We start from the raw sequence: 49,986 nt of genomic DNA on the forward strand, positions 1-49,986 counted from the left end.
CCGTGCGGGCCGAGGAACCACTCGCGCCGCTGCCAGCCCATCGGCGTGGGGTCCAGCGCCGGCAGCAGGGCCGCCCACGGCTCGGGCTCGGCCACCTCCTCCAGGTCGTCACCCAGCGCCAGGCCGACCGTGCCGTCCAGATCCACCTCGGCGGTGCGCACCCCGGCCAGGGCCCGCCTCGTCTGGGTCTTGGTCCAGCCGGCCCACCACTGCAGATCCTCGGCCGGCGCGGGACCGAAGGCGTACAGCCAGCGGCGCGCCAGCTCCGACTCGGCCTCGGCGGTGGGCAGTTCGGCCAGACCCTCGGGACACCAGCGGCTCAGCGGGGACCACCGGTACTGGTGCGAGGTCCACGAGCCACGGGGCCGGCCCCGCACCGCGCGCCCCTCGGCCGCCATCAGCAACAGCAGCCGACTGGCCACGTTCTGCCGCCCCTCGTAACTCTTGCCCCGGGACAGCACCACCTGGGCGGCCAACCGCGGGTCGTCTCCCGCCAGTTCGCTCGCCGTCGCCTCGCCGCGCGCCTCCAGCGCCCGCTCCGCGGCCTCCTCGGCGCCCTTCAGCCAGCGCTCGGCGCCGGCCTCGTCGCCGCCGATCCCGGATTCGGCCAGCATCCCCAGCAGCTTGCGGCGCTCCCGGGCCGCCACCGCCCGCGAGCAGGCCGCCTGCAGGACCGGCGCCAGGGCGAGCGGGGTGACGAAGACGGTGCGCCGCATGGCCAACAGCCGGATCAGCGTCCGGTCGTCGTACAGGGCCCGCTCGACCGCGGCGACGGACCCGTCGGTCATCCGCGCCCAGGCCGACAGATACACCGACGACGGGTCGGTGCCGTGCAGCGCCAGCATGCCGTCGGCGACCGCCACCGGGTCCGCCGCCCGTGCCTCGGCCGTGAGCCGGTGCCGCCACGCAAGCCGCGCCCGCCGCTGTGCGACCCCGATACCGCGCATTCCGCCTCCCGCACACGCCGACGCCGGCCGGTCCGTCCGTGGCCCCGCCGGCGTCCCGCCGGTGTTCCGCCCGTGCCCGGCCCCTGTCCTTCCGGGAACGACCTTATCGGCCGCACCGGGCCGCCGACCCTCAGCCGCCGTCCCCCACCGCCTACGACTCCACCGGGCGGAGCCCCTCGCCCCGCAGCGGATACCACTCCGCGGGCGGATGGCTGATCGGCAGCCCGGGACGCCAGGCGGTGAGGCACTGGGCGCTCGGGACGAACAGCCCGTTCGGCAGCCGGTCCAGCGGCCACCAGCGCCAGTCGCCGACGACCTCGTCCGGCTGGTCGGCCGGCTCACCCTCCCAGGCCGTCACCAGGGCGGCCACGGTGACCCGTACGACCCCCTCGACGTGATCCAGGAGCATGCCGAGCAGCATGACATCGTCCTCCCGCACGAGGCAGCCGGTCTCCTCGCGCACCTCCCGTACGGCCGTGTGCGCCAGGGACTCCCCGGGCTCCACCGTCCCTCCCGGCAACTCCCAGGTGCCGCGCCGGTGCCGGCCCAGCAGCAGGCCGCGGGGCCCGTGCAGGATCGCTCCGACGCCGAGGGCGGTATGGGGCGGGGGAGGAGCGCTGGTACGGGGGCGGCTGGTGACCCGGGTGCGCCGGCGGGCCTGGAAGAGGCGGCAGGAGACCGGGTTTGCGTCCTCCGGCGCGTCCAGAGTCTCGATCCGCTCGACGGTGAGTCCGTGCTGCTCCAGCAGGTCCGCCCAGAGCTCGGGCGTCGGCAGCCACATCCGCACCGTGAGCTGCCCGCCGCCGGCCAGGTGCAGGATCTCCGGGCGGGCGACGACCGTGTCCGAGGGCCCGCGGCCATGGGAGTTGGTGTGCAGCACGGAGAACGCGAGACGCCCTCCGGGCACGAGCGCTCCGGCGACCGCGGGCAGCAGCCGTCGCGGGTCCATGTACGCGAAGCCGTGGACCGAGTAGATCACGTCGTACGGTTCCCGCCGCGCCTGCCGCAGATGATCGACGGCGTCCGCCAGGACCAGGTTCAGCCCCGGCAGCCGGCCGTAGCGGGCGACGGCGCGCCGGTGCTGAGTGGGAGAGGCCTCGACGGCGTCGACGACGGCGCCGTGGGCGCGGACCATGTGGGCGGCGTACCTGCCCAGGCCCGATCCGAGATCCGCGGCGCGCCGGCCCGTCACGTCGCCGAGGACCTCCGCGCCGGGCCCGCCGGGCCAGAACCCCCAGCTGAGACGGTCCACTTCGGGGACCTCGGTGCCTCTGGACAGATGGTGCGCCCCGTACGTGGTCCAGGCGTCGGAGTTGATCAGTTCAGCGTCCACGGTGCCGTCCCTTCCCTTCACGGTCACGAAGTCACGGGCGCGGGGCGTAGCGGCGCAGCCGGCCCAGGGCGGTGGAGGCTCACGGTTCCCTTTCTTCCCCGGGCGCGGGGCGGTCACCGACCTCCGTCCAGTCCAGCGGGCCGTGGCGGACCAGGTCGCAGCGCTCGGAGCAGACGGCGATGCGCGGTTGGTCGTACAGCCATGAGGAACTCCACGTCCCAGCCCACAGGGACCGACAACGCGGTTACGTTGATCAAGTGACGGAATTCAGCATCCTTGATGACACCACGGAATGGCGCAGCGACCTCGAGAAGCGACAGCGCGCCGCGTACGCGGCGGCCGGGCTCGGCGACGCCGCAACGGAACGCATGATCGGCAAAGCACGGTTCGGCATCGACGACTGGACCGTCGCCGAGATCACGGACGGTGCGACCCGCGTGGGATACGTCGCCGTGGCCATGACCGACGACAACGGAGCGCCCGCGGGGCGCATCGGCGACCTCCACGTCGACGACGCGCACGCCGGGCAGGGGCACGAGCAGGCCGCGCGGGAGTGGGCGGAGGCATGGTCCGCGCGGCGCGGCGCACGACGACTGCACATACGGCTGACCGAGCCGGCCGGTGAACTCTTCGCCGGATACAGCGTCCAGGGGCAGCTCAGGATGCGGTACGTCGGCTCCCCGCCGGAACCGGTCGACGGCGTCACCGCACGGCCGATGACGGCGGCCGAGTATCCGGAGTGGTTCGCCGGGGAGAAGGCCTCCTACGTCGTCGACATCGTCCGCTCGGGAACCATGAGCCCCGAGGACGCCGAACGCAAGTCCGACCGCGACTTCGCGGAGCTGCTCCCGGAGGGCCTGGCGACGCCCGACACCACGCTGCTGGTGCTGGAGGCGGCGGGCGAGGAGATCGGCACCGGCTGGCTGCAGCACGGGTACCTGCCGGGTGTCACCTACGGCTACTCGCTGTTCATCCACGACCAGCACCGCGGCAAGGGGTACGGGCGGGCCGCGATGGTGGCCGGCGAACAGGCCACGCTCGCGGGCGGCGACTCCACGCTGATGTTCACGGTGTGGGGCGGCAACGAGGTGGCGATGAACCTGTACACGAGCGCCGGTTACCGCATCGTGGAGGAGAGCCGTTCCCTCGCCCTTCCCGGCGGCTCGGATGCGGAGGGTTCCCCGCTCGAAGCCGGCCCCGACCGGCCCTAGCCGTGGCCCTCGCACCCCGCCGCCGCCGGCATGTCACGGCACCACCGGTCCTGGTGTGACTGAGCGGCGGCCCCGGCGACGACGATGACGCAGATCAGGGCCGCCATCGTGGCCTGGGCGACGACCGTCACGACGGCCCCGGCCCGTGCGGCGATCGCGGCCGCGACGAGGGCGAGGAGTCCGATGCCGCCGGCGGCGGTGAGGTAGTTCCACAGTGAGTCGGTGCGTGCGGTCCCGGCGGGGTCGAGGGTGAAGCCGGACAGGGCCCAGAGCCCGAAGACGACCACCAGGGCGATGAGTTCCAGGAGCACCAGAGCGCACCCGGCTCCGATGTCGGCGCCCCGGTCGGCGCGGTGGCGGGACCGGGGGCCGGTGGTGGCGTCGAAGGCCGGCGGGGCGATGGGCAGGTTCATGCCCGCCACATTGCCCGCGGGGGCGCGACGGGTGCATGAGTACGGGTACTCAGCCCCGGCTCGCGCCGGGGCTATCGCTCGGCGCCCGCCACCACCGCGGCAACGACCCGGCGGACGGCCCCGGAGTCCGGCGGGGTGCCCAGCCGGTCGGCGAACAGCATGTGTACGGCCCCGATCAGCGTCGGAGCGAGCGTGTCGACGTCGGCGTCCGCGGTGATCCGGCCGAGTTCACGCTCGGCGGTGAGGTAGGAGGTGAGCGCGGTCGCGGCGTCGCTCAGGACGGGGACGCCGGTGGGTCTGGCCGCGCGCAGCCGGGCGCGCAGGCCGTCCCGGGAGGTGACCAGGCTGACGATCGCCACCGCGACAGGCCCGAACAGGTCCGTCAGTGTCCGGGTGAGGTTGTCCGTGACGGCGCCGGTTCCGGCGGCGCCGCGCAGGGCGGCGGCGTGGCCGTCGAACCGGGCGATGCGGTCCAGCACCAGCTCGGCGAGGAAGGCGTCGAAGTCGGCGAAGTGCCGGTGCAGGACGCCCTTGGCGCAACCCGCCTCCGTGGTGACCGCCCGGCTGGTCAGCGCGCTCGGTCCGTCGCGGAGCAGGACGCGCTCGGCCGCGTCGAAGAGTTGGTCGCGCACACCGCGGATGGCTACTCCCGTGGGCACCGGCCGTCTCCCTCGCTCCGTCGGATCGGCCCGCTTCGATTGACGAGTGGGCACTTGCCCACTCATAGTGGGCGCATGCCCACTTTACCGCCGGAGCGATCTCCTCGTCCCGTACACGCGTCCCATGAGAACCGTCGGGTGGCGGAGTCGTTCGGCTCGGACGCCGAACGCTACGACCGGACTCGGCCCCGCTACCCCCGGGCGATGGTGGACCGGATCGTCGCCGCCGGCGCCGGGCCGGACGTCCTCGACGTCGGCTGCGGCACGGGCATCGTGGCCCGGCAGTTCGAAGCGGCCGGCTGCCGGGTGCTGGGCGTCGACGTCGACGCCCGGATGGCCGACCTGGCGCGCCGGCGCGGACTCGACGCCGAAGTCGCCTCGTTCGAGGTCTGGGACCCGGCCGGGCGGACGTTCGGCGCCGTCGTCTCCGGACAGACCTGGCACTGGGTGGACCCGGTCGCCGGCGCCGCCAAGGCGGCCGAGGTGCTGCGCCCTCGCGGCCTGCTGGCCCTGTTCTGGAACGCGGGCCAGCCCCTGCCCGAGCTGACGGAGGCCTTCGCCGAGGTCTACCGCAGGGTGCTGCCCGGCTCGCTGGCCGCCCGCCAGGGGGCGGCGTCCGCCGTGGACGGGTACGCGCCGTTCCTGGCCAAGGCGGCCGGCGGGATACGGGAGACGGGTGCGTTCACCGAGCCCGAGCGGTGGCGATTCGACTGGGAGCACTCCTACACCCGGGACGAGTGGCTGGACCAGCTGCCCACCCAGGGCGCCTTCACCCGGCTCCCGCGGGCCGAGCTGGAGGAGGTGCTGGCGGGCGTCGGCGCGGCGATCGACGCCGCGGGAGGCGGCTTCACGATGCGTTACGCCACCCTGGCCCTCGCCGCGACGCGCACCGACAGCCCCTGACGGGGCAGGGGCTGATCGCCGGTGCGGCTCAGGCCACCGTCAGGACGATCTTGCCGGTGGTGCGGCCCTGTTCGCCGATCTCGTGCGCCTTCGCGGCCTCGGCCAGCGGCACGACCGCGTCGACCACCGGCTTCAGCGCGCCCCGCTCCACCAGGGCGGTGATCTCGCGCAGCCCCAGGTGGTCGGGCTCCACCAGCATCCACACCGCCCGCACCCCGTCCTGGGCGGCGGGAACGTCGTCCGGGCCGGGCAGGGTGACCAGCCGGCCGCCGGTCCGCAGCACCTTCAGGGAGCGCTCGGCCGTCTCTCCGCCGAGCCCGTCCAGCACCACGTCGACGTCGCTCACGACGTCCTCGAACCGCACCGCGCGGTAGTCGACCACCTCGTCCGCGCCCAGCTCGCGCACCAGGTCGTGCTTGCCCGCGCTGGCCGTACCGATGACGTACGCACCGCGTGCCTTGGCGATCTGCACGGCGAGGTGGCCGACGCCGCCGGCCGCCGCGTGCACCAGCACCCGCTCGCCGGGACGCACGTCGGCGGTGTCCACGAGGGCCTGCCAGGCGGTCAGCGCGGCGAGCGGCAGTGCCGCCGCCTCCACGTGCGTCAGACCCGCCGGCTTGGGGGCGAGGTGCCGGGCCGGCGCCACCACGTACTCGGCGTACGCGCCCGCCTGGCGCGGGAACAGCGGCATTCCGAAGACCTCGTCACCGGGGCGGAACATGCCGACGCCGGGGCCGACGGCCTCGACCGTGCCGGACACGTCCCAGCCGACCGCCGGCACGGCACCCCACTCGACGAGGGCCCCGCTCGCGCGGGTCTTCCAGTCCACCGGGTTCACACCGGCCGCGTGTACCCGGACCAGGACCTCGTTCAGCCCCGGCTCCGGGCGCGCGACCTCGCGCTCGACCAGGTTCTCGGCTCCGCCCCACTGCTCCACGACCACCGCACGCATGCTCTGTTCCTCGTCCTTCGTCTCGATCGGTCCGGCACCGGGAGGTCCCCGGCGCGACGCAGTCCACGATCCGGCACCCCGGACCGCCGTGGTGTTGGCCGTCCGGCCACTATGTGACAGGATCTGGCCATGGACCCAACGCAGTGGACGACGCCGGAGAGCGAGCGGGACCGGACGGAGGGAGCGCCCCCGCGGCACCGGGTCGCCGTCCTCGCCCTGCCGGGGGTCCCGCCGTTCGAGCTCGGCATCCCCTCGCGCGTCTTCGGCAGCGTGGCGGACGCCGAGGGCCGCCCGCTCTACGACGTCACCGTCTGCACCGCCGACGGCGCCCCCGTGCTCAGCGACGCCGGCTTCACCGTCCAGCCCGCGGCGGGCCCCGAGGCGCTGGCCGCGGCGGACACCGTGATCGTCCCGCCCACGCACGCCATGCCCGAGCTGGGGCAGGGCGGCCCGCTGCCCCCCGAGGTCACCGCGGCCATCGCCGGCATCCGGCCGGGCACCCGGCTGGTGTCCATCTGCACCGGGTCCTACGTCCTCGCCGCGGCCGGACTGCTCGACGGCCGCCCGGCCACCACCCACTGGAACCTGGCCCCGGAGTTCCGCCGGGCCTACCCCAAGGTCAAGGTCGACGAGGAAGTCCTCTTCGTCGACGACGGCGACGTGCTGACCTCCGCGGGGGTGGCCGCGGGCGTCGACCTGTGCCTGCACATGATCCGCCGGGACCACGGAGCCGCCGCCGCGAACCGGGCCGCCCGCATGTGCGTCGTACCGCCCTGGCGGGACGGCGGGCAGGCCCAGTACATCGACCGCCCGGTCCCCGAACCCACCGTCGCCAGCACGACCGCGACCCGCGCCTGGGCCCTGGAGCACCTCGGCGAGCCGCTCACCCTCGCCCGGCTCGCCGAGCACGCCCGGATGAGCCTGCGCTCCTTCACCCGCAGATTCCGCGACGAGGTCGGCATGACCCCGGTGCAGTGGCTCACCGCCCAACGCCTGGAGCTGGCCAAGCAGTTGCTGGAGACGACGGACCTGTCCATCGACCTGGTCGCGCACCGGGCCGGCTTCGGCTCCGCGAACTCCCTGCGCGCGCACATGAGGACGGCCTTCGGGGTCTCGCCCGCCTCCTACCGCCGTACCTTCAGCGCGAACGACCTGGTGGAGGCCGGTGGTTGAGGCCGGACCGCGTCAGTCGTCCGTCGCCGGATCGATGAGCACACCCGGGTTCAGGATCCCGGCGGGGTCCAGCGCCCGCTTCGCCGCGCGCAGCGCCAGTGCGAAGGGCTCGGGGCGCTGGCGGTCGTAGCCGGGCCGGTGGTCGCGGCCGACCGCGTGATGATGGGTGACGGTCGCGCGCCGGTCGTGCAGGAGGTCCATCGCCGCCGACTTGATCTCGTCCCACATGGCCACCTCGGCGCCTCGCCGGCCCGGCGCGATGACGGTGAAGTACGGAGCGGGTCCGTCCGGGTAGACGTGGGTGAAGCGGCAGTTGACCGTGCCGGGCGCCCCCGTCACCTCGCGCACGACCTCGGCGAGCCGGTCGCGGACGGACGCGTACAGGTCCGGTGCGCGGTCCCAGGTGCAGGCGGTCTCGAACGTCTCGGTGACCACGCTCATGCGGGCGAGGGCGTCCCGGAGGTAGGGCATCCTCAGGAATGCCGAGCGCCAGGTCCGTGCGGCGGTGTCCCCGCCGCCGGATTCCGCGGGCGCGGGGCTGCCGCCGTGGTCGCGGGCCAGGGTGATCAGCTCGGCCAGCCGGCCGTCGACCGGCGCGTGCGCCGACTCCACACCGAGGACGAGCACGCTCTCACCGCCCCGCGCGACCCCCGCCAGCGCGGCCTCCCCGGGGTCCAGCAGCCGGCAGTTGGCCGGGTGCAGTCCCGACTGCGCGACGGCGCGCACGGCGTCCATGGCGGTGTGGACGTCGTCGAAGAGCACCGTGGCGGACGCCTTGTGGCGCGGGCGTTCCTGCAGCCGCATCCACGCCTCGGTGATGACACCGAGCGTTCCCTCCGAGCCCAGGAAGAGCCGGTCGGGGGAGGGGCCCGCACCCGAACCGGGCAGGCGCAGCGACTCGTTGACCCCGACGGGCGTCACCACCCGCAGGGACTCCACGAGATCGTCGATGTGGGTGAACAGCGTGGCGTAGTGGCCGCCGGCCCGGGTCGCGAGCCAGCCGCCCAGCGTGGAGAACTCGAAGCTCTGCGGGAAGTGACGCAGGGTCAGCCCGTGCGGACGCAGCTGGGCCTCCAGGCCGGGGCCCAGTGCACCGGCCTGGATGCGCGCGGCCCGGCTGACCCGGTCGATCTCCAGCACCCGGTCCAGGGCGGACAGGTCCAGGGACACCACGCCCCGGCGCGAACCGTCGCGGTACTCGACCCCGCCGACGACCGAACTGCCCGCCCCGTACGGCACGACGGCCACGCCGGCCTCCGCCGCCCAGTCGAGGACGTCGGTCACGTGCCGCTCGGTCCGTGGGCGGGCGACGTGGTCCGGGGCCGCGCCGACGTCGCCCGCGAGGGCCCGCAGTACGTCCCGGTACGCCTTGCCGTAGGTGTGCGAGGCCCGGTCGTGCGGAGCGGCCGACATCAGCGGGGCGAGGGCGGCGGGCGGCCGGACGCGGACGGCCGGCAGCGCGAGAGTGCTGACCTCGGGGACGGGCAGCGGGGCCTCGGCCGCGCCGGGGATCAGCTTGCCGAGTTCCGTGCACTCGGCGTCGGACAGTGCCTGGTCCACGGTGCCCCAGCCCCACCAGGAACGGGCGGGGGCGGGGGCGGAGGCGGCAGGGCTCAGGGCGGTGCTGTCGGTCATGCGATGTGACCTCTCGGTAATTTACCGCTTGGTAAGTTACCGCAACGTATAGTCTTCTCATGACGACGGCAAGACCGGCCGGCACCAAGGGCGTCCCCCGCGCCCGCCGGGAGCAGCAGATCATCGCCGCGGCCATGGAGGAGTTCGGCAGGCGCGGCCACGCGGCGGCGTCCATGGCCGACATCGCCCGGCACGTCGGCGTCACCAAGCCGATGCTCTACACCTACTTCGGCTCCAAGGACGGCCTGTACGCGGCCTGCGTCGACCGCGTCGGCCCTCGCCTGCTCGCGGCGGTCGAACAGGCCATGGCGGCGCGCCCGCCGAAGGACGAGCTGGCGCACACGGTCCTCGCCGCCCTCTTCCGGGCGCTGGAGGACCAGCGGCACGCCTGGTTCGTGCTGTACGACCGAACCCTGCAAGCGGACTCCGAACCGTGGCACGCCGCCCGCCGCCACCGTGAGGCGATCGACGAACTCGCCGCCTCGGGTACGGCCGCCCTGCTGGGGGACCAGGGCAACCACGACCCCCTGGACGCGGACGCGCTCAAGCATGTGTGGACGGGCACCGTCAGCGCACTCATCGGCTGGTGGATCTCCCACCCCCAGCTCGGCGCACAGGACATGACCGCCCGTTGCGCCCGCCTCCTCTCCGCCATCGGCACGACGGCCGGACCGGTGTGACAGGACCGCCGTCCGGCCCCCTCCCGCCTCACCGGCGCGCAGGACCGCGCGGCACGGAGGAACGTGGTCGGCAGCAGACACCAGCCACGCGACGGGAGGCGAGCCATGCCCGAGCTGCCGGACGTCGAAGGCTTCCGCGAGGTCCTCGTCTCCTGTGCCAAGGGCCGGACCATCCGCCGCGTCGAGGTGCGCGACACCGGCGTCCTGCACGACGTGAGCACCCAGCGGCTGCGGGACGCGCTGGAGGGCCGGCGGTTCACCGAGCCGGAGCGGCGCGGCAAGTGGCTGCTCGCCCACACCGGCGGCCCCACCCTGCTCCTGCACTTCGGCATGACCGGCCGCCTGCTGTGCGCCCGCCCCGACGACGCGGTCGACACCCACGACCGCGTCCTGTTCGCCCTGAGCGGCGACCGCCAGCTCCGCTACCGCGACCAGCGCAAACTCCAGGGTCTGTGGCTGGCCCACGACGACGCCGACATCGCCCGCCTCCTGGGCCGGCAGGGCCCCGACGCGCTGGCCGTGTCCCGCGCGGACTTCGAGGACGCGCTCTCCGCGCGCCGCGGTCACGTCAAGACCACGCTGACCGACCAGTCCGTCCTGGCCGGTCTCGGCAACCTCCTCGCCGACGAGATCCTGTGGCGTGCCGGGCTGCGCCCGAGCATCCGGGCCGCGGACCTGACGGAGGCCGAGCGCTGGCGCCTGTACACCCACATGCGGCGCACGCTGCGCTCCGCGGTGCCCGCAGGGCGCGTCCCCCCGCGCGACTCCTGGCTCACCGGCCACCGTGACGATCCCGATCCGCTCTGCCCCCGCTGCGGCACTCATCTGCGCCGCTGCCGTCTGGCAGGCCGCGGCACGGTGTGGTGCCCGCGCTGCCAGCCGGACACCATGGCCTAGTGGACGGAATTGCGCACATGGGCGAGCCGGTCGAAGCGCTGGAGGTGACGCCGACACCCCGGACGGCGGTGGCCTGGATGCCGCCCCCGGAGCTCTGGCCGGTGATCCAGGACATCCGCTGGGAACACGATCCGCAGGTACGGCGATGGCCGCCGCACGTGAACGTGCTGTTCGGCTTCGTACCCGAGGAGGAGTTCGCCCGGGCGGTGCCCGTGTTGTCCGCGGGCGCGGCCCGGTGCGCGGCGTTCCCGGCGCGCCTGACCGGGGTGCGGTACTTCCGGCACCGGCACTCCGCGACGGTGTGGCTCGATCCGGCCGCGGCCGACCCGGCGCCGTGGGCCCGCCTCCACCGGGAACTGGAGCTGCGGTTCCCGCTCTGCCACGGGCGGGGCGGCCGCTTCACCCCGCATCTCTCCCTCGGCCGCACCCGGGATCCGAAGGACCTGGCCGCCGAGTGCGCCGTCCGGCTCGGCACGCTGTCGGCGGTGGTCGCAGAGATCGTCCTGCTGTCCCGGCGTGGCGACGAGCCCATGCGGCCCCGGGCCGTGATCGCCCTCGGCACGGGCGAAGTCCGCGCACCGCGGGAGTGCTAGAGGCGATCGGAACGGAGCCGTCAGCCGGCGGGGCGGGAGTCACCGCTCGGCCGGCGGACGGGCACGCGCAGACGACCGTCGTGGACCTCCGCGACCCGGTCGGCTGCGGTGAGCTGGGTGCGGTCGTGGGTGACCAGCACGGTCGCGGTGGCCCGCTGACGCGTGAGGCGGGTGATCAGGTCGATGACGGCGGCACCGCGCTCGTGGTCGAGGGCACTGGTGGGTTCGTCGACCAGCAGCACGGTGGGGTCGTTCATCAGTGCGCGGGCGATGTTGACGCGCTGGCGCTGGCCGCCGGAGAGTTGGTGGGGCCGTCGGCCGGCCTGGTCGGCGAGGCCGACGGCGTCCAGCAGTTCCATGGCCCGGCCTCGGGCGGTACGCGGCTTGCGGCCGTCGATCCGGGCCATGACCTGGAGCTGTTCGACGGCGGTGAGCGCGGGCAGCAGGTTGGGCTGCTGGAAGACGATGCCGATGGCGCGGCGTCGCAGGTCGCTCAGCTCGCCGCGGGTCATGCCGGTCGTGGACGTGCCGTCGACGGTGACGGTGCCGGCGTCGGCGGTGACGAGCGTGGCGGCCACCGCGAGGAGGCTGGACTTGCCGGAGCCGGAGGGGCCGACGACCGCGGTCAGGCTGCCCTTGGGCACGTCAAGGGTGACATGGTCGAGCGCGGTCAGACGGGAAGCGCCGTCGGGGTAGGTCAGGGTGATGTCGGTCAGGTGCAGGCTCATCGGGCGTTCCCCAGGGCGGTCAGCGGGTCGACGGAGGTGATGCGGCGGATGGACAGGGCCGCTCCCAGCGCACCGAGCGCGATCATCACGGCGGCCGGGACCAGGACGGTGCCGGGGCTGAGCACGAACGGCACCGCCGAACCGCTGACGAGGGCCCCCACGCCGACCGCGATGCCGGTGCCGATCACCGTGCCGCCCGCCAGCAGCACGACGGCCTGGCCGAGCGCGTCCCCGAGCAGGCCTGCGGTGGAGGCGCCCAAGGCCTTCAGCACGGCGACGTCACCGCTGCGCTGGATGGTCCACACGGTGAAGAAGGCACCGATGACCAGGGCGGAGATGGCGAACAGGAAGCCGCGCATCAGCTGCAGCGAGCCGTTCTCCGAGCTGTAGGAGCCGATCGCCGACAGCGAGTCGCCCCTGGGGACCGAGGTCGTGCCGATCGCCCTGTCGGCGGCCTTCAGGTCGGCGCCGGAGCCGGTGCGCAGGGCGAGGACGGTGGCGGCCGGGGCGTCGCCCGGACCCACGGGGGGCGCGGTCTTCCGCCACGTGCCGAGGCTGCTCCAGATGACGGGCGTGTGGCTGAAGAAGGCGTCACCCCTCACCGCCCCGACGCTCACCCTCCGCCCCGCCAGGGTGAAGGTGTCGCCCGCCGTGACGCCGAGGTCGTCGGCGGCGGTGGCCGACAGGACCGCCGTACGGTCGTCGATCCTGTCGCTGTCAGGGGCCAGCGGGGAACCGGGCCGGACGCCGAAGACGGACACCCCGGCGCTGCGGTCCTTCCCGGCGCTCGCCCTGGTGGTGGTGATGCCCAGCGGTTCGGCGCTGCGCACACCGGGCGTTCGCGCCCACTGCCGCCACTGCCGCGCGGTGACGGTGGAGTCGGCGTAGGACAGGTGCCCGCCGCCGGGCGCGCCGAACGCGATCCGGTCCGCGGGCAGCCCGGTGATCGCGGAGGTGTTCTGCCGGCCGAGTCCGGCGGTCAGCCCGGACAGCAGCCCGACCAGGAGGGTGATGAGCACGATGACCGTACCCATCAGGGCGAAGCGCCCCTTGGCGAACCTCAGATCTCTCCAGGCGACGAACACGGCTTCGACCTGCTCTTTCACGCGGTGGAACGGTAGGTCTCCACCGTCGCCGCCCACCCCCCTCCCGGGCATCCGCCCCAGGACGGCACTTGCCGCACCGAAAGGCGGCCCACCGGTTGTAACTTTCGATGGAGGCCCGGCGGGCAGGCCATTCCTTAGCCTGGGAGCACTGTGAACACCACCGCTCCCGCCCCGACGCCCACCACCCGGACCCTGACCTGGTGCCTGCACCTGCTGGTCGTCGCCCTGCTCGCCCTGGCCGCCGGCCGGGCCGTCACCTCGCACGGCCCGCACCCGGCGGCGACCGTCGCCGCCGCGGCGGCCTGCGGCCTCGTCTACGCGGTGGGGACCGTGCTGCTGCGCGCACGCCGCTCGTGGCGGGCCGCCGCACTGTGGCTGTCCGCCGTGGGCGCCGCGTGGCTGGTGCTGCTGGTCCTGTCCGCCGACGGAGTATGGGTGGCGTTCCCGCTGTACTTCCTCCAGCTCCACCTGCTGCCCCGCCGCGCCGGCCTGGCCGCCGTGGCCGCCACGGCGGCGGCGGCCGTCGCGGGCTTCGCCGCACACCAGGGATCCTTCAGCGCGGCCATGGCCATCGGACCGGCACTCGGCGCCGCCGTGGCCGTCGCGGTGGTGTGGGGATACCAGGCCCTGTACCGGGAGAGTGAGCACCGGCAGCGCCTGATCGAGGAGCTCACCGCCACCCGCGCAGATCTGGCCGCCGCCCAGCACACCGCCGGCGTGCTGGCCGAACGCGAGCGCCTGGCCCGCGAGATCCACGACACCCTCGCCCAGGGCCTCTCCAGCATCCAACTGCTCCTGCGTGCCGCCGAACGGGCCCTGCCCGGCGCCCCGGAGAACGCCGTCCGCCACGTCGTCCAGGCCCGCCACACCGCCGTCGACAACCTCGCCGAGGCGCGCCGCTTCGTCGCCGCCCTGACCCCGCCCGCCCTGGAGGGCACCACCCTGGCCGGCGCCCTGGAACGCCTGTGCGCCACCACCAGCACCCGCCACCGGCTCACCGCGCGCTTCCACCTCACGGGAGAGCCCGTACCACTGTCGACCGCGCACGAGGTCACGCTCCTGCGCGTCGCCCAGTCAGCCCTCGCCAACACCGTCCAGCACGCCGACGCCACCACCGCCGAGATCACCCTCGGCTACCTCGACGGCACGGTCACCGTGGACGTCGTCGACGACGGACGCGGCTTCGACCCCGACGACCTGCCCGCTCCGGACCCCGAGGCCGGCGGGTTCGGGCTGGCCGCCATGCGCGCTCGCGTGCACGCCCTGGGCGGCGCCCTCACCGTCGAGTCCGCCCCCGGCCACGGCACCGCCCTCGCCGCCCGGCTGCCCCTCCGGTCCACCGCCGACACCACACCCGAGGCCCGTTCGTGACCGACACCCCCATCCGCCTGCTCCTGGCGGACGACCACCCCGTCGTACGGGCAGGGCTGCGCGCCGTCCTGGAGACCGAGCCCGGCATCGACGTCGTGGCCGAGGCCGCCACCGCCGAGGACGCCGTCGCCCGGGCCGCCCAGGGGGACATCGACGTCGTCCTCATGGACCTCCAGTTCGGCAAGGGCATGAACGGCGCCGAGGCCACCGCCGCCATCACCGCCCGTCCCCGAGCCCCCCGCGTGCTGATCGTCACCACCTACGACACCGACGCCGACACGCTGCCCGCCATCGAGGCCGGGGCCACCGGCTACCTCCTCAAAGACGCGGCGCCCGAGGACCTGGCCGCCGCCGTACGCACCGCCGCGGCGGGCCGGACCACGCTGGCACCCACCGTCGCGGACCGGCTGATGAACCGGCTGCGTACGCCCGGCACCGCCCTGACCCGGCGCGAGACCGAGGTGCTGGCGCTGGTCGCCGAGGGCCTGTCCAACCAGGCCATCGGCAACCGACTCCACCTCACCGAAGGCACCGTCAAGTCGCACCTGGCCCGCGCCTACGCCAAGCTCGGCGTCGACTCCCGCACCGCCGCCGTCGCCACCGCCACCGAACTCGGACTCATCCGACGGTAGGAAGCGGGACGGACGGCGGGCATCGCGACCAGGACGGCAGGGACGGTCAGCCCAGCTTCAGCCACGCCGGATCGGTGGCGATCCTCTCCAGCTGCGCCATGGTCAGGGCCGGCGCGCTGCGGGTGGCGGGCGTGTTCTGCGCACCGGAGTTGAAGGCGCTGATCACCACACGGCGGCCGTCGGGCCGGATGGTGTCCACGGTCCACATGACGATCCCGGACACGCCCTTCTCACCGGACGACTCGCGCCGGACGACCTTGGTGCCGTCGGGCAGCGTCTTCGTCCCCGGCCCGAACAACTGGTCCTCGACGTCCCGCATGTCGGGCTGGACGTTGATCTGCACCAGGCCGGCCCCCCGGCCGTCGTCGACGACGACGTACCCGAACCCGGGATCGTCGTCCCGGCTCCTGGAGACGACCCGCAGCCCGTGGGGCACCAGGCGGACCAGCGTCGCGGGGACCGATCCGTGCCCCGTGCCCGGCGCGCTGCTCGGCGCGGCCGTCGTGCCGGAGCCGGCGGGAAGGGCGTCGAAGGCGTCGCGCCACTCGTGCGCCGTGATGAGACGCTTCAACCGGGCGGCGGACAGCGGAGGTTCGTCCCGGGTGACGGGCGAGTCCTTCTCGGCGGCGGCGTTCCACTCCTGCACGGAGACGTGCTGCCCCGCCGGTGTCACCAGGTCGGCGGTCCACAGCTTCGTGCCGCTGCGGCGGTTCGGGTACTCGTAGCCCTTGAGGATCATCAGGGCGGAGCCGTCGGACAGCTTGGTGCCGGTGCAGGCGTCGTAGGCGATGAACACCTTGTCGGGGCACCGGGTGGCCTGCTGCGCCTCCTGGCTCCCGGCGGGGACGCGCCCGAGAGCCACGGCGACGGCGGCCTTGCCCCGGCCGTCGTCGTAGAGGGCCCGGGCGGCGGGCGAGTCGTCCGTGCCGTGCCCCTCCGCGTCGCTGAACCGCCCCTCGGGCACCAGCTTTTCGAGCGTGCGGACGAGCTTCTCGCCGGAGACAGCGGGGGCCGCGGTCCCGGAGGAGGCGGTGGAGGTCCGTGCCGCGGGGTCGCCCGCCGCGGACTGCCGGAGGCCGGTGTGGTCCCCTGGCCCGCCGGGGAGGACGAGTGCCCCGCCGAGCCCGACGAGGGCGACGCCGGCGACACCGCCCGCCACGGCGGCCCGTCGCCGTACCCGCAGCCGCCGGCCGTGCGCCGCACCGCGGGCGGCCAGGTCCTGCCGGTCGGTACCGAAGGTCGTGCCGGCGTCCCGCAGGGCGTCGGCGAACCGTTCCTCGAAGTGGTCGTGGTCTGCAGTGGGCATGGCGAACCGCCCTTTCACGGATGGCTGGTCGGTCAGAGCTGTGCGGTCGGAACGGGTCAGGGGCTGACGTACTCGCCGAGGGCGTCGCCCAGCAGCGCGCGCAGCCGGGCGAGGGCGCGGACGCAGCGCGTGCGCACGGCGGCCGGAGTGGTGTTCATCGCGGCGGCCGCCTCCTCGATGCTCCGGTCCTCCCAGTACCGCAGGATGACCACGGCGCGGTCCTTCGCGGACAGCTGCCCGAGCGCCGCCAGCAGGGTCAGCCGCAGGGACGCCTCACCCGCCGCGTCCGGTCCGCAGACCTCGGGAAGCACGTCGGTCGCGCGTTCCCTGCGCGTGCTGTGGCGGCGCTGGTGGGTGAGGAAGCCGCGGGTGAGCACCGTCTGGGCGTAGGCGGCCGGGTTGTCCGCCTGCGAGACCCGGTCCCATCGCAGGTACACCCGGCCCAGAGCCTCCTGGACGAGGTCCTCGGCGAGGTGGGTGTCACCACCGGTGAGCAGGCAGGCGGACCGGTACAGATGCCCGGCCCGCGCCGCCGCGAACTCCGCGTACCCCTCGCGTCCGTCGCGCCCGCTGCTGCGGCCCCACCTCATGCGCCCCCCTCGGCCTCGCCGGTCCCGTGCGGTGTTCCTGATCCATTGACGCGCCGGACCCGCCAGAATGTTTCACCGCACTTTCCGCCGTACCGAGAGGGGGGCGGTGCTCTCGCGCGCCGGCGACGCTCAGGCCCGCCAGAACGCGCGCAGAGCAGTGACGAGTGCCTCGGGCGCCTCCTCCGCGAGGTGATGACCGGAGTCGATGGGCGCACCCTCCAGCCGGTCGCCCGCCCAGTCCCGCCAGACGTCCAGCACATCGCCGTACAGGCGGGCCATGTCGTCACGGCCGGCCCACAGCACCTGCAACGGGCAGCCGATGCGGCGCCCGGCCGCCCGGTCCGCGTCGTCGTGTTCCCGGTCGACACCGAGACCGGCCCGGTAGTCCTCGCACATGGCGTGCACGGTGGCGGGGTCGTGGATCGCGCGCCGGTAGTCCTCGTACGCCTCGGCGCCCATCTGCTCGGCCGTGGCCCGGTACCAGGCGTCGGGATCGGCGTCGATGACGCGTTCGGCGGGCTTGTCGGTCTGCCCGAGGAAGAACCAGTGCCACCAGCTCGCGGCGAACACCGCGTCACAACGCCGCAGGGCCTCGCCGATGGGGACGGCGTCCAGCACGGTGACGGCGGACACCGCCTCGGGGTGATCCAGGGCGAGCCGAGTGGCCACGTAGGCGCCCCGGTCGTGTCCGACGACGGCGAACCGTTCGTGCCCGAGGCGGCGCATCACGGCCAGGCAGTCGCCCGCCATGGCGCGTTTGGAGTAGGGGCGGTGCCGCTCGTCGGTCGGCGGCTTGTCGGACCGGCCGTACCCGCGCAGGTCCGGGCAGACGACCGTGTACCCGGCCGAGGCCAGCAGGGGAGCGACGCGATGCCACGTCGCATGGGTGCGCGGATGGCCGTGCAGAAGCAGCACGGCGGGACCGCTGCCGCCGTGACGAACCCGCAGCCGAGCCCCGTCGCCCGCGCAGCGCGTCAGTGTGAAGCCCTCGAACACGCGACCTCCTCCGGTCGGGACGTCCGGTCCCAGTCCCCTGGGAGACCCGTTCCATGCGAAGACCTCGTTCGGCGGGCACGAGGACGTCCCCGGGCCAAGCCGCGACCGGGGGGTGAGGGACCGACGGCCGGCGGCCCGGCCCCTGTGCGCGCATTCCAGGGGTCGGGCCGCCGGCTTGTCCGGTGGGGGGCGTCAGGCGCGGCAGCGCAGCATCTCCAGCGGCGGGTTGGCATGGAAGTCCGCCCAGTGGTCCGCGCCGAACGTGCGCACGCCGGCGTCGGACACCGTCAGGGGGACCCAGGTCACCTCGGTGAATCCGGCCGCCTGCAGGGACTTCTCGTAGACCTCGCGGCGCGGCCGGTTGGCGAGGAAGGAGACCGGCGGGTCGAGCAGCGCCGTGGTCCGCACCTGCGGTCCGGTCTCGGCCTCCTCACCGGTGAGCTCGCTGCGGAAGCCGTACTTGTCCGGCGGCGGCCCGTCGAAGCGGAAGTCGGGCGACTGGTTGAGCGCGAAGAGCTCGCCGCCGGGCTTCAGGCTGCGATGCGCGTTGCGGCACATCCGCTCCGTCGTGGCGATGTCCGCGGCGTAGTTGAACAGCTGGACCGCGAGGACGACGTCGAACCGCTGCTCGAGTGCACGCAGTTCGGCGACGTCGCCCACCTCGTAGCGCACCCCCAGTGGATCGCGCTCCTCCAACTGCTGTGCCACGGCGATCATTTCACCGGAGATGTCGATCCCCAGCACCTCCGTGGCACCGCGCCGCCTGAACTCCCTGCTGTAGAAGCCGGTGCCGCAGGCCAGGTCGAGGACGGATCTGCCGTGCACGTCCCCGACCATGCCGAGGAAGCTGGGCACCACCGCGTACTGCTCCAACGGCAGGGCTTTGAAGCCCTCGTAGGCCTCACCGATCTCGTCGTACTGCTGCGCGCTCACCGTGCTGTCCTCCCCGTCGCTCGGTCATGTTCGCGGCCCGGCCCCCGTCGCCGGTGACACGCCGTGGCCGTCGATGGGCAGTCTCTCCACATCCCGGCAGGCCGACGTACTGGCGGAAAGCACAAAGATCCGGGCCTCGTCCCGGCCTCATGTACGGGCGGGCGTACGGGTTCGAGGGCCGGTCAGGGGCAGCCGCCGTCGACGGGGACCATGTGTTCCGGGCCGGGAGGCATGAACAGCTCCTGGGCTCCGAGGAGATGGAGCAGCCTGTCGAAGGCGGGGCTGCCGGCCCGGACGACCACGGTTCTGCCCAGGGCGAGGGCGCACCGGCGCAGCTCCTGGAGCACGCGGAGGCCGGCGCAGTCGCAGAAGTCGAGCCCGCTCAGGTCGAGGTCGAGGCCGCCGGCCGAGCCGGCCAGTGCTTCGTGCAGGTCGTGCCCGAGCCAGGTGCCGGCGTCGCGGTCGAGTTCACCGGTGACCGTCACCCGGACGCGAGATCCGTCCGCTGTGTACGACGCGCTCACCCGGGCGGGAGGCAATGGCCTGCGGCCGGCCCCATCTCCTGCGGGCGAGGGGCGCGGCACCGTGAGGGACTGGGCTCGGCGGGCGGAGTCGTGCATGGCTCACTCCCTCATCTGCTTGCTCGTGTTGCTGGCCGAGGTTCGTCTCTACGTTCCCCCGGAAACCCGAAACACGTCAACCGATGCACGAAATCTAGTACGTGTTTCTGGTTACGTGAAAATAGGACCGGTATGCTCGGGGCATGAACGGAGTGCCCGAGCCGCATAACGGATGGACGTTCCTGACGAATCACGCCCGCGTACTCGCGGCCATCGCGGACAACCAGAGCGCGCGTATCCGCGACATCGCCGCGCACTGCCGGCTCACCGAGCGCGCCGTGCAGAAGATCATCGCCGACCTGGAGCAGGACGGGTACCTCTCCCACACGCGCGAGGGCCGCGGCAACACGTACCGGATCGACCCCGCGAAGATCCTGCGCCACCCGGCCGAGGCCGGACTGGGCCTGACGGTGGCTTCGCTCCTCTCCCTGCTCGTGCAGGACGAGGATCATCGCGCCGCCCCGTCACACCACCAGGCGTAGAGCGGTGACTCACGGGCACGCGGGGATGTACCGAAACGTTGGTGCATCCCTGAAGGAGAAGACGTGTCGTTCTTGTGGGCCATCATCGCGGGACTCGTCATCGGTCTGCTGGCCAAGCTGGTACTTCCGGGGCGGCAGCCCATCCCTCTGTGGCTGACCGTGCTCCTCGGCATCGTCGGAGGAGTCGCGGGCAACGCGCTCGCCAGTGCCTTCGGCGTGGCCGACACCAGCGGCATCGACTGGATCCGCCACGTCTTCCAGGTGGGTGTCGCGGCCGTGCTCATCGCCCTCGTGACCCCGATGTGGGCCCGACGGCGCGCCTGAACCCGCACTGCGCATCCGTCCCCGTCGCGGGGCGGCGGCCGTCAGAACGCGTACCGGATGCGCAGCCAGGGCGCATGGGCCGCCACCAGGCCGCGCAGGGTGTGTACGGCCCGCGCCTTGACGTGGTCGGCGTAGCGGACGTTCGACGCCCCGTTCTCGGAGCGTTTGGCCTGCTGCAGAGCGGGCTGCCAGAGCAGCTCCTCGGCGCGCGGGTGCCAGCCGAGGTTGACCTCGTGCAGTTCCCGGTTGTGGGTGAGCATGATCACTTCCGCCGCTGCCTGCCGCTTGACCCGGTCGGGCAGGACGTCGTCGAGGTGCCGGAGCACCTCGGCCCAGGCGTCCTCCCAGCCGGGCCGCAGCACCACGGGGGAGAGGTTGAAGTGGACTTCGTAGCCCGCGTCCAGGAAATCCGCCGCGGCGGCGATGCGGTCGCCCACCGGTGACGTCCGCACGTCCAGCAGCCGCGAATCCGCGGCGGGCATCAGCGAGAAGCGGATGCGGGTGCGGCCCCGCGGGTCCAGCGACAGCAGGTCCGGGTTGACGAACTTGGTCGCGAACGAGGCCTTCGCGGTGGGCCACTGGCGGAAGGCCCGCACGAGATCCGCGGTGTTGTCGCAGATCAGCGCGTCCACCGAACAGTCGCCGTTCTCCCCGATGTCGTAGACCCAGGCCGACTCGTCGCACTGGTTGGGTTCACGCTTGCGTCCCTGGCGCGCGATGTGCCGGGCCAGGTGGGCGATGATGGCGTCGATGTTGGTGAAGACGGTGACGGGATTGGCGTATCCCTTGCGGCGCGGGACGTAGCAGTAGGCGCAGGCCATGGCGCACCCGTTGGAGGGGCCGGGGGCGATCCAGTCGGCGGACCGTCCGTTGGGCCGCGTGGTCAGCGTCTTCCTCTCGCCGAGGACCAGCGTCTCGCCCTTCACGCGCACCCAGCGCTCGACGTTCCCCTCGTTGCCGTGCAGTCCCGGGATGCCCCAGTGGGACTCCACCTCGATCAGGGCGGCGTCCGGAAAGCGGGCGAGGATCTGACGGCCGCGCGCGGAGCCGGCGGCGGCCCGTTCCGCGTAGATGGCCCGGACGGGCAGCAGGCGGCGGGCCGCGGGGGAGTCGCGGAATCGCGGGCGGTTCTCCGGGCCCCGCCCGTCAGCTGTGCCGCTGTCCCCGGGTGCCCCGCCCGCCCCCGAGGTGGCGTCCAGCGCGTCGAGGCCGAACAGGGTGTCCGACCCGCCGTCCGGCCCTGCCCAGGAGTGCCTCGTGTGCGCTCCCCCGGGGATGTCGGGGGAGCCTGGGGCGTGGGCGTCGGGGACGTCGGGGATCGGGACCACGCACCCACTGTAGGCATCCGCCTGTGGACATCCGCTGAAAGCGCGACTTCTGCTCATCTGTGATGCAGTTGTCTCTGTGGAGCGCCCTCGCTTAGCAGTGGGCCCACGGGGAAGTCGGAGGTGCATGGTCAGGCGTCCGCCCGTCACCCCGAGGAGTGCCGTGTCCCTTCGCATCGGCGCCGGACGCGTGCCCCACCTCCCCGGACCCACCCTGCACTTGTCGCCGTCACGAAGGAGGATCACCACCGTGTCAACCGGCCCCGGCCACATACCGACGGGCGGGCCCGCGCACAGCGCCCCGCCGTGCGACCCGCGCCACTCCCACCCACAGCGGGGAGGTGGCGCCCCGTGTGTGGCCTGAGCGGAGAGATGCGCTTCGACGGCACGCGGCCCGATCTGGCGGCCGTCGAACGCATGAGTGACCGGCTCGCCCCCCGCGGCCCCGACGGCCACGGCGTGTGGTCACAGGACGCCGTGGCGCTGGCGCACCGCCGGCTGAAGATCATCGACCTGTCCGAGCGCGGGGATCAGCCGATGACCGACGCCCGGCAGGAGCTGACCGGTGTCTTCAACGGCTGCATCTACAACTACGCGGAGCTGCGCGCGGAACTGGTCGGCCTCGGGCACCGCTTCCGGTCCACGTCCGACACCGAGGTCGTCCTCAAGGCGTACCAGGAGTGGGGAACCGACTGCGTCGACCGCTTCTACGGCATGTTCGCCTTCGCCCTCGTCGAGCACCGGACCGGCCGTCTGATCCTGGGGCGCGACCGCCTCGGCATCAAGCCCCTGTACCTGGCGCAGACCCCCGGGCGGCTGCGGTTCGCCTCGTCGCTGCCCGCCCTGCTCGCGGCCGGCGGAGTCGACACCTCGCTGGACCCGGCCGCCGTGCACCAGTACCTGAGCTGGCACGCGACCGTGGCCGCGCCCCGCACCGTCCTGGCCGGTGTGCGCAAGCTCCCCCCGGCCACCGTGCGGATCGTGCGGCCGGACGGCAGCCACGAGGACCGCTGCTACTGGCAGCCGTCGTACACGCGCCGCCCCGAGCATGCCGGCATGGGCCCCACCGAGTGGCGGGACGCCGTACTGGAGGCGCTGCGCACCGCCGTACGCCGCCGGATGGTCGCCGACGTGCAGGTCGGCGTGCTGCTCTCCGGCGGACTGGACTCCAGCCTGATCGTGGCCCTGCTGGCCGACGAGGGGCAGCGGGACCTGGCGACATTCAGCGTGGGCTTCGAGTCGGAGGGCGGTGACGAGGGCGACGAGTTCCGGTACTCCGACCTGATCGCCAAGGAGTTCGCCACCGATCACCATCAGCTGGTGGTCCCCTCCAAGCGGGTGTCGACGGCGCTGGACGCGGCGGTCGCGGCGATGAGCGAGCCGATGATGAGCCACGACGTGGTCGCGTTCCACCTGCTGTCCGAAGAGGTGGCCAAGAACGTGAAGGTCGTCCAGAGCGGGCAGGGCGCCGACGAGGTCTTCGCCGGCTACCACTGGTACCCGCGACTGGCCGACGCGGCCCGCGAGGAGGAGCCGGAGAGGTACGCCGAGACCTACTTCGACCGGCCGCACGCCGACCTCGCCGCGATGCTGCAGCCGCACATGCTGCCGCGGGAGGACGTCTCGGGCCGGTTCGTCCGGGACCACATGGCGATGCCGGGGGCCGAGACCGCACTCGACGCGGCCCTGCGGCTCGACACCCATGTCATGCTGGTGGACGACCCGGTCAAGCGGGTCGACAACATGACGATGGACTGGGGCCTGGAGGCCCGCGTGCCGTTCCTGGACCACGAGCTGGTGGAACTGGCGGCGGCCTGCCCGCCGGAGCTGAAGCTGGCCGACGGCGGCAAGGGCGTCCTGAAGGAGGCCGGCCGCAAACTGCTGCCTCACGAGGTGGTCGACCGTCCCAAGGGCTACTTCCCGGTCCCGGCGATCACCCACATGGCCGGACCCGTCCTGGAAAGGGTGCGCGAGGCGCTGCGCGCCCCCGAGGCGAAGCGGCGCGGGATCTTCCAGGACTCGTACGTCGCCGAACTCCTGGCGGCTCCTGACCGACACCGGACCAAGCGCGGAGCGAACGCGCTGTGGCAAGTGGCTTTGCTGGAGATATGGCTGCAGACGCACGGAATCTGACCGGGGAATCCCGCACGGAACGTACGCCCGACAAGGGCAGCCCCCCTGCCGAGCGGCCCCCCACCGCCCACCCGGCCCGGCCGGGCGGCACGGCGCCGCAGGCCGAGGGCCGGACACGCGGCCCGACGACACAGGCTCCGGGCCGGACGGATGACCCGGCCCGGCAAGCTGCGGAGCCGCTAGCGGGGCCGGCCGCGCAGGCTTCGGGCTGGACCGGTGGTCCGGTGCCGGAGGCCGAGGGTCGGTCGGGTGGCCCGACGGGGCGGGCTCCGGGTTGGACCGGTGGTCCGGTGCCGGAGGCCGAGGGTCGGTTGGGAGGCCCGACCGCGCAAGCCTCAGGCCGGACCGGTGACCCGGGGCGGCAAGGCTGGGAGCCGATGGCGGGGCCGGCCGCGCAGGCTTCGGGCTGGACCAGTGGTCCGGTGCCGGAGGCCGAGGGTCGGTTGGGAGGACCGACCGCGCAAGCCTCAGGCCGGACCGGTGACCCGGGGCGGCGAGGTGCGGAGCCGGCAGCGGGCCCGGCCGCGCGGGCTCCGGGGTGGGCCGGGGGTTTCGCCCCGCAGGCCGCGGCGGATCGGATCGGTGGCCTGACTTCGCCGGAGCCGGGCTGGACCGGCGGCCCGGCGCCGCAGGTCCTGGAGCAGACCGGCAGCCTGGGTCTGCACGTCCCTGTCGGGACCGGCGGCCCGGTCCCGCAGGCCCCCGGCCGGACCGGCGGCCCGGCCTCCGAGGCCTCTGAGCGGGCCGGTGGTTCTGCCCCGCAGGCCACCGACGGCCGTACCCCCGCCTTCGCCGCCCCCACCCGTGTCCCCCTGCCGGACGCCTCCGGACCCCGCGACGCGACGACGCGGCTCATCGCGCACGCCTGCTGGTACCCCTCGGCCGACCCGGCCGGCACCGAGGCCGCCTTCATCTGCGACCGAGGCGGTGTGCCCCAGCTCTGGGCGGGGCCCGTCGACGGCGACGCGGTGCGTCTGCTCGACGACGGACCGGACCCCGTCCGCGAGGTGTCCTGGTCGCCCGACGGCCGCTGGATCGCCTACACCACGGCCCCCGGCGGCGGCGAGCACACACGGGTCCTGTGCGTGCGTCCCGACGGCACTGACCGGCACATCCTCGCCGGGGCCGAGCCGGGCAGCTCCGCCCACCTGGGCTGCTGGGCGCACGACGGATCGGCGATCGCGGTCACCGTCGCGGTCCCCACCGCCGTACCCGTCGTCGTACCCGCCCCGGACGTCCCGGCGGAGCCCGGCCCCGCCGACCCCGGCCGCCTGCCGGAGCACTGGCAGAGCAGTATGGGCGACGCGGAACTCCTCGGCGCGCCACCTCACACGGATCCCGGACTCGGGCTGCCGTCAGCCCCCAAGACGGTCGAGACGACGGCGATCGGCGCCCCGGGCGACCGGCAGACCGCCCCGCCGGCCGGCTTCGGCGACGGGCTGTCGGCCTACCTCATCGACCCCGACGGCGTGACCGCCCCCGTCCTGCTCGCCGCCGAGAAGGACGCGGCGACGCTCCGCGTGTGCGACCTCAGCCGTGACGGCGGACTCGCGCTGCTGCGCCGGGGACCCCGCGGGCGGCGCGAGGCGTTCGTGCTGCGCACCCGAGACCACGTGACGACCTGTGTCATGCCGGTGGCCGACGGCGACCCGTGGATCGGCGGCTTCTCGCCCCGCGCCGACACCCTCCGGCTGCGCAGCAACGCCCACCGGGAGTTCGCGGTCCTCCTCGTCGCCGATCTCGACCCCGAAGGCCGGCCACGCGGCTGGTCGGTCGGGGCGTCACGCGAGGACAGCGAGCTGGAGCTGCTGCGATGCGCCCACGACGGCAGCGCGACCGTGCTCGCCTGGAACGTCCGGGGCATGAGCGAACTGGAGGTCCTCGACACGGACCCGTCCGGCACGGCCACGGCCCCCGCAGGTCCGCCCCGGTCCGTGTCCCTGCCCCACGAAGTGGTCACCCGCATCGCGGACGCCGGCCCGCGGCTCCTCCTGGCCCTGTCGGGGTCCCGGCGCCGCCCCGGCATCTGGTGGCTGCCCGAGGGCGTGACCCCGGTGCGCACCCCGTGGTCGTCACGGGACGAGGACGCCGTTCCCCCGGGCCGGCCTCCCGTGCGGCCGGTCCCCCTCCGTCCGAACGCGCGGGACGGGCTGCCGCTCAACGGCTGGTACTACCGTGCACCGGGGCGCGGCCCCGGCGAACCGGCCCCTTGCGTCATCCATCTGCACGGCGGCCCCGAGGACCAGGAGCGCCCCGTCCTCTCCCCGCTGTACCACGAGATCCTGGGGCGCGGACTGGACGTCTTCGCCCCCGACGTGCGCGGGTCGTCCGGATACGGCCGGTCGTTCGTCGACGCGGACCTGGGAAGGGGCCGGTTCGCCGCGCTCGACGACGTGGCGGACTGTGCCGCCCACGCGGTGCTGGAGGGCCCGGCCGATCCCTCCCGGCTGGCGGTCATGGGCCGCTCGTACGGCGGCTACCTCACGTTCGCCTCGCTGGTCTGGCACCCGGACCTGTTCCGCACCGGGGTGGCCGTGTGCGGCATGTCCGACTTCGGGTCGTTCTTCGCGGGCACCGAACCCTGGATCGCCCAGTCGGCGGCCCACAAGTACGGCCACCCGGTGCACGACCGCGAGCTGCTGCACGCCTTGTCCCCGATGAGCCGCATCGACGCGCTCCGCGCGCCGGTCCTCGCCGTGCACGGGGAGCACGACACCAATGTCCCGCCAGGGGAGTCGGAGCAGTTCGTACGGGCGGCACGCGAACGTGGTCTCACCGCCGAACTGCTCACCCTGCGCGACGAAGGGCACGACTTCCTCCGCGCGGACAACCGCCGGCTCTTCCGCCGTGCCGCCGCGGACTGGCTGCAGCGGCACCTGACCGGATGACCGGTGGAGCGGACCGGGCGGCGCGGGCTTCGGCGCGGGCTCAGACGCCGGTCCGGTCCCACGGGCTCGGGCCGCCGCCTTGGCACCATGCCTCCAGGTCGGCGCCGTTCACGCACAGGATCCCGCACTCACGGGCGTACTCGAGAGCCGGCGCGGTGAACTCGCTCGTCGTGACCACCGCCGCTATGTCGGCCTGGTGGATGGTGAAGCACGTCCCCCCGAAGCGCTGTACGTCCTGGGAGCCCACCTTGTTCCCGTCGCCGTACTGCTTGCACTGGATGACCACGCGCCGCCCGTCCGGGGTGAGGGCGACGACGTCCGCGCCCAGGTCCCCGGCACCGCCCACCACTTCCACGTCGCTGCAGGCGTCACGGACGCACAGCTCGGCTATGGCGCGCTCGAACCCGTCGGGGTCGAGTTCGGCGCAGGAGAGCATCAGGGTGGGAGCGTTTCCGCTTGCGTCGACGTCCGGCGCGACAGCGGCTGGCACCTCCTCCTGATCGACGGGACGTTCGCCGGGCGTGTCCGGTGCGGGCGCCACCGGTGCGCCCAGACTGTCGGACGCCCTTTCCGCAGCCTCCTCCAGCGCGCGGGCGGCCCGGCGCGCCCCGCGCGCGGCGGAGAAGCGCCGCCACCTCGACCGGCCCGCCAGCCCGGCCGCGACGGCGAGCACCGCCAGCACACCGGCCCAGACCGGACGGTGCACGACGACGTGGGCGGCGGTGCGCACGACGAAGGCCAGGACGCACATCAGCACGGCGAGCAGCAGGAAGAACAGGGCGGTCGTGCGCAGGTCGAAACGCCTGTCGTCCCTCGTACGGCGGGACGGGCGCGCGGGTGCGGTCATGCAGGCTTCCTTCCGGTCGGAGACTCGATGATCATTTGTCCCCGCATCGGGTTTCGAAAAGCCAGGCATGCACGTGCCGGGTCGGGGTAGGCGGTTGATCGTCGGTCAGGGACCGACCGGGGCGAGGCCGATCGACAGGGAGGGGCGCATCATGACGACGACCGTGAAGTCTGCCGGGCAGGCAGTGGATGTTCCGGAGATCGCCGACCCGTCCCAGGTGGCGCCGAAGGACGCGCGGGAGCTGTCGAAGGTGTTCTTCGACAAGCTCGCGGTGCTGGAGGAGGGGACGCCGGAGCACCAGTACGCGCGCAACACGCTGATCGAGATGAACATGTCCCTCGTCCGCTACGCGGCCGGCCGGTTCCGCAGCCGGGGCCCGGAGGAGATGGAGGACATCGTCCAGGTCGGCATGATCGGCCTGATCAAGGCGATCGACCGGTTCGAGCTGACCCGCGAGGTGGAGTTCACCTCCTTCGCCGTGCCGTACATCGTGGGCGAGATCAAGCGGTTCTTCCGCGACACGTCCTGGGCCGTGCACGTCCCCCGGCGGCTGCAGGAGGCCCGTGTGCAACTGGCGCGCGCCAAGGAGGAGCTGAGCAGCCGGCTCGGCCGGACGCCGACCACCCGGGAACTGTCCGAGCTGATGAGCCTGCCGGAGGACGAGGTCGTCGAGGCCCAGCTCGCCTCCAACGGCTACACCTCCGCCTCCCTGGACGCGGCGATCAACGGCAGCGAGGACGGCGAGTCCGCACTGGCGGACTTCATCGGCGACGAGGACGCGGCCCTCGGCCTGGTCGAGGACTTCCACGCCCTCGCACCGATGATCGCCGCACTCGACGAACGCGACCACAAGATCATCCACTGGCGGTTCGTCGAGGAACTCACCCAGGCCGAGATCGGCGAACGCCTCGGCGTCTCGCAGATGCACGTCTCGCGCCTCATCAGCCGCCTTCTGGCCCGCCTGCGCGAAGGGATGCTCGTCGACGACTGCTGAGGCGCCGCCGTTGTTCAGGCGTCCGGTGTCACCCCGCCGCCCTCCCGGTCCGAGGACGGCCACACATAGGGCAGGTCGTCCGGTACTCCGGGGAAGGCGTCGGCGTAGACGTCGTGGTCCTTGCGGACGAGCGCGGAGCGGTGGCTGCGGTGGAAGGCCTCGTCACCGAGCCACGGCGGGAGTTCCCCGGCGGCGGCGAGAGCGGACTGGTCACGTACGGCGGCACCGGGGCGGCACCCGGCGTACCCGGCGACCAGAGAAGCGGCGCAGCTGTCCTGGTGCCCCTGCTCCCGCCACACCCGGCAGACCTCGAGGCCGTAGCGGACCAGCGCCTCCTCGTAGCCGCGCCACATCCGCACGGCCGGATGCCGGCGCCAGCCGTAGCCGGGGACGGTCAGTCCGCGCAGCACCTGCAGCGCCTCGACCCGCTGTTTGCCCAGGCGCCGGCGGTCCAGCAGCAGGGCGGAGCGCCGGAAGTCGGGATCGGGCAGGAAGGTCTGCATCAGCGCCGTCCAGGGGCCGGGGCACGCCGTCTCGCCGCGTCGTCCGCGTGACCGCCGGCACCCAGCAGCCCGGTCGGCGCGAGACTTCCCTCGGCCTCAAGCCGGGACAGGTCGCGCCGGGACACGCGCAGCACGACGGGCGGCAGGGCGGCACGCACCGGCTGCACCAGCCGCAGCCAGCCGGGCGCGTACACGGCGGTCCTGCGGCGCTCCATGCCGCGCACGATCCGCGCGGCGACCTCCTCGTCGCCGCGGACACGGCGGGCCGGCGCGGGCATGTGGCCGCGCAGTTCCCGCAGCACCGCATGACGGTCGGCGTCCCGGATCATGTCGGTGTCGGTCCAGTTCAGGTAGGCGATGCCCACGGCGACGCCGCTGCAGGCCACCTCCGCGCGCAGCGCGTGCGCGAACGCCTCCACGCCGGCCTTCGACGCACAGTAGGCACTCATCAGGGGAGCCGCCCCGAGCGAGGCGAGGGAGGCGATCTGCAGGTAGTAGCCGGCCGTGGCCCGCAGGTCCGGCAGGAACGTCCGCGCGGTCTGGGCGCTGCCGGTGAGATTGACGTCGACCACCCGGCGCCACTCGGCCGGGTCCGTGGCGGCGAACGGGCCGCCCTGCGCGACACCGGCGTTGCCCACGACGACGGACGGCGGTCCGAGCCGGCGCCGCACCTCGTCGGCGGCCTCCCGCAGTGCCCGCAGGTCGGTCACGTCCGTCTCGACCGCGAGCGCCGGTGCCGGCAGCCGGCCGGCCAGCTCGTCCAGCAGGTGCCTCTCGTGCCCGAGGAGGGCGGTACGGGCCCCTCGCCGGGCCACCTCGTGCGCGAGCGCGGCTCCCACGCCACGGGCGGCACCCGTGACGACGACGGTCCGGTCCGCCAGGGGACTGTTTCGCACGACCTCCGCCTTTCGCTCTCAGGCACTGCCCCGGCCTCGGCCTCGCGGACGCCGGGCGCGCGCCGGTCCGCGCTGCCGTCAGGTCTCGGTGGCCGGGGGACACGCCGTGTGGTCGGGATGGCCCGGGGTGCGCCGGGCCTCCTTCATCTCCGCCTCGTACAGGTGGTCCCGCCCCTGGGCGAGTTCCCTCACCGCACTGCGCTCCAGCTCCTGGAACGGGTGGTAGTAGGTGTCGTTGTAGGCCTCGACGACCTGGAACGTCCAGTAACCGGGAAGGACGTTGCGGCCCACGATCTCGTCCTCGATCTTCTCCGCCCACTCGGGGTGCCCGGCCTCGCGCAGCAGGCGCACGGCCCGGTCCAGTTCCAGGTCGGCGCCGCCGGTGAGCTGGTGGAAGCTGTACAGATGCCCACGGGCCCGCTCGGTCATCTCCAGTGCCTTCGACAGCGACCCGAGGGCCTCGACGGTGATGTCGTCGACGCCCGGGGGCCGTCGGTGCCGGCGGTCGGGTCCGTCCTGGTGGTCGTTCATGGGCACTCCCTGGTGCGGTCGGCCGGATGCCGTCTGTCGTGTTCTGCCCGCTGTGCCGCCCGGCCGGATGCGGCGTCGGCAGGCGCGCGGATCAGCGTTTGCGTCCGGTGCGGTCCCGGCGGGTGAGGAGGCGCTGGGCACCGGCGAGACCGGGCGCCCGGGAGGCGTGCAGGGCGGCGCGGGCCGCGTTGGCGCCGGGGCCGCCGTGCACCCCGCCCCCGGGGTGGGCGCCGGCGGAGGCGAGGAAGAGACCGGCGACGGGCGTCTCCGGGCGTCCGGTGCCCGGTACCGGGCGCAGGACCAGCTGCTGGTGCATCGCGGTCGTACCTCCGTTGATGGCACCGCCCGGGAGGTTGGCGTCGAGCGCCTGGAGGGTGGGCGGCGCGAGGACGCGCCGGGCCCTGATGCGGCCGCGGAAGCCCGGGGCGAAGCGTTCCACCTGGCGCTCCACCCGGTCGGCCATGCGCTCCTGGTCGTCCGGGCCCCAGGCGCCGGTGATGCCCTGCTCACCCGCGTCGGCCCGGATGTCGTGCGGGACGTGCGTGTACGCCCAGGCGGACTCCGTGCCGTCGGGCGAGCGGGACGGGTCCGCCGTGGTCATCTGCCCGAACAGGGCGAAGGGCCGGTCGGGCACCTGGCGCATGGCGATCTGGGCGGCGAAGCGGGTCAGCTCGTCCACACCGTCGGCCAGATGGACGGTCCCGGCCCCCCGGGCCTGCTCCGCCCGCCAGGGCACCGGCCCGTCGAGCGCCCAGTCCACCTTGAAGGTGGCGAAGTCCCACTGGAACCGCCGCAGATCCTCCATGACCTGCGCGGGCAGGTGCTCGGGTCCGACGAGTTCCCGGTAGAGGGCGGGCACGGCCACGTCGGCGAGCACGGCCCTGCCCGCGGGCACCGTCTCACCGGAGCGGGTGCGCACCGCGACCGCGCGACCCCCGCGGACGGCGACCCGCTGCACCCGTTCCTCGCACCGGATCTCGCCCCCGCGCCGGCGCAGCCGCCGGACCAGCGCATCCGTCAGCGCGCCGGACCCACCGACCGGAACGGGGAAGCCGTAGGCCTGTCCGAGCATCGACATCAGCCAGCCGAAGCCGCCGCTGCCGGCCGACTCGGGCGCGAGGTCGGCGTGCAGGGCGTTGCCGGCGAGGAGGAGCCGCCCGCCCTCGCCCCGGAACTCCTCCTCGCCCAGCCGGCGCACCGGCAGGACCAGGGACCGCGCCGCGCGCAGACCGCCCGCCGCACGCAGCGCCCACAGCAGCCGGGCCGATGCCCTGACCGGCGGGAACGGCGTGAACAGAGCGTTGAGCAGATCGGGGCCCACCGTCCGCCACAGCTCGACCAGGCGCCGCCAGGCCGCTCCGTCGCCGGGCGCGAACGCCTCCACGGACGCGGCGGTGGCGTCGACGCGCCGGTCCAGTACGGCGCACCGGCCGTCGCTCAGCGGGTGGGCCAGCACCTGCGGTGCGTGGCTCCAGCGCAGCCCGTGCTCCTCCAGGCGGAGCGTGGACAGGATGGGGGAGGCGGCGGCCAGCGGATAGAAGGAGCTGAACAGGTCGCTGACGTAGGCGGGATGCACGCCTCGGTCGTGACGGACCGCGCCCCCCGGCTCGGGCTGTTCCTCCAGCACCAGGACGCTCCAGCCGGCATCCGCCAGTACGTTGGCGGCCACCAGCCCGTTGGGGCCCGCTCCGATCACCACCGCGTCAGGCATCTCCGGCTCCCCGTCCGCCGGCGGCCTGCCGCGCGGACGCCCGGCGGCGCCCGTCCTCCCCGTCCTCGCAGCACCGGGCCAGCCGGGCGAGCATGGAACGGTGGCGCACCTGGATCAGCGCCTCGACACCGAGGTTGTGCAGGGCGGCTCCGGCCCCTTGCAGCGGGTGCTCGTCGACGATGACCAGACAGTCTTCGCCCCAGGTGCGCAGCTCGATGGAGAAGCGGGCCGTGCCCAGGAAACCCGCGAGGATCTCCAGTTCCAGGCCGCGGCCCGGCCGGCACTGCCGTACGACCGTCTCGTTGCCGACCCGGAACGGTCCCAGCCGGATCTCGTAGGCGAGCGACGCGTCCTCCTCGGGCCACCGGCCGCTCTTCGGCCGCGAGGCCCCGGTGCCCACCACCCACTCGGCATAGCGGTCGCCGTCGGCGAGGACATCCCACACGGTGGCCGGGTCGGCCTTGATCAGACGGTGACGGACCGCCATGTGCGCCTCCTGGCCCTGAGGGGACACGGGCCTCACCGAGTGCCCAGGGACCGGCGAACCCACACAGGTCACCTCCTTGGCCCGCCCCGGGGCGCATTCCGGCCACGTTTCCGCGTCGTGGCGCAGGGTGATCGCGGACGGCGGTGTGGGAAACCGGGACCGGGGCACGGGAAGGACGAGGCGTTCCGCTGACGCGCGGACTCGCACCCGAGGGTGTGGGAGGGCACATGGACGTGCTGGCCCGGCTGGACCGATACCAGAGACGGCACCGGTGGGCGGGGGTGCCGCTCGCGGTCGTCTACAAGTTCTTCGACGACCAGGCCACCTACCTGGCCGCACTGATGGCCTACTACGGCTTCGTCTCGCTCTTCCCGCTGCTGCTGTTCCTCGTCGCGGTCCTCAGCGCCGCCCTGCACGGCAATCCGCAGCTGCAGCACTCGATGCTGCACTCGGCGCTGGGCGAGTTCCCGGTGATCGGCGACCAGCTCGGCCACAACATCCACTCGTTCCACGGCAGCGGCGCCGCCGTCGCGGTAGGTGTCGCCGGCAGTGTGTACGGCGCCCTCGGGATCGCCCAGGCGGTCCAGCACGCGCTGAACAAGATCTTCGCGGTGCCCCGGTACGCCCGCCCCGACCCACTGCGCTCACGGGCGAGGGGCCTGTACTTCCTGCTTCTGCTCGCGGCCGGCCTGTGCCTGACGACGGCACTGTCCACCGCCGAGTCCGCCGCCACGATCTTCGGCACACGCCTGGCCATCGGCATCAGGGTCGCGGTCGGGGTCGTGGCCATCGCGCTGAACGCCGCCCTGCTCCTGCTGAGCTACCGCCTCATGACCAGACGCACGCTGCCGCTGCGCGTGACGTACGGTCCGGCCCTGGGAGCGGCGTGCGCCTGGCAGGCACTGCAGTGGGGCGGTTCGTACTACGTCGAGCACGTGCTGCGCGGCACCACGGCGACCTACGGGATGTTCGGCATCGTGCTCGGCCTGCTCGCCTGGATCTACCTCGCCGCCCTCGTGTACCTCGTCACGGCGGAGATCATGGCCGTACGCTGCCTGCGGTTGTGGCCCCGCAGCCTGCTGACACCGTTCACCGACCGGGTCCACCTCGCCGCGGGCGACGTGCGCGCCTACCGTTCCTACGCGGCCACGGAGTCCTTCAAGGGCTTCGAGAAGGTCTACGTCCGCTTCGGCGAGCCCCCGCCGCCGGCCGTGGGCGACAAGGGACCTCCCTGACACGGGTGCGGGGCCCGGCCATCAGATGGCCGGGCCCCGCAGCGTCGAGCGGTGCCGTCGGATCACCACCGATACCAGCGGCCCCGGCTCCCGCCGGTCGTCGTGGAACGCATGACGAAGCCGAGCAGCCACACCACGAGCACGACGACCGCGACCCACCAGAGGATCTTGAGGGCGAAGCCGGCGCCGAAGAGAAGCAGGGCCAGAAGCAGAACGAGAAGCAGGGGAACCATAGTTATCAACCTCCTGACCGCCGATTTCCCTGCGATCCTCGCTTCATTCACCAGGGAATCCTTGTTTATCCAGGGGTATGCGGGGCATTCGGGAGACTGGACCAGAGGGGGCCTCACAATGGACGGATCGTCCCTCCGCGCGGTGGGGTGGGCACGCTCACTGCCGCTCGACAGCGAGGTGAAGTCGGCGCGGGACTGGGCGCGTGCGCACCTGGAATCCCTGGGGTGGACCACCAGCGCACCCGAGACGGTGGACGCGGTCCTGCTCGCCGTCTCGGAACTGGTCACCAACGCCCACACCCACGCGCACAGCAGCGCGCAGCTGATCCTGACGTGGGACAACCGGTGCCTGCACATCGCCGTCCACGACGACTCCAGCGAACTGCCGGCGCCCCGCACGCCGAGCACGGAACGCACCGGGGGCCGGGGACTGCTCCTCGTCGATGCCCTGGCCGACGAGTGGGAGGCGCGCCCCTGCCCTCGCGGCAAGACCGTGATCGCCTGCTTCCGCCCGCCCCAGTCACCCGGGTCGGCGGACCACTGACCGGCGCGGGCCCCCGGCCCGAACGGCCCCGGCGGCCTGTACGCCCCGGCGAAGCCCCCCGACAGCGACCGCGTCGCGATCACCTGCAGCCGCCCCCCGCGCGGGCGGCGGACGTGCGGTAGAGCCGCTCCGGCCAGGCCCTACACTTACTTGGTAGCCGCAAGCAACGGAACATGGGTGACGACCGGCGCAGCACTCGCCCCGTCTGCTGAAGCGCCTCGACGACGACCAGGTGGACAGCACGTACACGGCCTCGGAGCCGGGCAGAGCCCGGGGCGAGGCGAACCAAGGAGATTCGCACGCATGACCATGTCCGCGTCCCCGGCCCGTGGGGGAACCGCAGGGATAGCCGCGTCGCCACCACCGGCCGGCAGGCTGACGCACCGCCAGATCATGACCATCCTCAGCGGCCTCATGCTGGGGATGTTTCTCGCGGCGCTCGACCAGACCATCGTCAGCACCTCGATCCGCACGATCGCCGATGATCTGCACGGCCTCAGCGCGCAGGCGTGGGTCACCACCGCGTATCTGATCACATCGACAATCAGCACGCCGCTGTACGGAAAGCTGTCCGACCTCTACGGCCGCAAACCCTTCTTCCTGGCGGCCATCACGATCTTCATCGTGGGCTCCGCGGCCTGCTCGTTCGCCACCTCGATGACGGAACTGTCCGCTTTCCGGGCGTTCCAGGGCATAGGCGCGGGCGGTCTGATGTCGCTGGCGCTGGCGATCATCGGTGACATCGTGCCGCCCCGTGAGCGGGCCCGGTACCAGGGCTACATGCTCGCGATGTTCGGCTCCTCCAGCGTGCTCGGCCCGCTGATCGGCGGTTTCCTGGCCGGCCGGGGCAGCATCCTGGCCATCACCGGCTGGCGCTGGGTGTTCCTGGTGAACGTGCCGGTCGGCATCGTCGCGCTGTTCGTCGTGGCCAAGGTGCTGAACATCCCGCACACCCGGCGCGACCACCGCATCGACTGGTGGGGCGCGCTCACCATCGCCGTCGGCGTGGTGCCGCTGCTGCTCGTCGCCGAGCAGGGCCAGGACTGGGGCTGGACCTCCACGAAGGCCTACGTCTGCTACGCCGTCGGCGTGGTCGGTCTGATCGCGTGGGTCCTCGTCGAACGGGCCATGGGCGAGGAGGCCCTGATCCCGATGCGGCTGTTCCGCAGCGCCGTGTTCAGCAAGATGAGCCTGCTGTCCGTGCTCATCGGCATGGGCATGTTCGGCGGAATGATGATGGTCCCGCTGTACCTGCAGATCGTGAAGGGCGTCAGCCCCACCAAGTCGGGTCTGCTCATGCTTCCGCTGATGGTCGGGATGATCGCCGGGACCATCGTGGTCGGCCGCATCATCCAGAAGACCGGCAAGTACAAGATCTTCCCGATCGTCGGCAGCGCGCTGATCATCGCCGCCATGCTGCTGTTCCACTACCGGGTCCAGTGGGACACGGCCCTGCCGGAGACCATGGCCTACATGGCGCTGTTCGGCATCGGCCTCAGCGGCTGCATGCAGATCCTGACCCTGGCCGTGCAGAACGCCGTCGAGCCCAAGGACATGGGCGTGGCGACCGCCTCGGCCACCTTCTTCCGGCAGATGGGCGGCACCGCCGGTACCGCGATCTTCCTGTCGGTGCTGTTCAGCACCGTCGGCGACAAGATCAGCTCCGCCTTCCGGTCCGCGTACGAGACGCCCGCGTTCCGGGCGGCGCTGCACGACCCCGCCGTCCGCGCCAACCCCGCGAACGCGCCGGTCCTCGAGATGTTCAAGCACCCCCACGCGGGCCGCGGGAGCGGTTCGAGCGTGCTCGACGACTCCTCCTTCATCCAGCAGCTCGACCCGCGGCTGGCGCAGCCGTTCAAGGCCGGGTTCACCGACTCGATGCAGCTCGTCTTCCTGATCGCCGCGGCCGTCATGGTGCTGGGCTTCCTGGTCGCCGTGTGGACCAAGGAGGTGCCGCTGCGCAAGGTCTCCGGACTCGAGGCGCGGGCCGCCGAGGAGGGCGGTGCCCCGTCTCCGGAGGCCGTGGAGGCGGCCGCGATCACCACCGCGGCGACCACGGCCGAGCCCGTCGCCGACGCGGCCGCGGCGGGCGCCGGGTCCGCCACCGGTGGCACCGGGCCCGTCGCCCGCCCGGCCGCCGACCGGTTCGAGCCGGTGGACGGCACCCCTCGGTACGGCGTCCGCGGCCGGGTGCTGGACGGCACGGGGGCACCGGTGTCCCAGGCCGTGATCACCCTGATCGGTGTCGACGGGCGACAGCTCGGCCGTGCCGTGAGCGGCGCGGACGGCGGCTACACGCTGTCCGTCACCGGCCCCGGCACCTACGTCCTGATCGGCGCCGCCGGCGCCCGGCAGCCGCAGGCCGTCACGGTGGTCGTCGGCGAGGAGCCGGTCGAGTGCGACCTCGCGCTCAGTGGCACCGTCGCTCTCACCGGTTCCGTCCGTGACGCCGCCGACGGACGTCCGCTGTCCGGCGCGCTGCTGGTCGCCACCGATGTGCGCGGCGAGGTCGTGTCCTCCGCGACCTCGGACGCAGAGGGTGCCTTCGTCCTCGCCGAGCTGGTCACCGGCAGCTACACGCTCGTGGTGAACGCGCCCGGACACCGCCCGGCCGCCCTCCCGGTCGACGTCACTCCGGGGGCGACGGAAGCCTGCGAGATCCGCCTGGAACCCGGTGCCCGGGTCCACGGCGTCATCACGACCGCCACCGGCCTGCCGCTCGGCGACGCCAAGGTCACGCTGCTGGACTCGGCCGGGAACGTGGTCGGCGGCGCCGTCACCGGTTCCGACGGCGCCTACGGGTTCACCGACCTCGCCAACGGCGAGTACACGGTCATCGCCAGCGGCTATGCCCCGGTCGCCGCGTCACTGCGCGTCGACGGCAGCGGCACGACCGACTTCGACCTCGAACTCTCCCACGAGGACCCGTCCCGGTAGCGGGCGCGGACGGCGCTCTGCGGGCCCCCGGCCGACTTCGGCCGGGGGGCCCGCGGCACATCGGCCGGGCTGGGTGCCGGAGCCGGGCGGCCTCAGCGCCGGTCGAGGCGCCCCGTCACCGCCAGGTTGCCGTCCGGGGTGCGCCGTGCGACACAGCCGGTGCGGAAGTAGCCGTCGGGGGTGAAGCGGCGTGCGTTCAGGTCGGGAGCCCGGAAGTAGCCCCGCGGGGTGTACGGACCACGGGCGAGGAGTTCGCCGGGATCCCCGTCCGGTACGTCGTTGCCGTCGGTGCCGACGATGCGGATCTCGTCGTCCGGTGAGAGCGGGCGGCCCTGCGTGGTGAGGACGGTCTCCTCGGGATCGCCGGGCCGGGTGAGCGTGAGCAGCCCCTCGGCCGTGCCGAAGACCTGCTGCAGGCGACAGCCCAGTTCGGCGCTCACGCGGGCGCCCACGCGTGCGGCGGCAGCCGGCTGCGGGGGCGAGCCGGTGAGCTGCAGCAGACGCAGACTGCTCAGGTCGGACCGGACCGTGGTGAGCGCGTCGAGCCAGAGCCGGGCGTCGGCGGGGGACAGCGAGGTGAGGGTGACCCGCTCGCGTGCGACGACCGGAAGGCATGCGGCGGGGTCCGGGTCCTCGGCCAGGACGACGGTGCCGCCGACCGAGAGGGTGCCGACGATGCCGGGGCAGCCGAAGGTGAAGTTGTGTTCGGCGGGCAGCGCGGCGAGGTACACGTCGTCCTCGGTGAGCGACACCAGTTCGGCGGCGGCCCGCGCCTGGTAGGCGTAGTCGTTGTGGGTGCGCGGAACGAGCCGGGGTGCCATGGCGGTGTCGCCGGAAAGCAGGAAGAACGCCACCTGGTCGGCGCTGTGGGCCCGCGCCCGCTCGGGCGGGGAGTCCAGGGAGCCCAGCGGGAAGTAGTGGCAGCCCGACACGTCGGTCGTGAGGCCGCCGTACGGGGACGCGGTGCCCGGCGCCTCATAGGTGAACGCGCGGCGCGGAAACGGCCCTTGGGCCGCGATGTCCGCGACCATCGCCGTGTGGTCGAAGCCCTGGTACGTCGAAGGGCCGACGTGACCGACGGCCTCGGCGACCCGCACGACGTGGGACACCTCGGGCGTGCGGTGCGAGACCGGGCAGAACACGGGGACCGCGCCGACGCGCATCAGCGCGAACACGGTGACGACGAACTCGGGAACGTTCGGCAGCTGGACGACGACCCGTTGCCGGGGCCGGAGGCCGCGCAGCTGGAATCCGGCGGCCATGCGCTCCACGCGCCGGTTCAGGTGCGCGTACGTGATGCGGGTGTCGCCGTGCACGAGCGCGGTCCGCGGCCCGTACCGCTGTGCCCATTCCCGCAGCAGGTTGTCCAGCGTGTTCCACGCCAGTGCCCGACCGCCCAGTAGCGGTCGACGAACACCTCGGGCCAGGGTGTACAGCCGTCCAGCATCGATGTCATGCGCTCCGCCCCCTTCTCGACCCTGGTGATCCAATCCGCCGCCCCCGGCACCGGCAATGCGCTGTCCCGACCACGGACGCCCGACTCCCTCGGCGGAAGGTCCAATGAGCGCCGCCGACCAGCGGCAACGGGCGGGACCATGAGCGCACCGATTTTCTGACGGGCGAGGTGAACCGTGTCCGGTCAGTCGTCGACGGCCCGGCGGACGCGGCGGGAGGGGGAGAAGGCGTACAGGTCGAGTACACCGGGCGGGTCCACGAGCCCGGGACCACCGGCTTCTGCCCAGGCGGCGATGTCCTCGGTGGCGTCCGGGTCGTTGACCAGACCCAGCCACACCGGTCGTCCGCCGGCGGCCCGGCCGGCGGCGGAAGGCTGAACGACGACGACGTTGGCGTGCTCGCAGGCGTCCAGGCAGTCGGTCACCCGTAGCTGCGCGGTGCCCTCCAGCGCGCGTCGCAAGCCGGCCAGCTGAGCGGCATGGTCGACACCGGGGACCTTCCCGGTGCCGCAGCAGCAGCCCCGGCAGACGGTGACGGTGCAGCCGGCGGCCCCGGAGGCGGGGGCGGACCTGCGGGCGCGGCGGCTCATCGGGCATCACCGGCGCCGCCGCCGTCCGGCCAGGTGCGGAGCCGGCCCGCGATCACCGGAACGTCCGCCTCGGTCCACTCCCGCACGGTCCCGCCCTCCTCGGTCGGATGGGCCACCGGCGGCATGCCGGGGCCGTCGTGTCCAGCGGTCACCGCACACCCTCCGTACGGACGCGGCGCCAGGCACCGTCGGCGAGCAGCCGCAGGCCGTTGAGACCGACGATGACGGTGGAACCCTCGTGCCCGGCGACCCCGAGCGGCAGCGGCAGGGTGCCGGCCAGGTCCCAGATGACCAGGCCGGTGATGAACACCGCGGCGATGACCAGGTTCTGCACGACCAGGCCGCGCGCTCGGCGGGAGAGACGGACGACGGCGGGGACGGCCGCCAGCTCGTCGCGCACCACGACCGCGTCGGCGGTCTCCAGGGCGAGGTCGGAGCCGGCGCGGCCCATGGCGATGCCGGTGTGGGCGGCGGCCAGCGCCGGGGCGTCGTTGACGCCGTCGCCGACCACCAGCACCTTCCGCCCGGCCTGTTCCAACTCCCGCACCGCGCGCACCTTGTCCCGCGGCAGCAGCCCCGCGCGGACGTCCGTGATACCGGCCTCACCGGCGAGCCGGGTGGCCGCGCGCGGGTTGTCCCCCGTGACCAGCACCGGGGGAGTGCCCGTCAGCCCGGCCAAGGCCGTGACGGTGGCGGCGGCCTCCGCACGAAGCCGGTCGGCGACGCCCAGCACCCCCACCGGCGTGCCGTCGAGGGTGACCAGCACGGCGGTGCGGCCCTCCTCCTCCAGGCCGGCGGCCACGGCGACGGCCGGGTGGCCCGCGTGGGCCTCCAGCAGGCGGGCGGGGCTGCCGACCGCGACCGCCCCGCCCGCCACGGTGGCCGTCACGCCGATGCCGGGGGCGGAGCCGAAGTCCCGCACCACCGGAATGTCCAGGGCCCGGGTGCGGGCGGCGTCCACGACCGCCCGGGCCAGCGGATGCTCACTGGGGTGCTCGGCCGCGGCCGCCAGCCGCAGCAGCTCGTCCTCGGTCAGCCCGGAGCCGGTCAGCGGCCGGACGTCGGTCACGCGCGGGGCGCCCTCGGTCAGCGTGCCGGTCTTGTCCAGGGCGACCGCGTCCACCTGTCCCAGACGCTCCATGACCACAGCGGACTTCACCAGCACTCCGTGCCGGCCCGCGTTGGCGATGGCCGACAGCAGCGGTGGCATGGTGGCCAGTACGACGGCACAGGGCGAAGCGACGATCATGAAGGTCATGGCGCGCAGCAGCGTGGACCGCAGGTCGGCGCCGAGGACCAGCGGCAGGACGAACAGGGCGAGGGTCGCGGTGACCATGCCGAGGCTGTAGCGCTGTTCGACCTTCTCGATGAACAGCTGGGTGGGGGCCTTCGTCTCGGAGGCCTCCTGGACCATGGCCACGATCCGGGCGATCACCGAGTCGGCCGGGTCGCGCTCGACCCTCACCCGCAGGGCGCCGGTGCCGTTCAGGGTGCCGGCGAAGACCTCGTCACCCTCCTGCCTGGCCACCGGCAGGGGCTCGCCGGTGATGGTGGCCTGGTCGACCTCGCTGACCCCGTCCAGGACCCGGCCGTCGGCCCCGATCCGCTCACCGGGCCGTACGAGCACGGTGTCGCCCACGCCGAGCCGCTCGGTCGGTACGGTCTCCTCGGTGCCGTCGTCGGTGAGCCGGGTGGCAGTCGTCGGGGCAAGGTCGAGCAAGCCGCGCACCGAGTCGGCCGTGCGGGCGGTGGCGATCGCCTCCAGAGCGCCGGAAGTGGCGAAGATGACGATGAGCAGCGCACCGTCCAGCACCTGCCCGATCGCCGCCGCCCCGAGCGCGGCCACCACCATCAGCAGGTCCACGTCCAGGGTCTTGCCACGCAGGGCCTGCAGACCGGCCCAGCCCGGTTCCCAGCCGCCGCTGACGTAGGTGAGGGCGAACAACGGCCCCCACGCCCAGCCCGGCGCGCCGGTCAGGTACGGCGGCAGCGCGAGCAGGAACAGCACCAGAGCCGCGGCCGCCCAGCGGGCCTCGGGCAGCGTGAAGACCCCGCTCCTGCGCAGTGGCGCCAGGGCTGCACGCGGGGCGTCCCCGGGTGGGGCCGGGCGGGTCAGAGTGGAAGACATCGACACGGTCCCTCGAAACGATCCCTTGAAGTGACACGACGGCGGACGGCGTCCGACCGGACCACCGTAACAGGAACGAATGAACATCGATTCATGTGTTCATGGCGCGGCGTACCATGTGCGCATGGGTCACGGAGCCGCACCACCTTCCCGTAACGTTCCGCGCGCACGCCTGGACGCGGCCGGCGCCGCCAAGGTCGCCACCACCCTCCAGGCCCTGGCCACCCCCTCCCGCCTGCTCATCCTCGCCCGCCTGCGCGAAGGGCCCCTGCCCGCGACCGAGCTGGCCGCCGAGGTCGGCATGGAGCAGTCCGCCTGTTCCCACCAACTGCGCCTGCTGCGCAACCTCGGCCTCGTCACCGGCACCCGCAACGGCCGTTCGGTCGTCTACGCCCTCTACGACAACCACGTGGCCGAACTTCTCGACCAGGCCCTCTACCACGTCGAGCATCTCCGCCTCGGCCTGAGCGACGCCGCACTGCCCATGGCCGACGCGGCACTGGAGTGAGCCGGTGACCTCTGCGCAGGAAGATCCGTTGGCCCCGCTCGACGAGGACGACCGCGAGACAGCCGTCCGGCGTCTGCGAGACGCATACGGTGATCAACACATCTCGCACGAGGAGTTGGGCGAACGTCTCGACCGGGTGCTCACCGCCACGACGCATGGTGACCTCGCGTCGGCTCTGGTCTCACTCCCGGAGAAGCATCCGGGCACGACGTCGACGATCGCCGCCGCGGGCGGGCGGATCGACCGGCGAGGCCCATGGCGGGTACCGCGGATCCTCAAGGTCGAGTCGGCCTACGGAAGGGTGCGCCTGGATCTGTCCCGGGCGGTCATCGACCATCCCGTCGTCGACATAGAGCTGCAGCTCGGAACCGGCGGAGCCAGAATCACGGTGCCTCACGACGCCGTCGTCGACGTCGAGGGCGTGCGCACCACGTGGAAGGACCTGCGATACAAGGCCCCGCGACGTCTCCGCCCCGGCGGTCCGAAGATCCGCATCTCCGGGACCATGGGCTTCGGACGATTGAAGATCCGCCACGCCCGCCGGTGAGGCTCTCCCGCCGGCAGAGCGCTACGTGCGTGCGGTGGCCGGGACGGCGCGGTCGCGCAGGACGAGCAGGGTCCAGCCGCGGCCGGCCGGATCGAGTGGTCCGGTCGCGGCGGTGAAGAGTTCCGCGGCCCTGCGGTAGGAAAGCCGCCCTCGGCCGGTCACCGGGCAGCGGTCAGCCGCCGGCGTGGTGGCCGGGGCCCGGCGGTCGGTGACGAACACCGGCCCCGCGGTGCGACCGGCCAGCAGCAGGGGCAGCAGGCGCGCCGTGCCCGGCCCCCAGCCCAGGGCGCCCGCCGCACGCTCCCTGGTGCGCCGACCGGGCAGGTCGAGGTGGTCGATGTCGAGGGCGAGGACCCGTTCGACGGGGGCGCGCGACTCGTGGAGCAGGTGCCACAGAGTCAACTCCCTGAGCGGCGCCCGCAAGGCGAGGACGGCGCGGGCCCGGTCCGGGCCGACGGCGGTCTCCCGCACCGCCGTAGGGGCATCGGAGAGCACAAGTGCCGCGTCGGAAAGCTGCGTTGCCGGTTCCAGGCGGATGGCGGGGTCGGTGGCGATCCACCCTCGCGCCAGCCACCACGCCGTAGCCGACCGGAGACAGGCCAGTTCCCGGGCCACTGTGCGTGGTTGCGCGGCGGACGCGCGGTCGGCCAGTCCGCGTTGCAGCCGCTCCGGGGCCTTGGGGGCGTCGAGCACGGCGAGCGGAACGACGGGCGGACGAGCGCCCCTGCGCTCACGACCGATCGGGGCCCGGCGGTCGACCAAGGGCCATGCCCACCCGTGCAGTGAGATGCGGTAGACACGGAGGGAGGCGTTGCCGAGACCGGCCGCGGTCAGGTAGCGGTCGACGGCGGCGCCGTATTCGACCGGCGCCGGGCGAAACGCGCCGCCCGCGCCGTCGACTTGCCGCTTACGCATGTGAGCCACCCGCAGTAAATGAGCGTCGTGAAGACTGTCGTGTTCTCGGGTAACTGACCTTACCACCAGTGATGTTGCAGTAAACGCAGCCCATTTACTGCGCCAATTCAAGCGGAAGTGAAATGATTCCAGAAAGGCGCGAATTTCTTTCCTGGAAGTGCTTGTAAGGAATGCGATGGTGGAGGAATAGTGCAGCCCCATGACACTCGGCACTCGCCCTCCTGCCGCAGCCAGGGTCCGCTCGACCGCTCACCGTCTGCGTGCGCTGCGGCACCACCGGTTCCGCCGTTTCCTGGTCGGCCAGAGCACGTCGCTGCTCGGCTCCGGGATGAACACGATCGCTACGACCTTCGCCGTGCTGCGGCTGCCCGGCGGTGGGGCCGACGCCGTCGGGGTGGTGATGGCGGCCCGGATCCTCGCGGTGCTGGCGGTACTGCTGCTCGGCGGCGTGCTCGCCGATCGGATCGGACCCCGTGCGGTCATGCTGACAGCGGATGCGCTCCGGTTCGCCTCGCAGGGTGCGCTGGCCGTGCTGCTCCTGACCCACAGCGCGAGGGTCTGCGAAGCGGTGGTACTGGCGGTGGTCCTGGGAATCGGCGAGGGAGGGTTCGGCCCGGGCCTGACGGCTCTGGTGCCCGATCTCGTTCCCGCGGACGAACTCGCGGACGCCAACTCGCTGCTGCAGATCACCCAGGCTGTGGCCTCGGTCGCGGGACCAGGGCTGGCCGGTGTGCTCATCGCGGTGTCCGACGCGGGCACAGTGGTCGCTGTCGACGCCGTCAGCTATGGCGTGAGCGTCCTGGCCCTGGCCGGGCTGCCCCTGTCGCGGTCGGCCGCGCCCCGCCGCGGACTGCTCACCGAACTGGGGCGCGGCTGGCAGGAGTTCACGTCCCGGACATGGCTGTGGGTCACGACCCTCCACATCAGCCTCTTCAACTTCGCCCTCTGGGCGCCGTTCCTGGTGCTGGGGCCGGCTCTCGCCCAGCAGCGGCTCGGTGGCGCGGGCGCCTGGGGGCTGGTGCTGGCCCTGTACGGCATCGGCTCCATCGCCGGGGGCCTGGCGCTCCTCGGCCGGAACCCCGGCCGGGCACTGGCCTGGTCCGTGGCCGCGTCCGCGGGCTGGGCGATACCGGCGGCCGCACTGGCCGTGAGGATGCCGCTGGCCTGGGTGGCAGCCGCCGCACTCCTCGCGGGGGCCGGGGCAGCGGTGTGCAGCACCCTCGTGACGACGGTCATCCAGCGCGACGTACCCGCCGAGGTCCGCGGCCGTATCGGCGCCTTCGACAGCCTGGGCGCCTTCGCTCTGGGGCCGCTCGGACTGGCGCTGGCCGGGCCCGTCTCCGGGGCCGTGGGAGCGGAACGGCTCCTGGGACTCGGTGCGCTGTGGCAGCTGACGGCGGTCGGGGTGGTGCTGGCGCTCCCGTCCGTGCGACGACACGACGCGCGGTGACGGTCGCCGCTACGGTTCCCTCCGGACGTGCTCTTTCCCGATGCAGAAGGGATCGCGGACATGGCCCACAGCGCCCTCCTCGTGATGGACGTGCAACGCGACATCGTGGACATCGCCGATGACGGCTCCGAGTACGTGCCGCGCCTGCGCAGGGCGATCGACGGCGCTCGGGCGGCCGGCATCCCGGTGATCTACGTGGTCATCGGACTGCGTCCCGGCCATCCGGAGGTCAGCACGCGCAACAGGGTGATCAGCGCCGCCGCGCGGGCCGGCCTCTTCACCGAGGGGGAACCCGGCACCGGGATCCACCCCGGGATCGCGCCCCGGCAGGGCGACGTCGTGGTCACCAAGCGTCGGGGGAGCGCCTTCTCGGGCAGCGACCTCGACATGGTGCTCAGGGCTCGCGGTGTCGACAGCCTCGTTCTCGCAGGCATCGCCACCAGCGGTGTGGTGCTGTACACCCTCTGCCAGGCAGGCGACCTGGACTTCGCTCTCACCGTCCTGTCGGACGCCTGCCTCGACACCGACCCCGAGGTCCACCGGATGCTCACCGAGAGGCTGTTCCCGCAGTGGGCGGACGTCGTCACCGTCGACGACTGGCTGAACGCCGTGACACCCCGGTAGCCGCGGTGTCCGGACCGTTCGGCTCAGCGGAACCCGTCCGCGTGCTCTTGCGCCCATGACCGGAACGTGCGCGCCGGCGCTCCGGTGATCTCCTCCACCGTCGACGTGATCACGTGCGATTCAGGTCGCGTCTGCGCACTGGCCAGCAGGGCCTCGACGAGAGCGGGCGGCCTGCCGTCGGCGAGCATCTGCTGACGTGCGGCCTCCACCGGCACCTTCTCGAAGCGCGTCGGCCGGCCGATCGCTTCCCCGATCAGCCGTACCTGCTCGGCTCTGCCGAGCACCTGTGGGCCGGTCAGGACGTGTTTCCCGCCCGAGTGTCCGCCATCGGTCAGCACACGTACCGCGACGGCCGCGACGTCGCGCTCGTGAACCACCGCCGTTGCCGCGATGTCGGGGCCGCGGACGACGTGCCCGGCGCGGATCTGCTCGGCCCAGCCCCGTGCGTTGGAGGCGATGGTGTTCGACCGCAGGAAGGTCCACTCCATGCCGGACCCTTCGATCAGGCGCTCCATGTCGGCGTGGAGCTGGTTGATCGGGTCGGCCTGCCGTTCGGTGCTCTCGTTCACCCCGGACGACGAGAGATAGACGATGCGGCGGGCATGCCGCGCAATCGTCTCCAGCACGGCGGGAGCGTGTTCGGCCGTGAGGAAGGGCCAGATCAAGAACACCGTGCCGGTGCCGGTCAGTGCCTCCTCCAGCGTGTCCGGCCGGGACAGGTCTCCGCCTACGACCTTGGCTCCCGCCGGCAGTCCGGCCCTCTCGGGATCACGCGCCAGCGCACGTACGGAGCCGCCACGGGCCAGAAGCTGGACGACAACTTGGCGGCCCACATTGCCGGTTGCGCCGGTCACGAGGATCTCACTCATGATCGGGTCAGCCGCGGCCCCGCCCGGGATATTCCGGTCCGCGAGCAGACGGACCGCGCCTCGACCCCTGCCCCCCGCGGAACCGGACCCGGCGCTTTCGCCGTCAGTCGGTGAGTTGCTGGCCGCCGTCGATGTCGTAGGTCGCGCCGGTGAGTGCGGTGTTGGTCATGAGGTGCACGGCGAGGGCCGCGACGTCGGCAGGCCCGACGACGCGGCCGATGGGCAGCGTCTCGCGCAACTTCTCGCGGCGGGCATCGAGTTCTTCCCCGAGGAGCCTCGCCGACAGCGGCGTGTCCACGAACCCGGCGGCGATCAGGTTGACGCGGATCGGCGCGAGCTCCAGTGCCAGGCCCGCGGTGAACGCGGGCATCGCGGCGGTCACCGCCGGCGCGATCCCGAGCCCGGCCCGGACCCGCCGCGCACCGGTGCCGCCCAGGAGCAGCAGCGTGCCGCCGGGGCGCACCGTGTCGACGCAGTGTCGCGCGACCTCGAGTGCCACCACCATGTGGTCGCTGATCGCCCGGCGGGCCCGCTCGGCGTCCAGATCCAGCAGGCGGCCGTACGACGGGCCTCCGGCCGTGACCAGTACATGGTCGACCGGCCCGGACAGCTCCTGGAAGAACCGCGCGACCTGTGCCGCGTCGTGAGCGTCGAACGAGGCGGTGCTCACCGCGTCGACCTCCCTCGCCGCGGTGCGCAGCCGATCGGCGTTCCGGCCGGTGATGATCACGTCGGCGCCCTCGGCGCGGGCGTGTCGGGCGGTCGCCAGCCCGATGCCCGCGCTTCCCCCGATGACGACGAGGGTCTGCCCCAGCAGGGCCGGGTCTCGGGGGGCGGGGGCGGCGGATGGCTCAGAACTCATGTGTCCTCCTGCGGGCTGGAGGTCGACGACAGGATCCTCGGCGTCGGCGTCGACGTCGGGAACGACGCCGGCGAGCATGGACTTGAAGCGCGTGCAGGGGGACCGCGTCCAGCCGCCTCAGCGGTCAGTCCTCGGCCTGGTCCTCCGGTCCGGCCGTGTCGCCGATGGCGACGCGCAGGTCGTGCATGCCTTGCAGGATGTCGATGAGGGCTTCTTCCGCCCCGCTCAGGGCGTGTCGCGTTCCCTCCGTATCGCCGCGATCCGCGTGCAGCTGGGCGCCGAGCGTGTACACCGCCGTCATGACGGCGGCGAAGGCGGCCTCCCGGCCGGGTGGCAGCTCTTCCGCCTCGGGTTCGGAGAACTGCAGCGCGGTGCGCTGCAGCCTGTTCGTCAGGACGTTGACCGCGAGCCCGGGATCGTCTCCCAGCTGTTCCCCCCAGCCGTGCAACGTCTCCAGGACGTCCTCGACCTCCCCTTCCTCGGTCAGACGGGTCGCGGCGGTGATCTCGAGCTCCGTTCTGGCCAGCAGACCGCCCAGCAGGTGCAGACGGTCCTCCTCCTGCGTCCCCTCGGGTCGCTTCTCCGGCTCGGCCACCGGCTCACCCGCCAGAGCGGCCAGCGCGGCGCGGATCTGCTCAGCACTTACCGGGCGCTTGCTCCTGTTGCTCACGCCCTCAGCTTCACCCAGCCAGGGCGTCGCCGCCCGCGCAGACACCTGACTTCCCCAGCCCGCGTGGGCCGGACGAGTGAGCGCGGGGTGAGGTGGACCGGCGACTTCGAGGACACCCCGGCCGTGGTCCACCGAGGCAGCGAACAATCGATCACGTTCGCCCCTTCGAGTGAAGATCGACATCGGCTCTCGGCGCTGGTTCCCGCCGGCCACGACGCCCCACCCGCGACGCCCCACCCGCGACGCCCCACCCGCGACGCCCCACCCGCGACGCCCCACCCGCTACGCCCACCCCGCCTTCGACAGGAGAACCGGTCGTGGGGGAGTGGCACCCGCTGCGCGACGCCGAAACGCCGGCGCGGCTGGAAGAGCAGGCGATGCACGGGCGCCAGGAGTGCATGGGGCCGAAACAGTCGGCGGCCTTCGCCGAGTTCCTCGCCCGTCAGGCACCCCTCGGCGAGGAGCACCGCTGACGGCCCAGTACTCCAGTGCCGCCAGTTCGGCCGCCGGCAGGAGCACCCGCGCCGGCTCGCCGTCCACGGTGAGCCGGACGCGCTCGCCGGTCTCCTCGACCTCGGCGACGAGCCGCTCGAACTCGGGCTCGCCTCCTATCAGTTCGATGTCCATGGGCACCGAGGTCACCCACGCCGTGCAGCGGGGACCGCGCCGCGCGTGGCCGCCTCGTCGTCGGCGTTACGACCCTGCGGCGGCGCCGGTGGAGTTGTGGGCGATGACGGCGTCGATGAGCGGGCCGCCCGGCCAGTCCATGCCGATGACGCCGGTGTGACCCGAGGTCGTGTGCAGGTAGTCGAGGAGTCGCTGGTTCATGCCCTGTTCGCCGCCGTAGCCGTTGGCCACCTGCGTGTAGGTGGCGCCGAAGGGGGGACAGCTGGCGGAGAGCCCGGTGCCTCCGAGGGTGTTGGTCGTGTCGGCGGTGATCTGCTGGAGGCTCGCGGTGACCAGCGACCACCGGGTGTCCAGGTTGCACTCGGTCCACGGGATGAAGGGGGTGGAAAGCCAGTGTGAGAGCCCGAATCCGTCGTACACCTGTCCTCTGGGGCCGCTGAAGCCGGTGAGGACGATGTGGCCGCGTGCCTGGCCCAGGGTGGGGGTCTCGGCCGTGCCGGTGCCGGTCACCGTGGGTGCGTAGAACAGGCCGGGGTAGCGGGCCAGGTAGCCGTTGAGGATGCGGATGCGGTCGGCGCCCGTGGCGTCGGCCGGGTCGTCCACGCACTTGCCGATCTGCGGGCCGCCGGTGCCGCCCTCGGTGGTGTCGCCGTCGCACTCGCCGTGCAGGCTCATGAGCACGGTCTCGCCCGGGTGGGCGGCGAGGAAGGTCCGGGTCTTGGTGAGGACGTCGTCGAGGTTGGCGTTCTGGTAGACGTTCGTGTGGTGGATGGCGAACGCCGTGTTGCCGTTGACGATGCGGACGCGGATGTCGAGGGAGCGGATACCCGCGTTCAGCTGCGCGGTCAGGCTGTCCGCGCTGTCGCCGTGGTTCTCCTGGGTCTGGTAGTACCAGGGGGCGAGTCCACCGTGGACGGCCATGGTGTCGTGGGTCCCCGGGATCGACATCCGTCCCAGACCCGTGGAGTCGGGCAGCCGCCCCATCCAGTCGGGG

General features: G+C 73.2%; 51 protein-coding genes and 1 pseudogene. 21 read left to right on the plus strand and 31 right to left on the minus strand.

The genetic code is table 11. From position 1 onward, the window contains the following. Nucleotides 1–947, minus strand: a 947-nt coding sequence (locus tag AB0N17_RS37890; protein WP_366016207.1) for a winged helix DNA-binding domain-containing protein, incomplete at its 3' end; no start/stop codon positions are given. Nucleotides 948–1,098: 151 nt separating this feature from the next. After that, nucleotides 1,099–2,280 (minus strand): NUDIX domain-containing protein, encoded by a 1,182-nt coding sequence (locus AB0N17_RS37895; RefSeq protein WP_366016208.1) that lies wholly within the window; start codon nucleotides 2,278–2,280, stop codon nucleotides 1,099–1,101. Between the two features lie 257 nt (nucleotides 2,281–2,537). Here AB0N17_RS37895 and AB0N17_RS37900 point away from each other — a divergent pair, with 257 nt between their 5' ends. Continuing rightward, complete coding sequence (locus AB0N17_RS37900; RefSeq protein WP_366016209.1) at nucleotides 2,538–3,491, plus strand: GNAT family N-acetyltransferase; 954 nt, start codon at nucleotides 2,538–2,540, stop codon at nucleotides 3,489–3,491. Here the strand turns inward: AB0N17_RS37900 and AB0N17_RS37905 are convergent. Beyond that, nucleotides 3,488–3,904, minus strand: coding sequence for a DUF6234 family protein (locus tag AB0N17_RS37905; RefSeq protein ID WP_366016210.1), 417 nt, complete (start codon nucleotides 3,902–3,904; stop codon nucleotides 3,488–3,490). The two genes, AB0N17_RS37900 and AB0N17_RS37905, sit on opposite strands and share 4 nt — an antisense overlap. Nucleotides 3,905–3,975: 71 nt before the next feature. Further along, entirely contained in the window at nucleotides 3,976–4,563 is a 588-nt protein-coding gene (locus tag AB0N17_RS37910) for a TetR family transcriptional regulator (protein WP_366016211.1), read from the minus strand. A 138-nt stretch (nucleotides 4,564–4,701) separates the two neighbouring features. On the opposite strand from AB0N17_RS37910, the gene AB0N17_RS37915 reads away from it, so the two are divergent. Then, the gene (locus AB0N17_RS37915) at nucleotides 4,702–5,466 is read left to right on the plus strand and encodes a class I SAM-dependent methyltransferase (protein ID WP_366016212.1); all 765 of its coding nucleotides are present in this window, start codon (nucleotides 4,702–4,704) and stop codon (nucleotides 5,464–5,466) included. A gap of 28 nt (nucleotides 5,467–5,494) precedes the next feature. On the opposite strand, the gene AB0N17_RS37920 is transcribed toward AB0N17_RS37915, so the two are convergent. Next, nucleotides 5,495–6,418 carry an NADP-dependent oxidoreductase gene (locus tag AB0N17_RS37920; RefSeq protein WP_366016213.1) on the minus strand — a complete coding sequence of 308 codons (924 nt, stop codon included), beginning with the start codon at nucleotides 6,416–6,418 and terminating at the stop codon, nucleotides 5,495–5,497. Nucleotides 6,419–6,547: 129 nt separating this feature from the next. On the opposite strand from AB0N17_RS37920, the gene AB0N17_RS37925 reads away from it, so the two are divergent. Further along, nucleotides 6,548–7,591, plus strand: a complete 1,044-nt coding sequence (locus AB0N17_RS37925) for a helix-turn-helix domain-containing protein (RefSeq protein ID WP_366016214.1) — start codon at nucleotides 6,548–6,550, stop codon at nucleotides 7,589–7,591. A gap of 12 nt (nucleotides 7,592–7,603) precedes the next feature. Here AB0N17_RS37925 and AB0N17_RS37930 read toward each other — a convergent pair whose 3' ends face one another. Next, nucleotides 7,604–9,226, minus strand: a complete 1,623-nt coding sequence (locus AB0N17_RS37930) for an FAD-binding oxidoreductase (protein ID WP_366016215.1) — start codon at nucleotides 9,224–9,226, stop codon at nucleotides 7,604–7,606. A gap of 59 nt (nucleotides 9,227–9,285) precedes the next feature. On the opposite strand from AB0N17_RS37930, the gene AB0N17_RS37935 reads away from it, so the two are divergent. The 3 genes from AB0N17_RS37935 (at nucleotide 9,286) to AB0N17_RS37945 (ending at nucleotide 11,396) form a co-directional block, all read left to right on the plus strand. Further along, nucleotides 9,286–9,906: a TetR/AcrR family transcriptional regulator gene (locus AB0N17_RS37935; protein ID WP_366016216.1), complete on the plus strand. Its 621-nt coding sequence runs from the start codon at nucleotides 9,286–9,288 to the stop codon at nucleotides 9,904–9,906. Nucleotides 9,907–10,011: 105 nt separating this feature from the next. After that, nucleotides 10,012–10,803, plus strand: a complete 792-nt coding sequence (locus AB0N17_RS37940; protein ID WP_366016217.1) for a DNA-formamidopyrimidine glycosylase family protein — start codon at nucleotides 10,012–10,014, stop codon at nucleotides 10,801–10,803. Further along, entirely contained in the window at nucleotides 10,803–11,396 is a 594-nt protein-coding gene (locus AB0N17_RS37945; protein WP_366016218.1) for a 2'-5' RNA ligase family protein, read from the plus strand. The genes AB0N17_RS37940 and AB0N17_RS37945 overlap by 1 nt, the downstream gene beginning before the upstream one ends. A gap of 20 nt (nucleotides 11,397–11,416) precedes the next feature. On the opposite strand, the gene AB0N17_RS37950 is transcribed toward AB0N17_RS37945, so the two are convergent. After that, complete coding sequence (locus tag AB0N17_RS37950; RefSeq protein ID WP_366016219.1) at nucleotides 11,417–12,124, minus strand: ABC transporter ATP-binding protein; 708 nt, start codon at nucleotides 12,122–12,124, stop codon at nucleotides 11,417–11,419. After that, nucleotides 12,121–13,209, minus strand: a complete 1,089-nt coding sequence (locus AB0N17_RS37955; protein WP_366016254.1) for an ABC transporter permease — start codon at nucleotides 13,207–13,209, stop codon at nucleotides 12,121–12,123. Before AB0N17_RS37955 ends, AB0N17_RS37950 begins: the two co-directional genes overlap by 4 nt. Before the next feature lie 171 nt (nucleotides 13,210–13,380). Here AB0N17_RS37955 and AB0N17_RS37960 point away from each other — a divergent pair, with 171 nt between their 5' ends. Together AB0N17_RS37960 and AB0N17_RS37965 are read left to right on the plus strand one after the other, a co-directional pair. Beyond that, nucleotides 13,381–14,601: a sensor histidine kinase gene (locus tag AB0N17_RS37960; protein WP_366016220.1), complete on the plus strand. Its 1,221-nt coding sequence runs from the start codon at nucleotides 13,381–13,383 to the stop codon at nucleotides 14,599–14,601. Continuing rightward, nucleotides 14,598–15,233: a response regulator transcription factor gene (locus AB0N17_RS37965; RefSeq protein ID WP_366016221.1), complete on the plus strand. Its 636-nt coding sequence runs from the start codon at nucleotides 14,598–14,600 to the stop codon at nucleotides 15,231–15,233. Before AB0N17_RS37960 ends, AB0N17_RS37965 begins: the two co-directional genes overlap by 4 nt. A gap of 46 nt (nucleotides 15,234–15,279) precedes the next feature. Here AB0N17_RS37965 and AB0N17_RS37970 read toward each other — a convergent pair whose 3' ends face one another. The 5 genes from AB0N17_RS37970 to AB0N17_RS37990 all read right to left on the minus strand — a co-directional run bounded on the left by AB0N17_RS37970 (nucleotide 15,280) and on the right by AB0N17_RS37990 (nucleotide 19,678). Beyond that, the gene (locus tag AB0N17_RS37970) at nucleotides 15,280–16,539 is read right to left on the minus strand and encodes a hypothetical protein (RefSeq protein ID WP_366016222.1); all 1,260 of its coding nucleotides are present in this window, start codon (nucleotides 16,537–16,539) and stop codon (nucleotides 15,280–15,282) included. A gap of 56 nt (nucleotides 16,540–16,595) precedes the next feature. After that, entirely contained in the window at nucleotides 16,596–17,129 is a 534-nt protein-coding gene (locus AB0N17_RS37975) for a SigE family RNA polymerase sigma factor (protein WP_366016223.1), read from the minus strand. Nucleotides 17,130–17,258: 129 nt separating this feature from the next. Then, nucleotides 17,259–18,125, minus strand: coding sequence for an alpha/beta hydrolase (locus tag AB0N17_RS37980; protein ID WP_366016224.1), 867 nt, complete (start codon nucleotides 18,123–18,125; stop codon nucleotides 17,259–17,261). A 192-nt stretch (nucleotides 18,126–18,317) separates the two neighbouring features. Next, entirely contained in the window at nucleotides 18,318–19,058 is a 741-nt protein-coding gene (locus AB0N17_RS37985; protein ID WP_366016225.1) for a class I SAM-dependent methyltransferase, read from the minus strand. A 182-nt stretch (nucleotides 19,059–19,240) separates the two neighbouring features. Then, a complete protein-coding gene (locus AB0N17_RS37990) occupies nucleotides 19,241–19,678 on the minus strand; it encodes an STAS domain-containing protein (RefSeq protein ID WP_366016226.1) in 438 nt (145 codons plus the stop codon). Nucleotides 19,679–19,821: 143 nt separating this feature from the next. Here AB0N17_RS37990 and AB0N17_RS37995 point away from each other — a divergent pair, with 143 nt between their 5' ends. Together AB0N17_RS37995 and AB0N17_RS38000 are read left to right on the plus strand one after the other, a co-directional pair. After that, complete coding sequence (locus tag AB0N17_RS37995) at nucleotides 19,822–20,160, plus strand: helix-turn-helix domain-containing protein (protein ID WP_366016227.1); 339 nt, start codon at nucleotides 19,822–19,824, stop codon at nucleotides 20,158–20,160. 63 nt (nucleotides 20,161–20,223) lie between these two features. After that, on the plus strand, nucleotides 20,224–20,484 hold the full coding sequence (locus AB0N17_RS38000; RefSeq protein ID WP_366016228.1) for a GlsB/YeaQ/YmgE family stress response membrane protein: 261 nt from the start codon (nucleotides 20,224–20,226) through the stop codon (nucleotides 20,482–20,484). 41 nt (nucleotides 20,485–20,525) lie between these two features. On the opposite strand, the gene AB0N17_RS38005 is transcribed toward AB0N17_RS38000, so the two are convergent. Continuing rightward, the gene (locus AB0N17_RS38005) at nucleotides 20,526–21,761 is read right to left on the minus strand and encodes a spore photoproduct lyase family protein (protein ID WP_366016255.1); all 1,236 of its coding nucleotides are present in this window, start codon (nucleotides 21,759–21,761) and stop codon (nucleotides 20,526–20,528) included. A gap of 399 nt (nucleotides 21,762–22,160) precedes the next feature. Between AB0N17_RS38005 and AB0N17_RS38010 the strand changes: the two genes are divergently transcribed. Both AB0N17_RS38010 and AB0N17_RS38015 read left to right on the plus strand, forming a co-directional pair. After that, a complete protein-coding gene (locus tag AB0N17_RS38010; protein WP_366016229.1) occupies nucleotides 22,161–23,942 on the plus strand; it encodes an N-acetylglutaminylglutamine amidotransferase in 1,782 nt (593 codons plus the stop codon). 812 nt (nucleotides 23,943–24,754) lie between these two features. Continuing rightward, a complete protein-coding gene (locus AB0N17_RS38015) occupies nucleotides 24,755–26,830 on the plus strand; it encodes a prolyl oligopeptidase family serine peptidase (RefSeq protein WP_366016256.1) in 2,076 nt (691 codons plus the stop codon). A gap of 40 nt (nucleotides 26,831–26,870) precedes the next feature. Here the strand turns inward: AB0N17_RS38015 and AB0N17_RS38020 are convergent, their stop codons facing one another. Continuing rightward, the gene (locus AB0N17_RS38020) at nucleotides 26,871–27,677 is read right to left on the minus strand and encodes a restriction endonuclease (RefSeq protein WP_366016230.1); all 807 of its coding nucleotides are present in this window, start codon (nucleotides 27,675–27,677) and stop codon (nucleotides 26,871–26,873) included. Nucleotides 27,678–27,828: 151 nt separating this feature from the next. Between AB0N17_RS38020 and AB0N17_RS38025 the strand changes: the two genes are divergently transcribed. Then, complete coding sequence (locus AB0N17_RS38025) at nucleotides 27,829–28,671, plus strand: RNA polymerase sigma factor SigF (RefSeq protein WP_366016231.1); 843 nt, start codon at nucleotides 27,829–27,831, stop codon at nucleotides 28,669–28,671. Between the two features lie 14 nt (nucleotides 28,672–28,685). On the opposite strand, the gene AB0N17_RS38030 is transcribed toward AB0N17_RS38025, so the two are convergent. The 5 genes from AB0N17_RS38030 to AB0N17_RS38050 all read right to left on the minus strand — a co-directional run bounded on the left by AB0N17_RS38030 (nucleotide 28,686) and on the right by AB0N17_RS38050 (nucleotide 32,799). Continuing rightward, nucleotides 28,686–29,174 carry an MSMEG_6728 family protein gene (locus AB0N17_RS38030; RefSeq protein ID WP_366016232.1) on the minus strand — a complete coding sequence of 163 codons (489 nt, stop codon included), beginning with the start codon at nucleotides 29,172–29,174 and terminating at the stop codon, nucleotides 28,686–28,688. Next, a complete protein-coding gene (locus AB0N17_RS38035; protein WP_366016233.1) occupies nucleotides 29,174–30,070 on the minus strand; it encodes an SDR family oxidoreductase in 897 nt (298 codons plus the stop codon). Before AB0N17_RS38035 ends, AB0N17_RS38030 begins: the two co-directional genes overlap by 1 nt. 78 nt (nucleotides 30,071–30,148) lie before the next feature. Further along, the gene (locus tag AB0N17_RS38040) at nucleotides 30,149–30,601 is read right to left on the minus strand and encodes a hypothetical protein (protein ID WP_366016234.1); all 453 of its coding nucleotides are present in this window, start codon (nucleotides 30,599–30,601) and stop codon (nucleotides 30,149–30,151) included. Between the two features lie 91 nt (nucleotides 30,602–30,692). After that, nucleotides 30,693–32,312 carry an NAD(P)/FAD-dependent oxidoreductase gene (locus AB0N17_RS38045; protein ID WP_366016235.1) on the minus strand — a complete coding sequence of 540 codons (1,620 nt, stop codon included), beginning with the start codon at nucleotides 32,310–32,312 and terminating at the stop codon, nucleotides 30,693–30,695. Then, nucleotides 32,305–32,799 carry an SRPBCC family protein gene (locus AB0N17_RS38050; RefSeq protein WP_366016236.1) on the minus strand — a complete coding sequence of 165 codons (495 nt, stop codon included), beginning with the start codon at nucleotides 32,797–32,799 and terminating at the stop codon, nucleotides 32,305–32,307. Before AB0N17_RS38050 ends, AB0N17_RS38045 begins: the two co-directional genes overlap by 8 nt. Before the next feature lie 227 nt (nucleotides 32,800–33,026). Between AB0N17_RS38050 and AB0N17_RS38055 the strand changes: the two genes are divergently transcribed. Continuing rightward, nucleotides 33,027–34,034, plus strand: a complete 1,008-nt coding sequence (locus tag AB0N17_RS38055; protein ID WP_366016237.1) for a YihY/virulence factor BrkB family protein — start codon at nucleotides 33,027–33,029, stop codon at nucleotides 34,032–34,034. 62 nt (nucleotides 34,035–34,096) lie between these two features. On the opposite strand, the gene AB0N17_RS38060 is transcribed toward AB0N17_RS38055, so the two are convergent. Continuing rightward, a complete protein-coding gene (locus AB0N17_RS38060; RefSeq protein ID WP_366016238.1) occupies nucleotides 34,097–34,267 on the minus strand; it encodes a hydrophobic protein in 171 nt (56 codons plus the stop codon). Nucleotides 34,268–34,385: 118 nt separating this feature from the next. Here AB0N17_RS38060 and AB0N17_RS38065 point away from each other — a divergent pair, with 118 nt between their 5' ends. Both AB0N17_RS38065 and AB0N17_RS38070 read left to right on the plus strand, forming a co-directional pair. After that, nucleotides 34,386–34,811: an ATP-binding protein gene (locus AB0N17_RS38065; protein ID WP_366016239.1), complete on the plus strand. Its 426-nt coding sequence runs from the start codon at nucleotides 34,386–34,388 to the stop codon at nucleotides 34,809–34,811. Between the two features lie 303 nt (nucleotides 34,812–35,114). After that, nucleotides 35,115–37,748: a DHA2 family efflux MFS transporter permease subunit gene (locus AB0N17_RS38070; protein ID WP_366016240.1), complete on the plus strand. Its 2,634-nt coding sequence runs from the start codon at nucleotides 35,115–35,117 to the stop codon at nucleotides 37,746–37,748. Between the two features lie 92 nt (nucleotides 37,749–37,840). Here AB0N17_RS38070 and AB0N17_RS38075 read toward each other — a convergent pair whose 3' ends face one another. From AB0N17_RS38075 to AB0N17_RS38090, 4 genes are all read right to left on the minus strand, one after another. After that, nucleotides 37,841–39,064, minus strand: coding sequence for an AMP-binding protein (locus AB0N17_RS38075; RefSeq protein WP_366016241.1), 1,224 nt, complete (start codon nucleotides 39,062–39,064; stop codon nucleotides 37,841–37,843). Nucleotides 39,065–39,387: 323 nt separating this feature from the next. Further along, nucleotides 39,388–39,792, minus strand: a complete 405-nt coding sequence (locus AB0N17_RS38080; protein WP_366016242.1) for a (2Fe-2S) ferredoxin domain-containing protein — start codon at nucleotides 39,790–39,792, stop codon at nucleotides 39,388–39,390. Beyond that, complete coding sequence (locus AB0N17_RS38085; RefSeq protein WP_366016243.1) at nucleotides 39,789–39,944, minus strand: hypothetical protein; 156 nt, start codon at nucleotides 39,942–39,944, stop codon at nucleotides 39,789–39,791. The genes AB0N17_RS38080 and AB0N17_RS38085 overlap by 4 nt, the downstream gene beginning before the upstream one ends. Next, the gene (locus tag AB0N17_RS38090) at nucleotides 39,941–41,920 is read right to left on the minus strand and encodes a heavy metal translocating P-type ATPase (protein WP_366016244.1); all 1,980 of its coding nucleotides are present in this window, start codon (nucleotides 41,918–41,920) and stop codon (nucleotides 39,941–39,943) included. Before AB0N17_RS38090 ends, AB0N17_RS38085 begins: the two co-directional genes overlap by 4 nt. Before the next feature lie 124 nt (nucleotides 41,921–42,044). On the opposite strand from AB0N17_RS38090, the gene AB0N17_RS38095 reads away from it, so the two are divergent. Next, nucleotides 42,045–42,428: a metalloregulator ArsR/SmtB family transcription factor gene (locus AB0N17_RS38095; protein ID WP_366016245.1), complete on the plus strand. Its 384-nt coding sequence runs from the start codon at nucleotides 42,045–42,047 to the stop codon at nucleotides 42,426–42,428. Between the two features lie 4 nt (nucleotides 42,429–42,432). Further along, nucleotides 42,433–42,975, plus strand: coding sequence for a DUF1707 domain-containing protein (locus AB0N17_RS38100; RefSeq protein WP_366016246.1), 543 nt, complete (start codon nucleotides 42,433–42,435; stop codon nucleotides 42,973–42,975). Nucleotides 42,976–42,996: 21 nt separating this feature from the next. On the opposite strand, the gene AB0N17_RS38105 is transcribed toward AB0N17_RS38100, so the two are convergent. After that, on the minus strand, nucleotides 42,997–43,890 hold the full coding sequence (locus AB0N17_RS38105; RefSeq protein WP_366016247.1) for a hypothetical protein: 894 nt from the start codon (nucleotides 43,888–43,890) through the stop codon (nucleotides 42,997–42,999). A gap of 199 nt (nucleotides 43,891–44,089) precedes the next feature. Here AB0N17_RS38105 and AB0N17_RS38110 point away from each other — a divergent pair, with 199 nt between their 5' ends. Together AB0N17_RS38110 and AB0N17_RS38115 are read left to right on the plus strand one after the other, a co-directional pair. Beyond that, complete coding sequence (locus tag AB0N17_RS38110) at nucleotides 44,090–45,340, plus strand: MFS transporter (protein ID WP_366016248.1); 1,251 nt, start codon at nucleotides 44,090–44,092, stop codon at nucleotides 45,338–45,340. A 60-nt stretch (nucleotides 45,341–45,400) separates the two neighbouring features. After that, a complete protein-coding gene (locus AB0N17_RS38115) occupies nucleotides 45,401–45,964 on the plus strand; it encodes a cysteine hydrolase (protein ID WP_366016249.1) in 564 nt (187 codons plus the stop codon). 23 nt (nucleotides 45,965–45,987) lie between these two features. On the opposite strand, the gene AB0N17_RS38120 is transcribed toward AB0N17_RS38115, so the two are convergent. The 3 genes from AB0N17_RS38120 to AB0N17_RS38130 form a co-directional block, all read right to left on the minus strand. Continuing rightward, nucleotides 45,988–46,833 (minus strand): NAD(P)H-binding protein, encoded by an 846-nt coding sequence (locus tag AB0N17_RS38120; RefSeq protein ID WP_366016250.1) that lies wholly within the window; start codon nucleotides 46,831–46,833, stop codon nucleotides 45,988–45,990. 103 nt (nucleotides 46,834–46,936) lie between these two features. After that, entirely contained in the window at nucleotides 46,937–47,695 is a 759-nt protein-coding gene (locus tag AB0N17_RS38125) for an SDR family oxidoreductase (RefSeq protein WP_366016251.1), read from the minus strand. Between the two features lie 124 nt (nucleotides 47,696–47,819). Further along, nucleotides 47,820–48,365 (minus strand): hypothetical protein, encoded by a 546-nt coding sequence (locus tag AB0N17_RS38130; protein WP_366016252.1) that lies wholly within the window; start codon nucleotides 48,363–48,365, stop codon nucleotides 47,820–47,822. A gap of 317 nt (nucleotides 48,366–48,682) precedes the next feature. Between AB0N17_RS38130 and AB0N17_RS38135 the strand changes: the two genes are divergently transcribed. Continuing rightward, on the plus strand, nucleotides 48,683–48,838 hold the full coding sequence (locus AB0N17_RS38135) for a hypothetical protein (RefSeq protein ID WP_366016257.1): 156 nt from the start codon (nucleotides 48,683–48,685) through the stop codon (nucleotides 48,836–48,838). 22 nt (nucleotides 48,839–48,860) lie between these two features. On the opposite strand, the pseudogene AB0N17_RS38140 reads toward AB0N17_RS38135, so the two are convergent. After that, nucleotides 48,861–48,992, minus strand: a pseudogene (locus AB0N17_RS38140) (type II toxin-antitoxin system prevent-host-death family antitoxin); the annotation flags it as partial. Between the two features lie 66 nt (nucleotides 48,993–49,058). Then, a partial coding sequence (locus AB0N17_RS38145; RefSeq protein ID WP_366016253.1) for a phosphatidylinositol-specific phospholipase C domain-containing protein occupies nucleotides 49,059–49,986 on the minus strand: 928 nt, incomplete at its 5' end.

Origin of the sequence: Streptomyces sp. NPDC051133 (assembly GCF_040682635.1) — a bacterium.
In the GTDB taxonomy this organism is placed as follows: domain Bacteria; phylum Actinomycetota; class Actinomycetes; order Streptomycetales; family Streptomycetaceae; genus Streptomyces.

Bases quoted from the DNA above. Each gene is read 5' to 3' on its own strand.
- AB0N17_RS37905 (WP_366016210.1), bottom strand. From the start codon at position 3,904: ATGAACCTGCCCATCGCCCCGCCGGCCTTCGACGCCACCACCGGCCCC.
- AB0N17_RS37920 (WP_366016213.1), bottom strand. From the start codon at position 6,418: ATGCGTGCGGTGGTCGTGGAGCAGTGGGGCGGAGCCGAGAACCTGGTC.
- AB0N17_RS37925 (WP_366016214.1), top strand. From the start codon at position 6,548: ATGGACCCAACGCAGTGGACGACGCCGGAGAGCGAGCGGGACCGGACG.
- AB0N17_RS37930 (WP_366016215.1), bottom strand. From the start codon at position 9,226: ATGACCGACAGCACCGCCCTGAGCCCTGCCGCCTCCGCCCCCGCCCCC.
- AB0N17_RS37935 (WP_366016216.1), top strand. From the start codon at position 9,286: ATGACGACGGCAAGACCGGCCGGCACCAAGGGCGTCCCCCGCGCCCGC.
- AB0N17_RS37940 (WP_366016217.1), top strand. From the start codon at position 10,012: ATGCCCGAGCTGCCGGACGTCGAAGGCTTCCGCGAGGTCCTCGTCTCC.
- AB0N17_RS37950 (WP_366016219.1), bottom strand. From the start codon at position 12,124: ATGAGCCTGCACCTGACCGACATCACCCTGACCTACCCCGACGGCGCT.
- AB0N17_RS37970 (WP_366016222.1), bottom strand. From the start codon at position 16,539: ATGCCCACTGCAGACCACGACCACTTCGAGGAACGGTTCGCCGACGCC.
- AB0N17_RS37975 (WP_366016223.1), bottom strand. From the start codon at position 17,129: ATGAGGTGGGGCCGCAGCAGCGGGCGCGACGGACGCGAGGGGTACGCG.
- AB0N17_RS37990 (WP_366016226.1), bottom strand. From the start codon at position 19,678: ATGCACGACTCCGCCCGCCGAGCCCAGTCCCTCACGGTGCCGCGCCCC.
- AB0N17_RS37995 (WP_366016227.1), top strand. From the start codon at position 19,822: ATGAACGGAGTGCCCGAGCCGCATAACGGATGGACGTTCCTGACGAAT.
- AB0N17_RS38020 (WP_366016230.1), bottom strand. From the start codon at position 27,677: ATGACCGCACCCGCGCGCCCGTCCCGCCGTACGAGGGACGACAGGCGT.
- AB0N17_RS38025 (WP_366016231.1), top strand. From the start codon at position 27,829: ATGACGACGACCGTGAAGTCTGCCGGGCAGGCAGTGGATGTTCCGGAG.
- AB0N17_RS38030 (WP_366016232.1), bottom strand. From the start codon at position 29,174: ATGCAGACCTTCCTGCCCGATCCCGACTTCCGGCGCTCCGCCCTGCTG.
- AB0N17_RS38040 (WP_366016234.1), bottom strand. From the start codon at position 30,601: ATGAACGACCACCAGGACGGACCCGACCGCCGGCACCGACGGCCCCCG.
- AB0N17_RS38045 (WP_366016235.1), bottom strand. From the start codon at position 32,312: ATGCCTGACGCGGTGGTGATCGGAGCGGGCCCCAACGGGCTGGTGGCC.
- AB0N17_RS38050 (WP_366016236.1), bottom strand. From the start codon at position 32,799: ATGGCGGTCCGTCACCGTCTGATCAAGGCCGACCCGGCCACCGTGTGG.
- AB0N17_RS38055 (WP_366016237.1), top strand. From the start codon at position 33,027: ATGGACGTGCTGGCCCGGCTGGACCGATACCAGAGACGGCACCGGTGG.
- AB0N17_RS38060 (WP_366016238.1), bottom strand. From the start codon at position 34,267: ATGGTTCCCCTGCTTCTCGTTCTGCTTCTGGCCCTGCTTCTCTTCGGC.
- AB0N17_RS38065 (WP_366016239.1), top strand. From the start codon at position 34,386: ATGGACGGATCGTCCCTCCGCGCGGTGGGGTGGGCACGCTCACTGCCG.
- AB0N17_RS38070 (WP_366016240.1), top strand. From the start codon at position 35,115: ATGACCATGTCCGCGTCCCCGGCCCGTGGGGGAACCGCAGGGATAGCC.
- AB0N17_RS38080 (WP_366016242.1), bottom strand. From the start codon at position 39,792: ATGAGCCGCCGCGCCCGCAGGTCCGCCCCCGCCTCCGGGGCCGCCGGC.
- AB0N17_RS38090 (WP_366016244.1), bottom strand. From the start codon at position 41,920: ATGTCTTCCACTCTGACCCGCCCGGCCCCACCCGGGGACGCCCCGCGT.
- AB0N17_RS38095 (WP_366016245.1), top strand. From the start codon at position 42,045: ATGGGTCACGGAGCCGCACCACCTTCCCGTAACGTTCCGCGCGCACGC.
- AB0N17_RS38105 (WP_366016247.1), bottom strand. From the start codon at position 43,890: ATGCGTAAGCGGCAAGTCGACGGCGCGGGCGGCGCGTTTCGCCCGGCG.
- AB0N17_RS38110 (WP_366016248.1), top strand. From the start codon at position 44,090: ATGACACTCGGCACTCGCCCTCCTGCCGCAGCCAGGGTCCGCTCGACC.
- AB0N17_RS38115 (WP_366016249.1), top strand. From the start codon at position 45,401: ATGGCCCACAGCGCCCTCCTCGTGATGGACGTGCAACGCGACATCGTG.
- AB0N17_RS38120 (WP_366016250.1), bottom strand. From the start codon at position 46,833: ATGAGTGAGATCCTCGTGACCGGCGCAACCGGCAATGTGGGCCGCCAA.
- AB0N17_RS38125 (WP_366016251.1), bottom strand. From the start codon at position 47,695: ATGAGTTCTGAGCCATCCGCCGCCCCCGCCCCCCGAGACCCGGCCCTG.